The sequence below is a fragment of the Pararhizobium capsulatum DSM 1112 genome, assembly GCF_030814475.1.
Classification (GTDB): Bacteria; Pseudomonadota; Alphaproteobacteria; order Rhizobiales; family Rhizobiaceae; genus Pararhizobium; species Pararhizobium capsulatum.
Window position 1 is genome coordinate 4099985 of record NZ_JAUSVF010000001.1, and the last position, 57671, is coordinate 4157655.

The following is a 57671-nucleotide window of genomic DNA, read 5'->3' on the forward strand; positions in this document are numbered from 1 at the left end:
TTGGTGATCACCCCGCCCGCCTGCTCGATCAGCGGAATAAGACCGCCGACGTCGTAGGGCTTCAAGCCGGCTTCGATCACCAGATCGATATGCCCGCCTGCCAGAAGCGCAAAGGCATAACAATCGCATCCATATCGCGACAGACGAACGCGGCTCTCGACGTTGTCGAAGCGACGCTTGATATCGCCGGAAAAGAGATGCGGCGAGGTGGTGAACATGATCGCCTCGGAAAGAGCGTCGCAGGCACGTGTGGCCAGCGTCTTCTCGCCTTCGGGGCCGCGGTAGATCGTGCGGTGGCCATCGGCAAAATAGCGCTCTCCGGTAAAGGGCTGGTCCATCAACCCCATGATCGCCTCGCCATTCCGGTAAAGTCCGATCAGGGTGCCCCACACAGGCAGGCCCGAGATGAACGCTCGGGTCCCATCGATCGGATCGATCACCCAGACATGCTCGCGGTCGAGACCAACGCTGCCATATTCCTCGCCCAGAATACCATGCTCAGGAAACGCCTGCCCGATCAACGCGCGAATGGCTGCCTCCGCGGCGCGGTCGCCCTCGGTTACTGGATCAAAACTCGCCGCTTCCTTGTTGGCAACGCTTATTCCGGTGCGAAAGCGCGGCAGGGTTTCCGCACGGGCAGCGTCGGCAAGGCGGTCGAAAAAGTCGCGATCGGGCAGCATGAGACCTCGTAAACAGGGAGGACAGCGCCGCAGCGCGGCGGCGGGGAAGGCCGAAATGGCCGTTAAAGCCTGTTTAGTGCAGTTTTTTTGAAAAAAGAAGAGCGGACGAAAATCAGCAGAATCTTCTCTGCTTGCCGCGAGTCAGGCGCAAGAGTCAGTCGGATTTGTTGAAAGCACATTCAGAAATTCAAAAATCTGTCACATGAGGACAGTTTTCGCGCATTTTCCTGATTCATCGCCCTTGCGCAGCGCAGCATTGTGGCTGAAAAGCGGCTTGACAATTGTGCGCTGCAATATTAACTTTTTCATACAGTCACTTGTGGCTGTAAATACCCTCCTTGGGTGTTTCCTCCCTAGACTTCAACCGCGCCCAGTGCGCGGTTTTTTTTGCTTTCACGGGCAAAGAATAGGTGGGGAAAGGCGCGGATTTCTACTCTGCAGCCAGTGCCGTGCTATCGGCATATTTTTCGACATAGAGCGAAAAGGCCGACAGGAAGCTGCGAAGCGTCGTCGCAAACAGGGAAAACTGCGGTTTCTTTTCCAGCGTTGTCTCGTCGACGTAGAGCGAACGATTGATCTCGATCTGAAGGGCATGCAGCCCGCGCGCCGGTCGACCGTAGTGCTCGGTGATGAAGCCGCCCGCATAGGGCTTGTTGCGAGCAACCGAAAAGCCAAGCTCCTCGAGCAGGCTGACTGCCGCTTGGGACAGGTCCGGCGACAAGCTCGTTCCGTAACGATCGCCGATGATGAAATCCGGCCTCTGACCGCTCCCGGCGACACGAATATTGCCCGGCATCGAATGGCAATCCACCAAGACGGAAAGCCCGAACTCTACGTGAGTACGGGCAATCAGCTTGCGAAGGCAGGCGTGATAAGGCTTGTAGATGGTCTCGACCCGATCCAGCGCCTGCTCGACCGGCAGGCGACCCTTGTAGATATCCATGTTCTCCGCGACCAGGCGGGGCACCGTGCCGAGACCACCCGCAACACGAATCGAACCGATATTGGCATAGGGCGGCAACTGGCCATCGAACATCCGCGGATCGAGTTCATAGGGCTCGCGGTTGACGTCGAGAAACGCCCGCGGAAAATGCGCCATCAGAAGCGGCGCGCCAAGATCCGTCACACAACCGAACAGCTCATCGACATAATGATCTTCGGAACGGCGAATCGACAATGCATCGAGCCGGGACTGTTCCAAAAAGGCACGGCTGTATCTGCGGCCGCTGTGCGGCGAGTTGAAGACAAAGGGAATACGCTGGATTTCCGGCTCGCGAACCTCGAACAGATCGTTGTCGCTGTCGTGCTCGCTCATGGGAGCCCTTTTACCATGTCATCATGTTGCAGTTTCATGTATGTTGCCAGCAGACGGCAACTGTGTCCATAGTTGCCACCTGACGGTTGCGTGGGGCTTGACCCGCGCTCTTCACCGGATATTTACCCATCAGCGGTTTCATGGTGCAACCGCGCATCCTGATATCTCGACGCTCAAAGCAACGGCTTAAATATATGAATCCCAAAATCCTTCTTGCCGAAGACGACAACGACATGCGCCGCTTTCTGGTCAAAGCACTGGAAAAGGCTGGTTACAAGGTTATGTCCTTCGACAATGGCGCAAGCGCCTATGACCGTCTGCGCGAAGAGCCCTTCTCGCTGCTGCTGACCGATATCGTCATGCCTGAAATGGATGGCATCGAACTGGCCCGCCGCGCCACTGAACTCGACCCAGATCTCAAGGTCATGTTCATCACCGGCTTCGCCGCCGTGGCGTTGAACCCCGATTCGAAAGCCCCGAAGGATGCGAAAGTCCTCTCCAAGCCCTTCCACCTTCGCGACCTCGTCGACGAAGTGAACAAGATGCTGGCCGCCTGATCCCGGTAAAACCGGGCTTTGGCATGACCGTGAAATTTCCTGTCAGAAAGCGCAAAAAAGTCTATTGACGCGCCAAAGGGTTTTGTGGTCTATGCGCCGACATCGGATGGGCGTGTAGCTCAGCGGGAGAGCACTACGTTGACATCGTAGGGGTCACAGGTTCAATCCCTGTCACGCCCACCATCCAGTTTCAAAGGCCTTTCGAGAGATCGAGAGGCCTTTTGCTTTTCCGGGCAAGCCGGAATGATACCGGGACCGCTCAGTCATTCAGCTCTGTTGTCAGCATGCCAGCCAACGTAAAAGCCCCTCTCCCGTGGCTTGAAGAGGGGGCTTTAGATAAAGGGCTTGGTGATAAAATAGCCAGTCCTAGCAAAGTGCCTGGCAGATCGAACTGACCAGAACTACCCCGCCGGCGCATCCCCCAAATGGGGGTAGCCGACATGATTTTGCCTCAAATCGGGCTCTGCGTGACACAAATCGACAAAAAACTCGTGCTGGAAGCCCCCCCCTCATGCAAATAAATAAGCCGCATGCGAGACTACCGAACGAAATATTGTTTCGGAAACAGTGACGCATACGCAGTTTTGCGCTATGGACCAGCGCTCGCGATTTAGGGATCGCAGATCAATCTCCGTCGAAGTTCAAGGAAGACGACCATGCCAGCCTATCGCTCCCGAACCACCACCCACGGCCGCAACATGGCCGGTGCGCGCGGCCTCTGGCGCGCGACGGGCATGAAGGACGAGGATTTTGGCAAGCCGATTATCGCTGTCGTGAACTCATTCACACAGTTCGTGCCCGGCCATGTGCATCTCAAGGACCTCGGCCAGCTCGTTGCGCGCGAAATTGAAGCCAATGGCGGCGTCGCCAAGGAATTCAACACGATCGCCGTTGATGACGGTATCGCCATGGGGCATGACGGCATGCTCTATTCGCTGCCATCGCGCGAAATCATCGCCGACAGCGTCGAATACATGGTCAATGCCCACTGCGCCGACGCCATGGTCTGCATCTCCAACTGCGACAAGATTACTCCCGGTATGCTGATGGCCTCGCTGCGCCTCAATATCCCTGTCATCTTCGTCTCGGGCGGCCCGATGGAAGCCGGCAAGGTCGTGCTCTCCGACGGCAAGATTCACGCATTGGATCTGGTCGATGCGATGGTCGCCGCCGCTGACGACAAGATGAGCGACGAGGACGTCAGGGTCATCGAGCGCTCCGCTTGCCCGACCTGCGGTTCGTGCTCGGGCATGTTCACTGCAAACTCGATGAATTGTCTGACGGAAGCGCTTGGCCTCTCCCTGCCCGGCAACGGATCGACGCTCGCAACCCATTCGGACCGCGAAAAGCTGTTCCTTGAAGCTGGCCGCCGTATCGTTGGCCTCGCCAAGCGCTATTATGAAGCCGAAGACGTAACAGCCCTGCCGCGCACGATCGCTTCCAAGGGTGCTTTCGAAAACGCCATGGCGCTCGATATCGCCATGGGCGGCTCGACGAACACCGTTCTGCACATTCTCGCCGCCGCCCATGAAGGCGAAGTCGATTTCACCATGGACGATATCGACCGTCTGTCGCGCAAGGTACCGTGCCTGTCCAAGGTCGCGCCGGCCAAGGCCGACGTGCATATGGAAGACGTGCACCGTGCCGGTGGCATCATGGCGATCCTAGGCGAATTGAACCGTGCCGGCCTGCTCAACGCTGACCTGCCGACGGTTCATTCCGATACGCTTGGCGATGCGCTGTCCAAATGGGACATCGCGGTCACCGACAACCCGGCCGCACTTGAGCTTTTCAGCGCGGCCCCCGGCGGCATTCCGACCCAGGTCGCCTTCAGCCAGAGTGCACGCTGGAAGGAACTCGACTTCGACCGCGAGAAAGGCGTCATCCGCGATGCCCAGCATCCCTTTTCCAAGGATGGCGGGCTTGCCGTTCTGAAGGGCAACATCGCGCTCAATGGCTGCATCGTGAAGACGGCGGGCGTGGATGAGTCGATCCTGAAATTCTCGGGCCCTGCCCGCGTCTTCGAAAGCCAGGATTCGTCAGTCAAGGCGATCCTTGCAAACGAAGTGAAGGCCGGCGACGTCGTCGTCATCCGCTATGAAGGCCCGAAGGGCGGCCCGGGCATGCAGGAAATGCTCTATCCGACGAGCTACCTGAAGTCGAAGGGTCTTGGCAAGGCCTGCGCACTGATCACCGACGGCCGCTTCTCCGGTGGCACGTCCGGCCTTTCCATCGGCCACGTTTCGCCTGAAGCCGCCAATGGCGGCCTCATCGGCATCGTGCGCGAAGGCGATATGATCGACATCGACATCCCGAATCGCACCATCAGCCTGCGCGTCTCTGAAGAAGAAATCGCAGTCCGCCGCACGGAACAGGATACCAAGGGCTGGAAACCGGTCGAACAGCGCAAGCGCAAGGTGACGACGGCACTCAAGGCCTACGCCGCCTTTGCGACCTCCGCCGACCGTGGTGCCGTGCGCGATCTCGGCGACTTCGGCTGATAGCCAACTATTTTCCTGAAACGAAAAGACCGCATCTGGCGCCAGATGCGGTCTTTTTATTTGCGAGGCTTAGGACCAACCGACAATCAGTTCAGGCCGTGGCGAAAATGGTGATTTTCTGCGACCCGGAGCGCAACCTACCTAAAGTACGTGAGCACCGGAAGCGCAGGAAAGCGCCATTTGCAGCCCGGCATGGCTGATTGCCGATTGGTCCTAGCGTCAATTGCCGCCAGCAGGCAGTGTCGCCTTCTGCGGCGGCTTGTTGATCCAGTTGTCCCGCTCGCGCCACAGGGCCGGAAGGGCAAGCGTTGCCACGGCAAAGAGCGCGATCAGTGTCTTTTCAAGTTGGCTGAACATCGGTGTCTGCTGATCGACGTAATAGACGCCGTAAACGATCGCGACATGCCAGACATAGACATGCAGCGAATGGCGTCCAAGAAGCCGCAGGAAGCTGAGGGTAAAGACCCAGCGCAGGGCAGCTGCAATCTTCTGGACGGCAACATGACCATGCTTAGGACCGGCAACGATAAGCCAGGTCACAAGAAAGGCCGCGGCCGGGAAGCTCACGAGATAGACAAGGCCGAAATCGGCACGCACTTCCATGGTTGCAAACTTGGAGAGTACGGTTTCCGGCATCAGATCGTGGGCAGTCAGGATACGCAGCGGCAGGAAGAACAGGAGAAGGCCCGCCGCAATCTTTGGGAAGAACGTCTTTTGCGGATCGAAAACCCTTGCCCAGTCGATCGCCTTGGATGATGTCAGCACGCCGAGCACGAGGCCGGAGAAGAATACGATCTGCCAGCCGAGCAGGTTGAAACTGACACGGATGCCTTGCTTGTCCGGTCCCATGATCCAGTTGTTGACAGGATCGGTGACAAGGCGCTGCAGGCCAAGCTGGCCGGCGAGCCACAGCAGCAAGGATACGGCCATGACCTCTGCCCAGCGGCCTTTCAGGCAGAGCCAGATCACCGGCGGCGCAAACAGCATGTAGACGACATATTGCGGCAGGATATCCATGAAGGTGGGCTGGAACAGGAACGTCGCAACCGCGGCGAGGCGCAGCGGATCATCGAAATTCGTCGAGCCAAGCCAGTTGGACCAAGCCTGCGGCGCATGCGGCAAAACCAGCGCGACGGCAAGAACCGCAATCACGATGCCCATTGCATATTTGTAAAGCTCGAACGCACGGGCGGTCACGCGCTCGCTGCCCGCGAAATAACCGTCCTTGATCATCTTGCGGCTATAGACCATGCCGACAAGCAGGCCGGACAGGAACACGAAGCCCTGCGCATCCTCGACAAAGGCGAGCTGGTTGTGATTGACGAACAGCAACCAGTACCCGCCGGCAAAGACGAGATGGTTGATCAGCATGAAGACGAGGAAGTAACCTCGCATGCCATCCATGATTTCATAGCGTTTCATCGCGCCATCCCATCGGCAATTTTTAACCGTTTAAAGGGTAGGGCGCGTGGATGAACCGACAATGAACGGGTTGCTTATGGCTTTTCCAATTGAAAAACCAATTATATTAGTGTCATAAAACTGTTATACAGCAAATTGGCGTCACTGTTTCGCCACAATCTCGCCCGTTGCCCATTGTTTGTCGATAAATTTCAGTACATCGACAATCTGCGTGCGCCACAACTTCCAGACATGATCGCCATCGGTGATGCGCAGCTCAGCCGTGCGGCCGTTGGCCTGCAGCATGTCGTAAAGCGCAATGGCGCCGCGCCAAAGACGGAAACCATCGTCGTCGCCACAGGTGAGATAGGTCGGCGGCAGTGATCCACCCTTCTCCACCCGACGGGCAACGATGGTGAAGATGTTCTCGTCATTGAAGATATGCGCGTTGAACGGCGTCCCGAACGACCCCGAGAAATGATCCCCTGTCGATGGCAGGACGATGCCTGCGAGAATGGTCTCCGGGTTGACCTTGTGGAAGAACATGGTGTCGTGGATGAGCTTCAGGTCCGCCGGCGTCGTGGCGAATTGTGACTCTGGGATATTGTGCCAGATTGCCCCGGAAAGACTGGCAACGGAATCGTAAAGATCCGGATGACTATAAGCGAGACGAAGCGCCCCGTAACCGCCCATGGAAAGGCCTGCGATCGCGCGGCCATCTCGGTCCTTGCGCACGGGCAGGCTCGCCTCGATCTGCTTGCGTAGATCGGTGGTTATGGCCGTCTCGTAGTCGCCGGGTCCGCCGGCAAGACCGGAATCGACGTACCAGCTGTTTTTGGCTGCCGGCATGACGACGACGAGCGGCTTGATGGTGTGGGCGGAGATCATACGATCGAGCGTCGGCCGGATATCACCGAGGTCGCGCCAGCTGTTCTGGTTTCCGCCGTGGCCGTGCAACAGATAAAGCACCGGCCAACCCTCCAACGGTGGACGGCCATCGGGAATATAGACATTGACCTTGAGGTCGGCATCCAGCGCGGCACTTTTGAACGTGGCGTCTCGCAACTCGCCTGCCAAGGACAGGGATGGGGCAACAAGCAGGACGAGAAATACAAGCAAGGGCTTCAGCCGGTGCATGAGGCAAGCGTCTCCAGGGGTTGCAGCCGGGTTCGACACGAACCTATCAGCCTAAGGCCCGATGGATCAAGATTCATCGGGCCTCCCATGCATCCTCAATTCTCGCCATTTCTCAAGGGTTGTCGATAGAAACCACCATTACCGCAGCGCGCGAATTCAATCAGGCGGACGGCGCCTGAGGCTCCATATAGGAGAGCTCCCAGACATGGCCGTCGGGATCCTGGAAGCTGCACCCGTACATGAAGCCATAATCCATCACCGGCAGCCATGACTTGCCGCCGAGTTCGAGCGCCCTGGCGAGCGTGTCATCCACCTCCTTGCGGCTTGAAACCGAGAGGCAGGTCAGCACTTCCGTCCCCTTAGCGGTGTCGCTCACCTCCCCCGCCAGGAAACCCTTGAAGCGGTCTTCATGCATCAGCATGACGAAGATGTTCTGCTCGACGACCATACAGAGCGTCGATTCATCGGAATATTCGGGGTTGAAGCTGAAACCCAGCCCGCTGAAGAACGCTTTCGATCGCGCCACATCCTTGATCGGAAGGTTCACAAAAATCATCCGCATGCGCAGTCTCCTCCTGCCGGTGTCCGAAATCATGAAAAGGAAATGTTCAGGCCAGGGCCATGAGATCGGTGCGGAGCCTGCCTGGAATGCCGTCGCCCAGGGCCGCATCGACCTCGGCATGAGTCTTCGTCCAGATCGGCATTGCCTGCGACAACAGCGCATGACCTGCCGGCGTCAGCTTCATGCGGCGCTGGCGGCGATCTTCGCGATCCACAATGATCGTTACCAGGCCGCGCTTCTCCAGCGGCTTCAATGCCGCCGTCAACGTCGTGCGGTCCATGGCCAGCAAATGGGCCACGGGCGCCATCGGCGGCGGCTCGGGTCTGTTGAGCGACATCAACAGGGAAAATTGTCCGTTGGTGAGATCAAGGAACCGCAACGCTTCATCGAACTTGCGTCCGAGGGCCCGTGCGGCGCGCTGCACATGGAGACACAGGCATGTGTCGCGAACATGAAGGGTCGCCTCGAAAGGAATCACGATATGCTTTGACATGGGAAGATAATGTTGATATCAACCTATTTAGTCAACGGGAACGAAACGTGATTTCTGAGGAGGAATGACCGATGTTGAGCAATCCAGTTGTATCGCGGGAGGAGTGGCTTGAAGCGCGCCGCAGTCTACTCGCCAAGGAGAAGGAAGAAACCCGGCTGCGCGACAAGATCCGCGCCGAACGCCAGGCCATGCCATGGGTGAAGGTGGACAAGACCTACACATTCGATACGCCGACGGGCAAGAAGACACTGACGGATCTCTTCGACGGGCGTAGCCAATTGATGATCTATCACTTTATGTTCGGGCCTGACTGGGAGGCCGGATGCCCCGGCTGTTCGTTCCTTGCCGACCATCTCGGCGGTACGCTGCCCCATCTCAACAACCACGACGTAACGATGGCCGTTGTATCGCGTGCGTCCCTCGAAAAGATCGAAGCCTACAAGAACCGCATGGGTTGGCATTTCCCCTGGGTTTCGTCCTATGGCAACGACTTCAACTTCGACTACCACGTCTCCTTCACCAAAGAGGAACTCGATTGCGGCAAGGTGTTCTACAATTTCAACGAAGTCCCAAGTGAAGAGGCCCATGACGAACTGCCCGGCATGAGCGCTTTCTACAAGGACGAGAACGGCACGATCTATCATACCTATTCCGACTACAGCCGAGGCGGCGAGGAAATCCTCGCGACGTTGATGATTCTCGATCGCGCACCCAAGGGCCGCAATGAAACATCTACCCTGAGCTTCGTGAAGCGGCATGATGAATATGAAGTGCCGGCCCAGGCGCAGTCCTGCTGCGCCTGATCGCCGAACAAACGTCACGAAACGACAATAGCCTGTTTTACCGAAAGAGACCGGCGGAGCCGCCTTCCGCCGTGCAACGCTATTCATTCCTGTAATCGCAACATGGAGGAGCATCATAATGCAGGACGCCCATGGAACGTTCGTCTGGTACGAACTGATGACGACTGACACTGGAGCTGCGAAGGCTTTCTACACTGAAGTAACCGGCTGGAGCGCAAAAGATTCCGGAATGCCGGGGGTCGATTACACGCTGTTTTGCGCACCGAGCGGCGAACAGGTTGCAGGCCTCATGACGATGCCCGAAAGTGCATCGAAAACCAACATTCCGCCAGCCTGGCTTGGTTATATCGCCGTCCATGACGTCGATGGCTCCGCCGCCGAAGTCACCTCCAATGGCGGTACGGTACACCGTGCGCCGGATGATATTCCGGGTGTTGGTCGCTTTGCAGTGGTCAGTGATCCGCACGGCGCAGTGTTTGCGCTTTTCCGCGGCCTTGAGGGCGACACGCCGCCCACCGCCCCCATGGGTACACCAGGCTTCATCGGTTGGAACGAGCTGATGGCAGGCGACCTCGAAACTGACTTCACCTTCTATTCAGCCCTGTTCGGGTGGAACAAGGGTGAAGGGATGGATATGGGGTCGATGGGGGTCTATCAGATTTTCGGCAAGGGCGAGGCGATGTTTGGCGGTATGATGACCAAGCCCGCGACCGTACCTGCACCGCCTTTCTGGACATTCTACATCGGCGTCGATGCGATAGACGCGGCAATCGAGCGACTGACGAAGGCTGGCGGCAAAGTTATCAACGGTCCGATGGAAGTTCCAGGCGGCGCCTGGATCGTCCAGGCCATGGATCCGCAAGGAGCAGGCTTCGCTCTGCTGGCGCCAAAACGCTAGGTCCCCGCCTCAGGCATTACCAGCCAGCCGGGCGGCAGACCTCCGCCGCCCGGCAACTTTCCTGTCCTGCCCGCGACAGCTTTCCCGCCGCATTTACGGCAGAGGGAATTCCCGCCTTGCAATCTCTCTTCGCATTGCACAAACTTGCGGAAATGACGGCAAAGACCGTCGCGAGGGGTAAAGAACTGCATGGCGATCAAGGCTGCGATCTATCATCTCACCCACTATCAGTATGACAAGCCGGTCCGTCTCGGGCCACAAATCATCCGGCTCAAACCGGCCGCCCATTCCAAGACGAAGGTTATCAGCCATTCGCTGCGTGTTTCCCCCGCCAATCATTTTGTGACGCTGCAGCAGGACCCGTACGGTAACTACCTCGCCCGCTATGTCTTTCCCGATCCGGTGACGGAACTGAAGGTCGAGGTCGATCTCGTCGCCGACATGACGGTGTATAACCCCTTCGATTTCTTCATCGAGGAAGAAGCCGAAACCTGGCCCTTTGAATATGCGGAAGAAATTCGCGACGACCTGAAGATCTACATGAAGGCTGAGCCGGCCGGGCCGGCGCTGCAGGCCTATCTCGACCAGATCGACCGCACGCCCGAGCGCACGGTGGATTTCATTGTTGGCCTGAACGCGCGGCTGCAGCAGGCGGTCAACTACGTGATCCGCATGGAGCCGGGCGTCCAGACACCGGAACAGACGTTGACACTGGCGCTCGGTTCCTGCCGCGATTCCAGCTGGCTTCTCGTCCAGATTCTGCGTCATCTGGGTCTCGCCGCCCGTTTCGTCTCCGGCTACCTCATGCAGCTTGCACCCGATCTCAAGGCGCTCGACGGCCCCTCCGGCACCGAAGTCGATTTCACCGATCTGCATGCCTGGTGCGAGGTCTATATTCCGGGCGCCGGCTGGATCGGGCTTGATCCGACCTCTGGCCTGCTCACCGGCGAAAGCCACATCCCGCTTGCCGCCACGCCGCATTTCCGCAACGCCGCCCCGATCTCTGGCGGCCTCTATGGCGATGCAAACACGACTTTCGCCTTCGACATGAAGGTTTCGCGCGTCGCCGAGCACCCGCGCATCACCAAGCCGTTCTCGGACGAAAGCTGGGAGGCGTTGAATGCGGTTGGCGATTATGTCGATCGGGTTCTGCACGGCGCCGATGTGCGCCTCACCATGGGTGGGGAGCCGACATTTGTCTCCATCGATGATTTCGAATCGGGGGAATGGAACACCGACGCTGTCGGGCCAACAAAACGCGAAAAGGCCGATGAACTGATCCGGCGCCTGCGCGAGCGTTTCGCGCCCGGCGGCTTTCTCCACTATGGTCAGGGCAAATGGTATCCCGGCGAAAGCCTGCCGCGCTGGACCTTTTCGCTTTACTGGCGCAAGGACGGCAAGCCGATCTGGCACAATCCCGACCTGATCGCCGCCGAAGGCAAGGACACCCAGGTGACCGCCAAGGAGGCGGAGGCCCTGATTGCCGGTATCGCCGCGGAACTCGATATCGAACAGGATATGGTCATCCCCGCCTTCGAGGATCCGGCCGAGTGGATCATCAAGGAAGGCAGCCTTCCCGAAAATGTCGATCCGTCCAATTCCAAACTGGAAAGCCCGGAAGAACGCGCCCGTATCGCCAAGGTGTTCGAGCGCGGGCTGACGACCCCGACCGGCTATATTCTGCCGGTACAGGCATGGAATGCGAAGGCCGATGGCCAGAAATGGATTTCCGAGAAATGGCGCACCCGGCGCGGAAAGATATTCCTGATCCCCGGCGATAGCCCGATCGGCTTCCGCATGCCGCTCGGCACCCTGCCCTACGTGCCGCCATCGCAATATCCGTATATTCATGAGGCCGATCCATCGATCGAGCGCGACGACCTACCCGACTATGGCGCACCGGCGCGTGCGCTGGCGGAAGCATCAAGAAAGGCCGCTGCGGAAGCGCGCCAGAAACGCGTCGAGCAGGTGCTTGAGGCAGCGAATGCCGACATTCGTGGCGCAGTGCGCACCGCCATGAGCGTGGAACCGCGCGATGGCCGGCTCTGTGTGTTCATGCCGCCGGTCGAGCGGATCGAGGATTATCTCGACCTGATCGCCGCCGCCGAAAAGGCTGCGGCCGATCTCGGCCTGCCGATCCATATTGAAGGTTATTCGCCGCCACAGGACGAACGCATCAACGTCATGCGCGTCGCCCCCGATCCCGGCGTCATCGAGGTCAACATCCACCCCGCCTCCAACTGGAAGGACTGCGTCGAGATCACCACGGCCATCTACGAGGAAGCGAGGCTCACGCGCCTGGGCGCCGACAAGTTCATGATCGATGGCCGCCACACCGGCACCGGCGGCGGCAACCATGTCGTCGTTGGCGGCAACAATCCCAACAACAGTCCGTTCTTGCGCCGCCCGGACCTGCTGAAAAGCCTGATTTTGCACTGGCAGCGCCACCCGTCCCTGTCGTACCTTTTCTCCGGCATGTTCATCGGCCCGACCAGCCAGGCGCCCCGCATCGACGAAGCGCGCCACGACACGCTCTACGAGATGGAAATCGCGATGGCGCAGGTTCCACTGCCCGGCATGGCGCAGGCGCCCCTGCCGTGGATGGTGGACCGCCTGTTCCGAAATCTGTTGACCGACGTTACCGGCAACACCCACCGCTCGGAAATCTGCATCGACAAGCTGTTTTCGCCGGACGGCCCGACCGGCCGCCTCGGGCTCGTGGAATTCCGTGGCTTCGAGATGCCGCCGAATGCCCGCATGAGCCTTGCCCAGCAATTGCTGGTGCGTGCCCTCATTGCCCGCTTCTGGCAGAACCCGGCCGATGGCGGCCTCGTTCGTTGGGGCACGACCCTGCACGACCGCTTCATGCTGCCGCATTATGTCTGGCAGGATTTCCTCGACGTGCTTGCTGACCTGAGGAGCAATGGCTTCGACATCAGGTCCGAGTGGTTCGAGGCGCAGCTTGAGTTCCGTTTCCCCTTCTGCGGCGAGGTCGAATACGAAGGCGCCAAGCTGGAACTACGACAGGCGCTCGAGCCCTGGCACGTCATGGGTGAACAGGGCGCTGTCGGCGGCACGGTACGCTATGTCGACAGTTCGGTCGAACGCCTGCAGGTCAAACTCGAAACCGCCAATCCCGAACGCTATACGGTCGCTTGCAACGGCCGGCCAATGCCGCTCAGAGCAACCGGCGCATCGGCCACGGCGGTTGCTGGCGTACGCTACAAGGCCTGGCAGCCGGCGTCCGGTTTGCATCCCGTTCTACCTGTTAACACACCGCTTACATTCGATATTTATGATACATGGTCGAGGCGTTCGATCGGCGGCTGCATCTATCATGTTGCCCATCCGGGCGGACGCAGTTACGACACGTTCCCGGTCAACGGCAACGAGGCGGAGGCCCGCAGACTGGCGCGTTTCGAGCCCTGGGGGCACACCCCCGGTGGTTATCCCCTCACCCCGGAGACCATATCGAAGGAGTTTCCCCTGACGCTCGATCTCAGGCGTCCGGCAGGGTTATAGGCATAATGGCAAACAAGCAGACCATCGAAGCGGCGACACAGAAAAACCGGATCACAGATGATCCGGTTTTCGGCTATAGGGCCCTGCCCGGCATCGCCGATGAAATGGTCGATATCAACGGCAATGTGCGGCCGGTCTGGCAACAGTTGCTCGCCAATATCGGGCGCATGGACGAGACGGAGCTTTCCAACCGTTTCGCCCGCGCCGATCGCTATCTGCGCGATGCAGGGGTTTTTTACCGCGCCTATGGCAGCAAGGAAAACTCCGAGCGTAGCTGGCCCCTGTCGCATGTGCCCGTCATGATCGATGAACGGGAGTGGTCGGCTCTCAGCAAAGGACTGGTGCAGCGCGCCGACCTTCTGGAGCGATTGGCCTCCGATCTCTACGGCCCCAATCGGCTGGTGGCCGAGGGTATTGTTCCTCCCGCACTTGTCGCGGGAAATCCTGAGTTCCTGCGCCCGATGGTGGGGGTAAAACCCGCCGACGGTCATTTCCTGCACTTCTGCTCCTTCGAGATCGGCCGCGGCCCTGACGGCAACTGGTGGGTTCTCTCTGATCGCACCGAAGCCCCTTCCGGCGCCGGCTTCGCGCTTGAAAACCGGGTGGCAACCACACGCGCCTTTTCCGATCTTTATGCCGAAACCCATGTGCATCGTCTCGCCGGCTTTTTCGGCGCTTTCCGCGACATGCTGCAATCGCGCAAGCGCCATCCGGACGACCGGATCGCCGTGCTTTCGCCGGGCCTTGCCAACGAAACCTATTTCGAACACGCCTATATCGCCCGTTATCTCGGCTTCATGCTGCTTGAGGGTGAGGATCTCACGGTGCTCGACGATCGCGTCATGGTTCGCACCGTTGCGGGGTTGAAGCCCGTCGGCGTTCTCTGGCGCCGGCTGGATGCCGCCTTCGCCGACCCGCTGGAACTCAACCAGGGATCCCACATCGGTACGCCCGGTCTTGTAGAAGCGCTGCGGGCCGGCTCCGTCACGATCGTCAACGCATTGGGTTCGGGTATCCTCGAAACGAGGGCTTTTCTGGCATTCATGCCCGTGATCTGCCGGCAGTTGCTGGGTGAGGATCTGCTCCTCCCAAGCATTGCGACATGGTGGTGCGGCCAACAGCCGGAACGTGATCACGTTGCGGGCAACATCGAAAAGATGGTGATTGGCCCTGCCTATTCGACGCGGCCTTTCTTCGACGACAACGCCCAATCCGTTCTCGGCTCGTCGCTGCGCGATACCGCCAAGCTTTCAGTCGCTGACTGGTTGAAGACCGATGGTGCCAAGCTTGTCGGCCAGGAAGCCGTTACACTCTCCACAACACCCGCCTGGATCAACGGACGGCTAACCCCGCGACCGATGAGCTTGCGCGTCTACGTCGCCCGCACGCGCGACGGCTGGCAAGTCATGCCCGGCGGCTTTGCCCGCATCGGCAGCGGCGCAGATGCGGCCGCCATCGCCATGCAGGCTGGCGGTTCGGCTGCCGATGTGTGGATCGTCAGCGACAAGCCGGTAGAACGTACGACGCTGTTGCCGCCGGAGGAAAACTTCATCCGCACCATGCCCGGAAGCTTGCCGAGCCGGGCGGCCGACAACCTTTTCTGGCTCGGCCGCTACATCGAGCGGGCGGAAGGGGCGCTGCGCATCCTGCGTGCCTGGAATGGCCGCTTTGCCGAGACGGCAGACAGCGGCATGCCGCTGCTCAAGGATATCTCGACCTATCTCGCGGCCCTCGACATCGACACCAAGCAAGCGGTTCCCGACAGCCTGGTCGCCAATATCAACAGCGCGCTCTTCAGCGCCAGCAACATTCGCGACCGCTTCTCTGCCGATGGCTGGCTGGCACTCAATGACCTCGCCAAGACAGCGCGCAAGTTCCAGGCAACGGTGGAAGTCGGCGATGACGCGACCCACGCGATGACCGTTCTGCTGCGCAAGCTCGCAGGCTTTGCCGGTCTCGTGCACGAAAACATGTATCGCTTCACCGGCTGGCGGTTCCTGTCGATCGGCCGCTATCTGGAACGCGGATTGCACATGACCCGGCTTCTCGGCCACATGTCAGGCGAAGACGCGCCGGACGGAGCCTATGACATGTTGCTCGAAATCGGCGACAGCGTCATGACCCATCGTCGACGCTACAACGTCAACACTGCGTCCCTCACCGTGACGGACCTTTTGGCGCTCGATCCGCTCAATCCGCGCTCGGTGCTCTACCAGTTGAACGAGATCAAGACGGAAGTCGAGCAACTGCCCAATGCCTACGGTAACGGCCAGATGTCGTCCTTCTACCGCGAGGCTATGCGCCTGCATGCGGGGCTTGCCGTGATGACGGCGGACGGGATGAATGGGACGGTTTACAAGAAGCTGGAACAGGAGCTCGAACGCTTTTCCGATATTCTTGCCCGGACGTATCTCGGCTGAGCCTTACGTTTCCGGCACGATTCCGCTTGTCGAGGGAATCGGATAGGTTCGCCGCACACAGGTCACCCAGGACATTCATGCTCTACGACATCAACCTCACGATCACGTACACCTACGAGGTTCCAGCTTCCGGCGGCCGCCACGTCGTCCGCGTTCTCCCCCTTTCGTTGCCCAATCGTCAGCGGCTCGTGGCGGGAACCGTGAGCTTCAAACCGGCTCCTGAGGAACGCAGCGACAGCGTCGATTTCTTTGCCAATCCGGCAACCTCGATCGTCTTTCGATCCGCCCACGACAAGCTGGTGATCCGCATGCAGGCACGCGTGCAGCTTGACATCCAGCCACTTACCGCCGATTTTTCACCACCGCTTTCGGATTTTCCCGCCGAGATCGCCAATATCTGGTCGACCGCACCGGACTCCCCCCACCACTTTCTCGGTCAAAGCCCCCTGCTTCCCGAGGATCCCTTGATCGCCGCATATACGCTTTCCATCGTCAAACCCGGCATGACCATCCGCCAGATTGCCACCGCAATCTGCGAGCGCATCCATCGCGATTTCACCTATGACCCGAAGGCGACGACGGTCGAGACCCCGCCTCGCGAGGCCTTCAAGCTGAAGCGCGGCGTGTGCCAGGACTTTACCCACGTGATGATCACGGCGCTGCGAAGCCTCGGCATTCCCGCCGGTTACGTCAGCGGTTTCCTGCGCACCATCCCGCCGCCCGGCAAGGAGCGGCTTGAAGGGGCGGATGCGATGCACGCATGGGTCCGTTTCTGGTGCGGGCGCGCGGAAGGGTGGATGGAACTCGACCCGACCAATAATATTTTTGCAGGCGCGGACCATATCGTCGTCGGCCACGGACGTGACTATAGCGACGTCGCACCGGTCATCGGTGTGCTGAAAAGCTACGGATCCCATGAGACGGAGCAGGCCGTCGACGTGCTGCCGCTCGGCTGATCCAGAATGGTAGGATGCGCCGTCTCCTTTTCGCACAGGCGAGTGCGGCGAGGGTCCATACTTTCCGAGTATTGCAGGCTATTGCATAAAATTTGAGCGAAATCGCAAACGAGGTCGAAAGTTTCGGCTGCTAATTTACGCCCATCGGCAATGAATTCCGTGGGTGAACATGATGTTGAAGCAACCAAAAATCAGGATTTCCGGCGCGCGACTGTTGAGCGACCGAAAGGGCAATTTTGGTATTATGGCTGCGATTGCGCTGCCGGTTATCCTTGCAACAGGTGGCGTCGCCATCGACGCGACCAACCTCATCATGGCCAAGAACCACCTGCAGGACGCGACGGACTCTGCGGCTCTGGCCGCCTCGTCCGCGCTCGTCAACCAGAACATCTCGATTGCAGACGCCAAGCTGCTGGCCGCCAACTACCTGAAGGCCCAGATGTATAACTGGAATTCTTCCGGAACAACGGACAAAGAGGCAAAAGAACTAGCCCAGGAGTTTGCGTCAAATACGGCGGTTGACATCAAGGAAGTTGCCGGGCTCGGCAACAACAAGAATTTCTATGTCGACGTCTCGACCAAATTCGATGTCGCGCTCAATCCGCTCACGCAGATCATCGGCCAGAAAACGGCATCCGTCAGTTCGCGCAGCAAATCCGAGGCTTCGACCGAAGCCAAAAACGCGCTTTCGATGTATCTGGTGCTCGATCAGTCCGGGTCGATGGGAGAAAATACCGCGACGGTCAACCCGGACGCCCCGACCAAGCAGGAAAGTTATACCTGCGGCAAGAAGACTTGCGTTCGCACCGTGGATAATTACCTGACAAAGATTGCAGCGCTGAAGCTTGCGACTGCAAATCTGCTGACGCAGCTCAAGAACGCAGACACCACATCATCACTGGTTCGCACCGGTGCCGTGTCCTACAGCTCGAAGATGATGACGCCCACCGCGCTTGCCTGGGGTGTGACCGGCGTCCAGACCTATGTCAATGCGCTGCCGGCCAGCGGCAGCACGGATTCGAGCGCTGCTTTCGCCAAGGCCTATACGGATGTCTCAGCCTCTACTGAGAACACTGCACACAAGAACAAGAACGGCCAGGTCCCGACCAAATACATCGTCTTCATGACAGACGGCGACAACAATTACTACAACAACAAATCCACCAGCACCTCGGGTGACCAGTCGGATACTGCGACCCGGAAATCCTGCGACGATGCCCGCAAGGCCGGCATTCAGGTCTATACGATCGCGTTCATGGCGCCCACCCGCGGCCAGACACTGCTGAAGTATTGCGCAACGTCGACGGACCATTATTTCGCTGCGGAAAATGCCAACGAGCTGTCCGATGCATTTAAATACATCGGTGAAAAGGCGTCCAACATGATGGTCCGCCTGACCCAGTAACGGCCTACTTGCAACGCCTCTCGAAACCGCTCCGGATCACCGGGGCGGTTTTTCATTGTCGGCGTATTCCGGGCGATAGCTATTCACACCGCCTTCGAAAGCGCACGCGCCGGAAATTTCATCCCCTTGAAAACATTTATTGCAAGCGCTTCGCATCGGTGCATAAATTGCTCATATGCTCCGTTGGCGTTCGCCTCCGGTTTCCCGACAGGCAAAAGAAGGAACGATCTTTTCATGGTGAACCGTCAGTCGAATGAGGCGATCCCAAGCGCCGCACCGCGAGCGTCGAGTTCAAGCGTACTGGCACAGGAAATCATCGAGCGTCTGACCTATCGTATCGGCAAGGATCCGAAGGTCGCAAAACCGCACGACTGGCTGACCGCTGCAATTCTCGTGGTACGCGACCGCATCACCGACAACTGGATGGAATCCACCCGGCAGGTTTATGCGACCAACGCCAAGCGCGTTTATTATCTATCGCTTGAATTCCTCATCGGCCGTCTGATGCGCGATGCGGTCACCAATATCGGTCTGATGGACGAATTGCGCGAGGCGCTTGCATCCTTCGGCGTCGATATCAACATCATCGCCGGCCTCGAACCGGACGCCGCCCTCGGCAATGGCGGTCTTGGCCGTCTCGCAGCCTGCTTCATGGAATCCATGGCGACCGTCGATATCCCGGCTTACGGCTACGGTATTCGCTATGTCCATGGCCTCTTCCGTCAGCAGATGGCGGATGGCTGGCAGGTGGAGCTGCCGGAAACCTGGCTCGCCCACGGCAATCCATGGGAGTTCGAACGCCGCGAGAGCTCCTACGAAATCGGCTTCGGTGGCTCGGTCGAAACCGTCAACATCGACGAAGAGATCACCCGTTACGTCTGGAAGCCGGCCGATCGTGTCATCGCCACTGCCTGCGATACGCCGGTCGTCGGCTGGCGCGGCAAGCGGACCAATACGCTGCGGCTCTGGACAGCGCATCCGATCGACCCGATCCTGCTCGACGCCTTCAATGCCGGCGACCATATCGGCGCGCTACGCGAAAGCAACAAGGCGGAAAGCCTCGCCCGCGTGCTTTATCCGGCCGACGCCACGCCTGCCGGCCAGGAACTGCGCCTGCGCCAGGAGTTCTTCTTCTCGTCCGCCTCGCTCCAGGACATTCTGCGGCGCCACCTGCAGCAATATCCCGATTTCACATCGCTGCCCGACAAGGTGGCGATCCAGCTGAATGATACGCACCCCGCGGTCTCGGTGTCCGAGCTCATCCGGCTTCTGATGGATATTCACGGGCTCGATTTCGAAACAGCCTGGGATATCACCCGCCACACATTCGCCTATACCAACCACACGCTTCTGCCGGAAGCTCTGGAAACCTGGCCGGTGCCGCTGTTTGAGCGGCTTCTGCCGCGCCACATGCAGATCGTCTATGCGATCAACGCCAAGATCCTGCGGGAAGCCCGCAAGGAAAAGGGCCTGAGCGACGCGGAAGTCCGCAGCATTTCGCTGATCGACGAAAGCGGCGAACGGCGCGTGCGCATGGGCAACCTCGCCTTCGTCGGCTCCCATTCGGTCAACGGCGTCTCGGCCCTTCACACGGAACTGATGAAGGAGACCGTTTTTGCCGATCTCCACAAGCTTTATCCAGCGCGCATCAACAACAAGACCAACGGCATTACGCCCCGTCGTTGGCTGATGCAGTGCAACCCTGATCTGTTCGGCCTGATCCGCGAATCCATTGGCGACGAGTTCATGGACAATGCGGAGGCTCTGCAGGCTCTCGACGCCTTTGCCGACAAGAAGGACTTCCAGGAAAAATTCGCTGCAATCAAACGCAGCAACAAGGTCAAACTGGCGCAGCTTGTGCAATCACGGATGGGCGTCCGTCTTGATCCGTCGGCAATGTTCGACATCCAGATCAAGCGCATCCACGAATACAAACGCCAGCTTCTGAACATCGTCGAAGCGGTGGCGCTTTACGATCAGATCCGTTCGCACCCCGAGCTGGATTGGGTTCCCCGCGTAAAACTCTTCGCGGGCAAGGCGGCGCCGAGCTATCACAACGCCAAGCTGATCGTCAAGCTCGCCAACGACGTCGCCAAGGTGATCAACAACGACCCATCCGTGCGTGGTTTGCTGAAGGTTGTATTCGTTCCGAACTACAACGTCTCGCTTGCCGAAATCATTGTGCCGGCCGCCGACCTCTCAGAACAAATTTCGACTGCCGGCATGGAAGCTTCGGGAACCGGGAACATGAAGTTCGCGTTAAACGGAGCGCTGACCATCGGCACGCTGGACGGCGCCAATGTCGAGATGCGTGACTGGGTGGGGGAAGAGAACATCAAGATCTTCGGAATGACCGCTGAGGAAGTCGCCAAGGTTCGCGCGGAAGGTCATAATCCCCGCGCCATCATCGAGCAGTCCAGCGAACTTTCGCAGGCGCTGCAGGCGATAGCTTCCGGCGTATTCTCTCCGGACGACCGCAATCGCTTTGCCGGCCTCATCGACGGCCTCTACAATCACGACTGGTTCATGGTCGCAGCCGATTTCGATGCCTATTCCAAGGCACAGCGCGAGATCGACACGATCTGGACGGATACTGGAAGCTGGTATTCCAAGACGATCCGCAACACTGCCCGGATGGGCTGGTTCTCATCCGATCGCACCATCCGGCAATATGCCGGGGAAATCTGGAGAGCTGGATGACTTCCGCACAGAAAGACGCCATGCAGCGCAAACCGGCTGCGGAGGAGATGGCGGCTCTTCTGGCGGGAACCCACGGCGATCCCTTCGCGGTTCTCGGTGTTCATGCCAGCGGCAAGGAATTCATCGTTCGGTGCGTTGTTCCGGGCGCCGAAAGCGTTACGGCCGAGACATTGGCCGGCAAGGAAATCGGCACACTGGAGCGGCTCGACGATGGCGGCTTTTTCCAGGGAACGATTGCCCTGCGCAAGCAGCAGCCCGTGCGTTACCGTGCACGCAATGACGGCGGCGAATGGATCGTCATCGATCCATACAGTTTCGGCCCCGTCCTCGGACCGATGGACGACTACTACATTCGCCAGGGCTCGCATCTCAGGCTGTTTGACAAGATGGGTGCCCATCCGCTAAGCCACGAGGGCGCGGACGGCTTTCATTTCGCGGTATGGGCCCCCAACGCCCAGCGCGTTTCCGTGGTCGGAGATTTCAATGGCTGGGATGGCCGACGCCATGTCATGCGGCTTCGCCGCGATACCGGCATCTGGGAAATCTTCCTGCCCGGCATAGAGCAGGGCGCCATCTATAAATACGAAATCATCGGCAAGAATGGCGAGCTTCTGCCGCTGAAAGCCGATCCCTTCGCCCGCCGTTCGGAGCTTCGACCGAAAAACGCCTCGATGACTGCGGCGGAAATCGACCAGCTATGGGAAGACGAAGCCCATCGCGCGCACTGGGCAAGCACTGACGCCCGCCGGCAACCAATCTCGATCTACGAGGTTCATGCCGCCTCGTGGCAGAAGAGCGATAACGGCGAGATGCTGAGCTGGGACGAGCTCGCCTCGCGGCTCATCCCTTACTGCGTCGACATGGGCTTCACCCATATCGAGTTTCTACCGATATCGGAGTATCCCTTCGATCCGTCCTGGGGCTACCAGACGACCGGGCTCTATGCTCCGACAGCCCGCTTCGGCGAGCCGGAAGGCTTTGCGCGTTTCGTCAATGGCGCCCACAAGGTCGGCATCGGCGTCATCCTCGACTGGGTTCCGGCGCATTTTCCGACCGATGCCCACGGGCTGCGCTGGTTCGATGGCACGGCACTTTATGAGCATGAGGATCCGCGGCAGGGATTTCATCCGGACTGGAACACGGCGATCTATAATTTCGGCCGCGCCGAGGTATTTTCCTATCTCATCAACAACGCGCTCTACTGGGCCGAGAAATTCCATCTCGACGGCCTGCGCGTCGATGCCGTCGCCTCCATGCTCTATCTCGACTATTCGCGAAAGCATGGCGAATGGGTGCCGAACGAGTATGGCGGCAACGAAAACCTTGATGCTGTACGTTTTCTGCAGGCGATGAACCGCGAGGTCTATGGCAGCCATCCCGGCATTCTGACGATCGCCGAGGAATCCACCTCCTGGCCGAAGGTTTCGGCTCCGGTGCACGAAGGCGGCCTCGGCTTCGGCTTCAAGTGGAACATGGGCTTCATGCACGACACCCTCCAGTATTTTTCGCGCGAACCCATTCACCGCAAGCACCATCACAACGACCTGACCTTCGGTCTGCTCTATGCCTTCAGCGAAAATTTCGTGCTGCCGCTATCCCACGATGAAGTGGTGCACGGTAAAGGCTCGCTGATCGCCAAGATGGCCGGTGACGACTGGCAGAAATTCGCCAACCTGCGGGCCTATTACAGCTTCATGTGGGCCTATCCCGGCAAGAAGCTGTTGTTCATGGGGCAGGAATTTGCCCAGTGGCAGGAATGGTCGGAAGATCGCGCGCTCGACTGGAACCTGCTCGAATATCCGATGCATGAGGGTATTCGCCGGCTGATCCGCGACCTGAACGGAACCTATCGCAACAAGGCGGCCTTGCACGCCCGCGATTGCGAAGGCGACGGCTTCGAGTGGCTGATTGCCGACGATCGCGACAACTCGGTTTATGCCTGGCTGCGCAAGGCACCCGGCGAGAAGCTGATCGCGGTTGTCAGCAACTTCACCCCGGTCTATCGCGAAAACTACAACGTTCCGCTTCCCGTCGAGGGACGCTGGAAGGAAATCTTGAACAGCGACGCCGAAATCTATGGCGGGTCAGGTAAAGGCAATGGAGGCGCCGTCAAGGCGATCAAGCGCGGTTCGGGTGCCATATCGGCCTCGATCACCTTGCCGCCGCTAGCAACATTGATACTCGAGCAGGACTGATAGCCCGGTCACGCCAAGGCTGGGTATGAAGACACAATAATAGGGTAACATCCGGCACCAACCGGACTTTGCCCAGGAAGAATTTTCGGGAGGAAACCAATGGAAAAAAGATCGCAGCCCCTTGCCCGTGATGCCATGGCTTATGTTCTTGCCGGCGGTCGGGGAAGCCGCCTGAAGGAACTGACCGACCGACGCGCAAAGCCCGCCGTTTATTTCGGCGGCAAGGCGCGCATCATCGACTTTGCCCTTTCCAATGCACTCAATTCCGGTATCCGCCGCATCGGGGTCGCGACGCAGTACAAGGCGCACTCGCTGATCCGCCACCTGCAGCGGGGCTGGAACTTCCTGCGCCCCGAGCGAAATGAGAGCTTCGACGTCCTGCCGGCCAGCCAGCGCGTTTCCGAAACGCAGTGGTACGAAGGCACGGCCGACGCCGTCTACCAGAACATCGACATCATCGAGGATCATGGCGTCGAATATATGGTCATCCTTGCCGGCGACCATATCTACAAGATGGACTACGAATTGATGCTGCAGCAGCACGTCGATTCCGGTGCCGACGTGACCATCGGCTGCCTTGAAGTGCCGCGCATGGAAGCGACCGGCTTCGGCGTCATGCATGTCGACGAAAAAGACCAGATCATCGCCTTTGTCGAGAAGCCGGCGGACCCGCCGGGGATTCCCGGCAATCCGACGATGGCGCTCGCCTCGATGGGCATCTATGTTTTCCACACCAAGTTCCTGATGGATCTTCTGCGCCGCGATGCCGCCGATCCGGCCTCCAGCCGCGACTTCGGCAAGGATATCATTCCCTACATCGTCCAGAACGGCAAAGCCGTCGCCCATCGGTTCAGCGAGTCCTGCGTGCGCTCGGATTTCGAGCGCGAGGCCTACTGGCGCGATGTCGGCACGATCGACGCCTACTGGCAGGCCAACATTGACCTGACCCACGTCACGCCGGAACTCGACATCTACGACAGCACCTGGCCGATCTGGACTTTCGCGGAAATCAAGCCGCCAGCTAAATTCGTCCATGATGACGAAAACCGCCGCGGGTCTGCAACGTCCTCGCTGGTTTCGGGCGATTGCATCATTTCGGGTGCTTCGCTGAACCGCAGTATGTTGTTTACGGGCGTTCGCGTGAACTCCTTCTCGCGGCTCGAAAACGCGGTCATCCTGCCGAATGTTCGCATCGGCCGCCATGCTCAGCTAAACAACGTGGTGATTGACGCGCGCGTCGTCATTCCGGAAGGCCTGGTGGTCGGTGATGATCCCGAATTCGACGCCAAGCGTTTCCGTCGCTCCGAAAACGGTATCTGCCTGATTACCCAGGCGATGATCGACAAGCTGGGCATGTAGCAATGCAGGTCCTTTCGGTTGCCTCGGAGGTCTTTCCGCTCGTCAAGACGGGTGGCCTTGCCGATGTGGCGGGCGCCCTGCCGGGCGCCCTAATGCCGCTCGGCGTCAGGATGCGCACGCTGATGCCGGGTTATCCAGCAGTCATGCGCACGATCAAGACTCATGAGGTCGTCGGAGGATTTCCCAATCTCTTCGGTGCTCCCGCCTCCGTCCTCGCCGTCGATCACGAGGGGTTGGATCTTCTCGTGCTTGATGCTCCGCATCTCTTCGAGCGTGACGGCGGGCCATATGTCGACCGCGCCGGCCGCGACTATCCCGACAATTTTCGCCGCTTCGCCGGGCTATCGCTGGCTGCAGCGGAAATCGCCGGCGGCATTCTGCCCAGCTGGACACCGGACCTTGTCCACGTGCATGACTGGCAGGCGGCGCTGACCCCGGTCTACATGCAATTCGGCCCCGCCCACCTGATGCCATCGGTGCTGACCATCCATAATATCGCCTTTCAGGGACGGTTCGGCCCGGATGTCTTTCCGGAGCTTGCGTTGCCCGCGCAGGCCTTTTCCGTCGATTACGTGGAATACTACGGCGATGTCGGCTTCCTGAAGGGTGGGCTGCAAACGGCGACCGCCATCACCACGGTCAGTCCTTCCTATGCACAGGAAATCCTGACCCCGGAATTCGGCATGGGCTTCGAAGGCCTGCTTGCTGCGCGACTTTCTTCTGTCTCGGGCATCGTCAACGGCATCGACACGGGCGTCTGGAACCCGCAAACCGACGCCAATCTCAAGACGGCCTATGGTGCGTCGAGCATCAAGAAGCGTGAAGCCAACAAGCAGGCTCTGGCCGCCCGTTTCAGCTTCGACCTCACCCCGGGGCCGATCTTCTGCGTCGTCAGCCGCCTGACATCGCAGAAGGGCATGGATGTGCTCGCCGAGGTGGTCGATGATATCGTCGAGAACGGTGGCAAGCTCGCAATTCTTGGCTCCGGCGATCCGGCGCTCGAAGCCGCCTTCCTCTTGGCAGCTGCCCGTCATCCCGGCAGGGTCGGCATCGTCATCGGCTATGACGAGCCGCTCTCGCACCTGATGCAGGCCGGTGCCGATGCGATCCTTATCCCGTCCCGCTTCGAGCCCTGCGGCCTCACCCAGCTTTACGGCCTGCGCTATGGTTGTGTGCCCGTCGTGGCACGCACAGGCGGACTGGCGGACACCATAATCGACGCCAATGAGGCAGCCCTCGCCGCCGGTGTCGCGACCGGTTTCCAGTTCTCCCCCGTGACTGCGGATGGACTGCGCCAGGCGCTGCGACGCGTTTTCACTCTCTACAATGACCTAAAGGCCTGGAACCGTATGCAGGTTCAGGGCATGAAATCCGATGTTTCCTGGGATCTGAGTGCCGGCCGCTACGCCGCGCTCTATTCAAGGCTTCTTGCGAAAGGCTGACACCATGACCAAAACCGTGACCACGACACCTTACAACGACCAGAAACCCGGCACGTCCGGCCTGCGCAAGAAGGTGCCGGTCTTCCAGCAGAAGAACTATGCTGAGAACTTCATCCAGTCGATCTTCGACAGCCTCGACGGTTTCAACGGCGAAACGCTCGTCATCGGTGGCGACGGCCGCTACTACAACCGCGAAGTCATCCAGATCGCCATCAAGATGGCCGCCGCCAATGGCTTCGGCCGTGTGCTCGTTGGTCGCGGCGGTATCCTGTCGACGCCTGCGGCCTCCAATGTCATCCGCAAATACAAGGCCTTCGGCGGCATCGTGCTCTCTGCCAGCCACAATCCCGGTGGCCCGACGGAAGATTTCGGAATCAAATACAATATCGGCAACGGCGGCCCGGCGCCGGAAAAGGTGACCGACGCGATCTATGCACGGACCAAGACCATCGACAGCTACAAGATAGCTGATGTCGCCGACATCAATCTTGACAGCGAAGGCAGCCAGGACGTCGAGGGCATGGAAGTCGTCGTCATCGATCCCGTCGCCGATTATGCCGAACTGATGGAACAGCTTTTCGACTTCGGTGCGATCCGCCGCCTTCTGTCGAGCGGCTTCCGCATTGTCTTCGATGCCATGAGCGCCGTCACCGGCCCCTATGCCAAGGAAATCCTCGAGAACCGTCTCGGTGCCGCCAAGGGCTCGGTGCTCAATTTCATTCCGCTGCCGGATTTCGGCGGCCACCATCCCGATCCGAACCTCGTTCACGCCCGTGCCCTCTATGAAGAGATGATGGGCGACAACGCGCCCGATTTCGGCGCCGCCTCCGACGGCGACGGCGACCGCAACCTGATCATCGGCAAGGGCATCTTCGTCACGCCTTCCGACAGCCTTGCCATGCTTGCTGCCAATGCCCAGCTTGCACCCGGCTACTCCAAGGGCCTCGCCGGCATCGCCCGTTCGATGCCAACATCGGCGGCTGCCGATCGCGTCGCGGAAAAGCTCGGCATCGGCATCTACGAGACCCCGACCGGCTGGAAATTCTTTGGCAACCTGATGGATGCCGGTCTTGTTACCATCTGCGGTGAGGAAAGTGCGGGCACCGGCTCCAACCACGTGCGGGAAAAGGATGGTCTATGGGCGGTCCTGCTCTGGCTCAACATTCTCGCTGTGCGCCAGGACAGCGTGCAGGAGATTGCCCGCCAGCATTGGATGATCTACGGCCGCAACTACTATTCCCGCCATGACTATGAAGAAGTCGATTCAGCGGCCGCCAACGGGCTTGTGGACGCGCTACGTGCCCAGCTTTCCACCCTGCCCGGCAAAAACTTCGGCGCGCTCAAGGTCGCAACGGCGGACGACTTCTCCTACAACGATCCGGTCGACAAGTCGGTCAGCAACAACCAGGGCATCCGCATCCTGTTCGAGGGCGGCTCGCGCGTCGTCTTCCGCCTCTCCGGCACCGGCACATCGGGTGCAACACTGCGCGTTTATATCGAGCGCTACGAACCCGATTCCAGCCGTCACGATATCGACACGCAGGAAGCCTTGGCCGATCTGATCGCCGTTGCCGACGAGATTGCCGGCATCAAGGAAAGAACCGGCCGCACGGAACCGAGCGTCATTACCTGAACCGAGTGGTTATAGAATTTAGGGGAACGCGAGAAGGGCGGCATATCCCTCTCCCCGCGAGCGGGGAGAGGGGACGACAGAACGCTTCATAGCGATGGAGTGACTTCGGGAAATGCAAATCCGGCCATAGACGCAATATCCTTCGCCAAGACAGCAGGTAGTTTCATGTCGAACATCACCGCCCCGTCCTCACTCGGCGCCGTCATTGGTGATGACGGCACGACCTTTTCCGTCTTCTCGGCGACGGCCAGCGGCATTGAACTCTGCCTGTTCGATGAAACCGGAGAACAGGAGCTGCGCCGCCTGCCGATGCAGCGCGGCGAGGATAATGTTCATCGACTGACAGTCCCGGATGCCGGTGCCGGCACGCGCTACGGCTACCGCGCCTGGGGCCGTTATGAACCCGACCAAGGCCTCTGGTTCGATCCCGCCAAACTGCTGGTTGATCCCTATGCAATCGAACTTGATCGCCCGTTCCGGCACGACGCTCACCTCATGCATTTCGGCGAGGACACGACCGATCTCGTACCGCGCGCCATCGTCATCGAGCCCTCCCGTCATCAGCCGGAACCTGTACACTTCACGCCCGGCGGCCTTATCTACGAGGTCGCGGCCAAGCCCTTCACCATGCGTCACCCGGACGTGCCGGAAGCTATCTGCGGCACCGTTGCAGCACTCGCGCATCCGGCCATCATCGCCCATCTGAAGCGTATCGGCGTCTCTGCCGTGGAACTCATGCCGATCACAGCCTGGATCGACGAACGCCACCTGCCGTCACTCGGGCTTTCCAACGGCTGGGGCTATAACCCGATCGCCTTCATGGCGCTCGATCCACGCCTTGTTCCCGGCGGTGTCCGGGAATTGCGCGAGACCGTCGATGCCCTGCACGAAGAAGGTATCGGCGTGATCCTCGATCTCGTCTTCAACCATTCCGGCGAAAGCGACCGCTGGGGCACGAACCTGTCGATGCGCGGACTCGATAACCTCACCTACTATCGCCACGCCACGGACCAGCCGGGCAATCTGATCAATGATACCGGCTGCGGCAACACCATTGCCTGCGACAACCCCGTCGTGCGTCGGTTGATCCTCGACAGCCTCCGGCATTTCGTTCTTTCCGCCGGTGTCGATGGTTTCCGCTTCGATCTCGGCTCGATCCTCGGCCGCGACATGGGCGGCTTCAGCCGGGATGCCGCACTGCTACAGGAGATGCTGGCCGATCCTGTCCTCAAGGATCGCGTGCTGATCGCCGAGCCCTGGGATATTGGCCCGGGCGGTTATCAGCTCGGCAATTTCCCACCCCCGTTCCTGGAGTGGAACGACCGCGCCCGCGACGATATCCGCCGTCACTGGCGCGGCGACGAGCACACCGTCGGGGCACTCGCCACGGTGCTTGCCGGCTCCTCCGATATCTTTTCCCGCCATGGCCTGACGAACACCCGCAGCGTCAATTTCATCGCCGCACATGACGGCTTCACGCTGATGGATCTCGTTTCCTATGCCGAGAAGCACAACGAAGCGAATGGTGAGGAGAACCGCGACGGGCACAACGAGAACTATTCGTGGAACAATGGCATTGAGGGCAAGACCAACGATGCCGAAGTTCTTGGCTGGCGAAAGCGGGATGTGAAAGGCCTGCTCTCCACCCTCTTTGCGACCCGCGGTACCGTGATGATGTCAGCCGGCGATGAAGGTGGGCGTAGCCAGGGTGGCAACAACAACGCCTATTGCCAGGACAATGACATTACCTATGTCGACTGGGCGGCGCTGGATGACCGTCTGGTGGAGCACACGGCGGCACTGTCGGCCATCCGCGCCCGGTTCGACGGCTTGCGCGAGCAAGCCTTTTTCATCGGCAATGGCGATGTCGAGTGGCTGCGCTTTGATGGCGAACCAATGTCGGTCGGTGACTGGGAAAGCTCGCAGACCGATACGCTCGTGATGATGATTGCGACCAATGATGCGCTGCAGGAGAGAACTACCCGCCTCGCCATCGCCATCAACCGGTCCCATGCGCCCCACGCCACAAGGTTCGCCGCAAAAGACGACGCAAGCTGGCAGGCGCTGCTTGGAGAAGAAGCGGCAAAGCCGGGGATCACGCCTGCCAGAAGTGTCAGTTTTCACGCCGAAATTTATTGATCTCCCCACAATTACGGCAATTGCGGGAACTCCATCCCGCGGAATATAACAGCCGCAGGGGAGCCTTCATTTCAGGGAAGTTCATGCCGCAGGAAATTTCGCTTTCGGATGTCAAAGGGTTGGTTGGTAAGGAGATTGGAATCTCCGACTGGATTACCGTATCTCAGACAATCATCGACGGTTTTGCCGATGCGACCAACGATCATCAGTTCATCCATACAGACCCGGTGCGCGCGGCGGCGGAAACCCCCTTCGGCGGCACGATCGCCCATGGCTTCCTCTCGCTTTCCCTGCTGTCTGCCATGAATTTCAATTGCCTGCCCAGGGTGCGTGAGCAGACCATGGGCATCAACTATGGCTTCGACAAAGTGCGCTTCATGACACCGGTGAAGAGCGGCGCGCGGGTGCGCGGTCGCTTCACGATGGCCGAAGCCCGCTTCCGCGGCGCCGGCATGATCATGGTCACTTACGATGTGACGGTGGATATCGAAGGTGAACGTAAGCCGGCCCTGACGGCGAATTGGCTGACGATCATACAGTTCGATCCGAAAGATCGGCCTGCGGACGCCTGAGCACCGTCGTCCCCTCGCCCCGCTTGCGGGGAGAAGGAAGATGCGGCGCCTAGCGCGCCGAATCCGGCTTCTCAATGTCCGGAATCTTCCGCGCCTTCGGCCAAAAGCCCCGAAACATAAGGCGCAAACGAGCGCCAGCACTCCACCCGGAATGCATCTTCCGCCGTGCGCATCAGCACGATCTCTGCTTTGCCGAAGACCGTGCGCGAGCAGGCGCCGACCGGGAAGACTGCCAATGACAGGTCCTGCGGGCAGCCGCTGTTGAGCGTCACTTCCGCACCCCGTCCCTTGACGAACAAGGCCGTGTTACGATGGGAGATATCGGTAGCGGAGTGCAGCACGCCGCTCGAAGCGGCCGCGGCCGGAAGGTCGGCCTCGGTCTCGTCGATGATCAGCCATTCATCCGGGCCGAGCCAGAGGGCGTGACGGCTACCAGACGAGGCAGATGTCTTCGGCCGGGTCGTCAGCTGGACGCCGAGGGCGGCCGAAAGTGCTGCAACAGCGTCCGGCTTTGCCCGCAGCGACAGTCGACGTGCCGGAGCGGCAGGCGAGACGGATGCAGAGGCAGAGCCGCCGTGAAAGCCGGAAAGCGCCAATGTGCGCGTTGCGAGATCAGCCATTGAGCCGCACTCCTTCCTTGTCGATGAACACCATCTCGCTTACCTCGACCGCGATGGTGCGGTCGGGCATTGGCACATAAAGCGTCTGGCCGAGGCGCGCCTTGCCACCGGCGACCAGCGCCAGCGCAATCGAGCGCCCGGCGTTTTCCGACCAGTAGGACGAGGTGACGTGACCGAGCATGGTCATCGGCTTCGGCTGGTTCGGATCCGCAACGATCTGCGCGCCTTCTTCCAATACAACCTTCGGGTCCTTCGTCAGGAGCCCGACAAGCTGCTTACGGCCCTCGCGAACGAGATCAGGCCGCTTCAGGCCGCGGATACCGACGAAATCGGTCTTCTTTTTGCCGACGGCCCAGCCGAGACTGGCATCATCGGGGGTGACAGTGCCGTCGGTATCCTGCCCGACGATGATGTAACCCTTTTCGGCGCGCAGGATGTGCATGGCCTCGGTGCCGTAGGCGCAACCGCCAGCCTTGTCGACTTCCGCGCGGATCGCTTCCCAGATGGCTGGGCCGAAATCGGCGGGAACGTTGACTTCGAAGCCCATTTCACCGGTGAACGACATGCGGAACAGCCGGGTTGGCACGCCGCAAATCTTGCCTTCGCGCACGCTCATATGCGGGAAAGCCTCGTTGGAAAGATCGATGCCTTCGACCAGCGGCGCAATGACCTCGCGAGCCTTCGGCCCCTGAACCGCGATGACGGCCCACTGTTCGGTGGCAGAGGTCAGCCAGACATTCAGTTCAGGGAATTCCGTCTGCAGATAGTCTTCCATATGGTTCATGACGCGGGCGGCACCGCCGGTCGTCGTCGTCACATGGAAACGGTCTTCCGCCATGCGGCCGACGACGCCGTCGTCATAAACGAAACCGTCTTCGCGCAGCATGATGCCGTAGCGCGAGCGTCCTGGCTTCAGCGTATCCCAGCTGTTGGTGTAGGTCAGGTTGAGGAAGGTTGCCGCATCCGGGCCGACGACCTCGATCTTGCCGAGCGTCGAGGCATCGAACATGCCGACCGTTTCGCGAACGGTCTTGCACTCACGGTTGACAGCCCGGTGCATGTCTTCGCCAGCACGCGGATAGTACCAGGCGCGCTTCCACTGCCCGACATCCTCGAACACGGCGCCTTCGGCTTCTTCCAAAGCATGCATCGGTGTCTTGCGGGTCGGGTCGAAAAGCTCGCCGCGCGAATGGCTGATCAGCGTGCCGAATGTAACCGGGGTGTACGGCGCGCGAAAAGTGGTGAGGCCCACTTCCGGGATACCGCGTCCGAGCGTTTCCGCTGCAATCGCCAGACCGTGCAGGTTGGAAAGCTTGCCCTGATCGGTCGCCATGCCATTGGTGGTGAAGCGCTTGATATGCTCGATCGAGTGCATGCCTTCGCGCACAGCCAGACGGATGTCCTTGGCGCAGACGTCGTTCTGGAAGTCGATGAAGGCCTTGACCGTCGTGTCTTCGCCGGCACCTTCCGCAGCACCGGACATGCCGCCGGTCCACTGGAAAGCATTCGTCGCCTGCAGCTCGACCTTGCCCGTGGCTTCAAAGCCCGAAGCCTTGGCCATCAGCTCGCCGGCTGCCAGCGCTTCCTCGATGGTGGCCTGCAGATCCGTCGTGCCATTGCAGGCACCGATGGAAAGGCAATCCTGCGCATAGACGCCCGGCAGGAACGAACCGCTCTCGGCATCATAAGCGACCTTGCCGCGCGACTGGGAGAACATATGCACCGAAGGCGTCCAGCCGGCCGAGGTCAACAGCGCGTCGATCGCGATATTGCGCTTGGCGCTCGAACCGTTGCGGGCAACCGACATGCCGGCAACCCGCAGCTTGCCGGAAGTCGAGAGAACGCTATGACCCGTCAGCACCTCGATTCCCAGCGCGCGGGCTTCTGCCAGAACGGCCTCACCCGGCTTTTCGCGGCAATCGACGATGGCGGCAACGGTTACGCCCGCACGCTTCAGGTCGAAGGCCGCTTCATAGGCCGAGTCGTTGGCGGTATAGACGCCAACCTTGCGGCCGACGGCAACGCCGAAGTGGTTGAGGTAGGTGCGCGCCGCGGACGCCTGCATGATGCCGGGACGGTCGTTGTTGGCGAAAACCATGTGGCGCTCGATAGCGCCGGTCGCGATGACGACGCGCTTGGCGCGGACCTGCCACAGCCGCTCGCGCGGCAGGCGGCGATCGGGCTTGGCGACATGATCGGTGACACGCTCGACAAGGCCAACGAAATTCTGGGCGTAGTAACCAAACGCCGTCGTACGCGGCAGCACCGTCACATTCGACATCTTGGCGAGATCAACCGCCGTCTTCTGCGCCCACGTGAAGCCATCGACACCATCGACAGTGACGCTCTTGTCGTAGTGCATCGCGCCACCGACTTCCGGCTGCTCGTCGCAGACGATGACGCGGGCGCCGGTCTTCGCCGCCGCAAGCGCCGCCGAAAGCCCGGCAATACCGCCGCCGATCACCAGCACGTCGCAATGGGCGTAGCGGCTGGAATAGTGATCCGTATCGTCTTCCGTCGGCGCAACGCCAAGACCGGCAGCCGCGCGGATCTGCGGCTCATAAATATGCTTCCAGGCCTGCTTCGGCCACATGAAGGTCTTGTAGTAGAAGCCGGCGGCAAAGAAGGGCGACAGCAGGTTGTTGATCGACCCCACGTCGAAGGAGAGCGACGGATAGCGGTTCTGGGAGATCGTCTTCATGCCGTCGAAGACTTCCTGCACTGTGGCGCGCACATTCGGCTGCTTGCGCGCGGCATCGCGCTCGACGCCGATCAGGCCGTTGGGCTCTTCCGGGCCGGCCGAAACGACGCCACGAGGGCGGTGATACTTGAACGAACGGCCGACAAGATGAACGCCGTTTGCCAGTAGCGCCGAGGCGACGGTGTCACCTTCGAGCGCGCCGTAGCTCTTGCCGTCGAAAGAGAACCGGGCAGTTCTTGCGGGGGTCAGGCGACCAGCGCCGGGAATACGATTTGCGCCGCTCATTTCGCGTCGGACTCCGTAGCTTCATAGGTTTCGACGGGGGCAGTGACTGTTGCAGCAGCGTCAAGATCCGGCTTCGACTGGCCGGCCTCGTAGGTCATTTTGAACTTGTCGCTGACGGTATCGCGTGCCGCGTTGAAAAAGCGGCCACAGCCGTTGATGTGGCGCCAGCGCTCAAAGATCAGCCCTTTCGGGTTATCGCGCAGGAAGAAGAACGCTTCGAACTCTGCATCCGAGATATCAGCGATGTTGGTGGGGCGCGCGATATGGGCGTCACCCGCGCCGCGGAACTCAAGCTCGGAACGCTCTTCCTCGCAATAGGGGCAATAGATCAGCAGCATGGGAAGCTCCCGGCACTTTGAAATTTCGAAGACGGATCAGCCGTCATGATGGAAACGCACATATCAAACCTCGTCAGTGCGCCACGGCAGCCGCAGCCGCCTCGTCGATCAGGCGTCCCGAACGGAAGCGATCGAGTGTCAGGCCGGCAGCAAGCTTATGCGGCTCACCCTTGGCGATGAGATGGGCAAAGAGGTTGGCCGAACCCGGCGTCGCCTTGAAGCCGCCGGTGCCCCAGCCGCAATTGACGAACAGGTTCTGAACTGGGGTCACGCCCTGGATCGCGGAACGATCAGGCGTGTTGTCGGTGATGCCGCCCCATTGGCGCATCATCTTGACGCGGCGGAAGATCGGGAACAGTTCGCAGATCGCATCCAGCGTATGGGTAATGATCTGCAGACCGCCGGTCTGGGAATAGGAATTGTACTGGTCCGTACCCGCACCGATGACAAGTTCGCCCTTGTCGGACTGCGAGATATAGGCATGCACCGTGTTCGACATGACGACGCAGGGGAAGATCGGCTTCATCGGCTCCGAAACGAGCGCCTGCAACGGCACCGAATGCAGCGGCACACGCACATCGGCCATCGCCATGACGACGGAGTTGTGACCGGACGCTGAAACACCAACCTTCTTCGCGCCAATAAAGCCTCTGTTGGTATCGACACCCGTCACTTCGCCGTTGGGCCCGCGACGAATACCCTTCACTTCACAATTCTGAATGATGTGCACGCCGCGGTCTGCGGCCGCACGGGCATAGCCCCAGGCGACGGCATCGTGGCGGGCCGTGCCACCGCGACGCTGAAGGGCCGCACCATTGATCGGATACCGGGCGCCGGCGGAAATATCGAGCGGCGGGCAATAATCCCGCGCCTGCTCGGGCGTCAGCCATTCGTTGTCAATGCCGTAGAGACGGTTGGCATGGATATGCCGCTTGAACACCTGCTGATCATGGACGTTGTGCGACAGCATCATCACGCCGCGCGGCGAATACATGACGTTGTAGTTCAATTCCTGGCTGAGGTTTTCCCAGAGTTTCAGCGAGTGCTCGTAGATGTCCATGCTCTCGTCATAGAGATAGTTGGACCGGATGATCGTGGTGTTACGGCCGGTGTTGCCGCCGCCGAGCCAGCCTTTTTCGAGCACTGCTACATTGGTGATGCCGTGCTCCTTGGCAAGATAATAGGCAGCCCCCAGGCCGTGACCGCCGCCGCCAACGATGATGACGTCATATTCCTTGCGCGGCTCGGGCGATGTCCATTGCGCTTCCCAACCCTTGTGGCCACGCATCGCTTCGCGAGCCACGGCAAAAACCGAATATTTGCGCATCCGCCTCTAAACTCCGTCCGTCCTGGGAATTCTCTGTCGCCGTTAGAAATCGCAAATCGCGGCCGTCTGCAACGGCTGTTTTGCGACGCAATCCGCCGCGTCCTGCGCGTCTTGCGACATCGCCAAGTTCCCGATCGTTTTGCCTGACTGAGGCAGCATCATGCCCCTTCCGCCGCGAAATTGCGAGCAAGTCAGCAATTTTCGGCTCCCGCCCACGTCTGGCGGCTGGACTTTGGCCGGATGATCTGGTATCGGCACCCACCAATTGTACAGCCTCAGGGCTCTGCAAACAGAATTTTGTTGCCTCGTCGACCTGACTTCATGAGGCTCACAACCGAACAAAGGAACGGGATTAACGTGCAGGTACTAGTCCGCGACAATAATGTCGATCAAGCGCTTCGCGCACTCAAGAAGAAGATGCAGCGCGAAGGTATCTTTCGTGAAATGAAGATGCGCGACTATTACGAGAAGCCTTCCCAGAAGCGCGCTCGTGAAAAGGCTGAGGGCGTTCGTCGCATTCGCAAGCTGGCCCGCAAGCGCATGCAGCGCGAAGGCCTCATCGCCGGTCCCCGTCCAGCAGCAGCTGGCGCACGCTAATCTGCACCCTCGACCACTCGAGGCAATACCCGGCGGGGGCGACGTGTCGCCACCGCCTTTTCTGTATCTGACGGGCTCTCCCGTCAAAAGCCCCATTAACCGATCATTCGGCCATGGCGGCGGCGCGCAAGAAGCGCCATAATGTCTTCGGACATGGAGCGCAGCATCGAGGACGATGCTCCCGATTCGCTCTTCACTGGAAGTGCACATGGCTCTCGCGGACTACCGCCCGACACATGTGTAACGAGCATCGCTTAAATGAGGAATCGATCTTGACATCGACTGCCAGGACTGCGGATTTTTCCGGCACTATTTCCTTCACCCCGCGCCGCCTCATGGGCCTTGCCGGTCTTCTGGCCGTGGCTGCGATCGGCCTTTCGGGCTGCCAGTCGGCCGACACTTCCAGCACCATGATGCGCGTTGAGCGCGAGCAGGGCTCCGAGCAGAACATAGCCTCCCTCTCGAACGTCATCGCTGCCAACCCGAGCGACCCGGAAGGCTATAACGTCCGCGGCTCGGCCTATGGCCGCGCCGGCGAATTCCGCCGCGCGCTCGCCGACTTCAACAAGGCGCTGGAGCTCAATCCTCAGTTCTATCAGGCCTACGCCAATCGCGCGTTGGTCGAGCGCAACATGGGCGACCAGGCACAGGCGCAGGCGGACTATAACCGCGCCCTGCAGCTCAATCCGCGCTACGACGTCGCCTATATCGGCCGCGGCAATCTTTATCGCCAGGCAGGCCAGCTCGATGCCGCCTTCGCCGATTTCAACAAGGCGATCGAACTGGATACGACCGATCCCCGCGCCTATCACAACCGCGGCCTGATCTACCAGGCACGCAACCAGCACGGTCAGGCAATCGAGGACTTCTCGACCGCGATCTCGCTCGCACCGAACTCACCCGAGCCGTATAACGGCCGCGGCATTTCCTATGTCGCCCAGAACGACAACGACAATGCCTTTGCGGATTTCAACACCGCCATCAATCTCAACGGCAAGATCGCCGAATCCTGGGCCAATCAGGCGCTGGTCTATGAGCGTCAGGGCCAAAAGGAAAAGGCGAAGCGCTCCTATTCGCACGCGCTGCAGCTCGATCCGAAATACGAGCCGGCACGCGCCGGTCTGAACCGCATCAACGCAGGCGCCTGATCGACGCGCAAATGCCAAGCGTTGACTTGCCCGAGAGCGGCATCCTATCGTCCCGGAGAGTTTTCATTCTCCGGGATTTTTTGTGGCATGGGTTTCAGACAAGTAACGGTCGTCGGCTCCGGCATCATCGGCGCGTCGATCGCATGGCATCTGACCGAAGCAGGCGCCAAGGTCACAGTCATTTCAAATGCGCGCGGCGGCGTGGCGACACCAAGGTCCTTCGCATGGATCAACGCCAGCTGGGGCAACAGCGAAAGCTATTTCCGTTTTCGCATCCGCGCGATGGAGGAATGGAACCGCCTCGCAGCGGCCGTTCCCGCAATCCCGTATTTAGCCTGCGGCGGCCTCTGCTGGGATCTGCCGCCTGAAAAATTGAAGGCCTATGCCGAAGAGCACCGCAGCTGGGGCTACGGCATCCGCGCGGTCAGTCGCGATGAAATCGCCGGACTGGAGCCGCATCTGGCCGGCCTGCCGGATTTTGCGCTGCACGCTGCGAATGAAGGCGCCGCCGATCCCTTGGCCACAGCGGAGGCGTTGATCGCGGATGTCCGTTCCAAGGGCGCCGAAATCCTGACGGGTATCGACGTGCGCTCTCTGATCATGGATGGAAACCGTATTCGCGGACTGGTGACATCTGACGGAGATCACATAGCTGACACCATCGTTGTCGCTGCCGGCGCTGGCACGGCAGCATTGGCTGCAACCGCAGGAATCGACGTCGCGATCGAATCGCCGCCGGGGCTGCTTGTGCATTCCCGGCCAACCGGGAAGGTTCTGAACGGCCTTGTCATCGGTGAGAAGGCGCATATCCGCCAGACAGCGGAAGGCCGGATCGTTGCAGGCAGTGACTTTGGTGGCACCGACCCCGGATCGGATCCGGATAAGGCAGCGGAAGAACTGTTTGCGACCGTGCAGACGATGTTGCCAGACGCGGGCCTCGAACTCGATTTCTATACCGTGGGGCATCGCCCCACGCCGAAGGATGGTTTGCCAATCATCGGGCCGGTGGGGCGTGACGGGCTATATGCCGCCGTCATGCACTCGGGCGTGACGCTGGCACCGCTTGTCGGCCGGCTCGTTGCCGCCGAAGTACTTGGTGAGCCGCAGCCCGAGATGCTGGCGCCTTACAGGCTTTCACGTTTCGGCTGAGAGGGCATCCCGGATCTATCGCACATATGAAAATGCCCGCGACTTCGCGGGCATTTTGCATTGTAGCGGATCGCAATCTCAGTGCGCCATGGCCTTGACGATGTCCTCGGTCATCTTCTTGGCGTCGCCGAGCAGCATCATCGTGCCGTCCTTATAGAACAGCGTGTTGTCGATGCCGGCATAGCCGGAGCCGAGCGAACGCTTGACGAAAAGGCAGGTCTTGGCCTTGTCGACGTCGAGGATCGGCATGCCGTAGATCGGCGAGGTCTTGTCGTCGCGCGCCGCCGGGTTGGTAACGTCGTTGGCCCCAATGACATAGGCGACATCAGCCTGCGCGAATGCCGAGTTGATATCCTCAAGTTCGAAGACCTCGTCATAGGGCACGTTGGCCTCGGCGAGCAGTACGTTCATATGACCCGGCATGCGGCCGGCGACCGGGTGGATCGCATATTTCACCTCGACCCCGTTTGCCTTCAGCCTGTCGGCAAGCTCGCGCACCGCATGCTGCGCCTGGGCGACGGCCATGCCGTAGCCGGGCACGATGATCACCTTCGAGGCGTTCATCATCAGGAAGGCCGCGTCATCGGCCGAGCCCTGTTTTACCGTACGCTGGACGCCATCATCGGCAATGGCGCCATTCTCGGTGCCAAAACCACCAAGGATAACCGAGACGAACGAGCGGTTCATGCCCTTGCACATGATATAGGACAGGATCGCGCCGGAAGAGCCGACCAGAGCGCCGGTGATGATCAACGCGAGATTGCCAAGCGTAAAGCCGATGCCGGCAGCAGCCCAGCCGGAATAGGAGTTCAGCATCGACACCACGACCGGCATGTCGGCGCCACCGATCGGAATGATCAGGAGCACACCGAGCGCCAGCGCCAGGATGACGATCAGCCAGAAATCCATATGGCTTTCAGAGGCAGCCAAGCCGACAATGAAGAACACGATCAACGCCAGAAGCACGGCATTGATGACGTGGCGGAATGGCAGCATGATCGGCTTGCCGGACATGCGCCCGTCGAGCTTCAGGAAGGCGATGATCGAGCCGGTGAAGGTAAGTGCGCCGATCGCGACACCGAGCGCCATTTCCACCAGCGCCTGGGGATGAATCTCGCCGACATCGCCAATGCCGAAGGAGGCTGGCGAATAGAGAGCCGCCGCCGCCACCAGCACGGCGGCAAGGCCGACCAGCGAGTGAAAGCCGGCAACCAGCTGCGGCATGGAGGTCATCGGGATCGAGCGAGCGATATAGGCACCCGCGCCGCCGCCGATGGCAAGGCCAAGTACAATCAGAACAAGACCCCCGAAGGACGGCGTTGCAAGGAGCAGCGTCGTGACGATGGCAATGCCCATGCCGGTCATGCCGAGCATATTGCCGCGACGCGAGGTTGTGGGATGGGACAGCCCGCGCAGCGCCATGATGAACAGCACGCCGGAGACGAGATAAAGGAAGGCAGCGATATTGTGTGACATTAGCGCGGCCTCACTTGTCTTTTTTCTTGTACATGGCGAGCATGCGCTGGGTCACGAGAAAGCCGCCGAAGATGTTCACCGAGGCGAGGATCAGTGCGATGAAGCCGAAGCCTGTGGCAAGACCAGACAGCGAGATGCCGACGGCCAGCAGTGCGCCGACGACAATGACCGACGAAATCGCATTGGTGACGGCCATCAGCGGCGTGTGCAGCGCCGGCGTCACCGACCAGACGACGTAATAGCCGACGAAGATCGACAGAACGAAGATTGCCAGCTGGAAGACAAAAGGATCGATTGCGCCGCCCGAGACGCCGTGGGCCAGAGCTCCCGCTGTGTCCGGCACATATTCGGCGGCGGTGCGCACCGCTTCGACCGCGCGGTCGAGATCGGCGACTGCCTTGTCGAGAAGTTCATTGGCCATCACGCATCTCCTGCCGTCTTCGGCGCAAAGCCGGGATGAACCACGGCGCCGCCATGGGTCAAAAGTGTCGCCTTGACGAGTTCGTCTTCGAGATTGAGCGCCAGGCTTTTTGTCTCCTTCGAAACCAGCGTCTCGAGGAAGGTGTAGAGGTTCTTGGCATAGAGAAGCGATGTGGAAGCCGCGATCCGGCCGGCAAGGTTCGGCAAACCGACGACCTTCACGCCTTCGACGTCAACGGTTTCACCGGAAACCACGCCCTCGACATTGCCGCCGCGCTCGACGGCGAGATCGACGACGACCGAGCCGGGCTTCATGCTGCTCAGCATCTCGCGGGTAACGAGCCGCGGCGCCGGACGGCCGGGGATCAGCGCCGTGGTGATGACGATGTCCTGCTTGGCGATATGCTCGGCAACCAGAGCGGCTTGCTTGGCCTGATAGTCCCTCGACATCTCCTTGGCGTAGCCGCCATTCGTTTCAGCAGCCCTGAACTCGTCATCTTCGACGGCGATGAACTTGGCACCGAGTGAAGCGACCTGCTCCTTGGAAGCGGGGCGAACATCGGTTGCAGAGACCACGGCGCCGAGGCGGCGTGCTGTCGCAATCGCCTGCAAACCGGCAACCCCCGCGCCCATGACGAACACCTTGGCTGCCGGCACCGTACCAGCAGCTGTCATCATCATCGGCATGGCGCGATCGAAGGCATGGGAAGCTTCGATGACCGCCTGATAGCCGGCAAGATTTGCCTGCGACGACAAAACGTCCATCGATTGCGCGCGGGTGATGCGCGGCATCAGTTCCATCGCGAAAGCCGAAACGTTGGCCTTGGCCATTTCGGCAAGGGCATCATCGTTGCCGTAAGGGTCCATGACCGCAAGAACAATGGCGCCGGATTTGTAGGTGGAGATTTCGCAAGAGGTCGGCCGGCGAACTTTCAGAACGACATCGGCAGAGCCCACATCTGCGGCAGAGCCGATCCGGCCACCCACCTTTTCGAATTCGCTGTCCGGGATACGCGAGGAAAAACCCGCACCTGCTTCGATGACGACGTCGAAGCCAAGCCCCGTCAACCTTTTCACCGTTTCCGGCGATGCCGATACGCGGCCTTCGCCGGGATCGATTTCCCGCGCGATAAATACAGTTTCAGTCAATGCCCCCTCCTCACGACATACGCTCAGAAGGCACAAAGGTGCCTGCGACCGTACTCAACCTCCGCCCGCGCCTTCAGATCGACGCGCGCCCCATGGCCCGGAACCGGACCGCAAAAGGACAGGCGCGCTCTCTCCCGCGCCAGCCCCCCGCCAGATTTTGGAATTGCTTAACGCAGCAGCACGAAGCCGGCGATATTCAAGAGAATGAACAGAACCAAGGCCGAAAAGAAACCGGCGCTGGTGAAGAAGCCGGCAGCCATTGCGATCAGCAGGGAAACGCAGAAGACCGTGCCGAATTTCGTTGCGGTCAGGAAGAAGTTGTAGGTCTTCTCATGCTCGGAGTAGTCCATCGGTGCGCCGGTTTCGAGCGGTCCGGTATGATGCTCAGCCATTGTCCATTATCTCCCTGACATCAGACAACGCACGCGCAAGGCGGCGGCGTGGTCTCTCATATTCAACCTCGGGACACCGAGCAGCTCTGCACCGGCAACCTCTTGAATTGCCATTACACAAAGCCACGTGAGAGCGCAACGAAAACCCGCGCCAAAGACTGCGGCATAAGGGTACTCGCCACTGCCTGGTCTGGCGGCAACGGCCAGCTATACATTCGAAATGATTGCTGCGTTTCCAAGGTCAGATTATCCAATCTCGGCCTCCTCGCTGAAACGCGATCTGACGGTGAAATCGAGACTTTGGTGAAGGCTCGCTTGCCGCCTGACTGGCAATAGGCTAGGCGAATGATCATATCGAATGGACGAAGCATTCCGGAGGCCATGTCATGGCAAAGCCTTTTGTTGTAATTCCCGCCGATTTCAGGGCGTTCGACGGTAATGTCTGGCATGCGGTCCCGCATCAATATGTGCGTGCCGCCGTCGAAGGCGCAGAGGTGCTGCCTCTTCTGATTCCGGCCCTGGAAACCGGAAATGACCCCGACGCGATCCTCGACCGGGTCGATGGTGTGCTGCTGAGCGGCTCGCGTACCAATGTTCACCCGTCATACTACAGCGACGGAGAAGCGCGCGACCTCGACGGGCCATTCGATATCGGACGCGATGCGACCGTCATGCCGCTCGTCCGACGTGCTCTGGAAAGGGGAATTCCCCTGCTCGCAATCTGCCGCGGTATTCAGGAACTGAACGTCGCGCTGGGCGGGACACTCGCCTCCGACATCCAGGAGCAGCCCGGCATATGGGATCATCGCAAGCCTGATGTACCCGAGCTGGATACGGCCTATGGCATCCGCCAGACAGTTCTCGTGAAGGAAGGCAGTTGCCTTGCTTCCGTGCTGGGCGCCGGCGAAGTGCGCGTCAACTCGCTGCACAGACTGGCGATTTCCAAGGCTGCACCGCAACTCGCCATCGAAGCCTTGGCCGAGGACGGGACGGTGGAGGCCGTATCCGTGATCGGAGCCAAGGCTTTTGCCGTTGGCGTGCAATGGCATCCGGAATATTGGGTCGGCAAAGACACGCCGTCCAATAAGCTGTTTGCCGCCTTCGGTGAGGCCGTTCGCGCCTATGCCGACAGCAAGGCGAAAGTCACGGCTTAAGCTTGGGACTTGCTGCGCCGGAACGGTGTTTCCGGCACGGGTGTCAGGGCTTCACCCTTGTCGAACCACGCAATCAGGTTATCGACCACCAGATCACCCATGGCATTGCGTGTCGCTTCCGAAGCAGAACCGACATGCGGCAGGAGCGACACATTCTCAAGTGTCATCAGGGCTTCCGGCACATGCGGTTCGTTTTCGAAAACGTCGAGGCCGGCGGCCGCAATGACGCCCTGCTCCAATGCTTCGACCAAGGCCTTCTCATCGACAGTGCTGCCTCGCCCGACATTGATCAGGACGCCGTTCTTCCCAAGCGCAGAAAGCACATCGGCATTGACCGTGGCGCGCGTGCTTTCCGATCCCGGCACAATCACGATCATCGTATCGACGGCATCGGCCATCGTCTTCAAGGTCGGATAATAGGCGTAGCTGATATCCTCCCGCTTGCTGCGGGTATGGTAGCCGATCGACACACCAAAGCTTTCCAGCCGGTGAGCAATCGCAAGACCGATACGGCCAAGGCCATAAAAGCCGACCGTGCGCCCTCTGAGCGTCAGGGGCGACAGCGGAAACGCTCCGTCCCTCGCCCAGCGGCCCTGCCGCAGATAGTTTTCAGCGACCGGAAACCGCCGCAGTGTATTCAGCAGAAGCCCGATCGCCGTGTCGGCAACCTCGTCTGTCAGCACATCCGGCGTGTTGGTGACGGCGACACCACGGGATGCTGCATGAGCGGCATCGACACCGTCATAGCCTACGCCGAAGCTGGCAATGATTTCGAGCTTTGGAAAAGCGTCAATAAACGCACTGGCGAGCTTGCCCTGAATTGCGATGCCGGAAACACGGGCGGCATCTTCAGCTGTCACCAACGCCGGATCGGCGGACGCAAGCCGCACAAGTTCGAACGTCTCAGGCAAGCGATCGAGAACACGCTGGCTCATCTTGCCGGGAACGAGGACAATAGGGCGCTGTTGAGCCATGGTGGATCTCCGGAAATGAAATGGGGATTTTCAGTCCTGCTGGGTCGTTCTCAGCGGACCGGTCGATTGCCGGATACGCATTTCCGGCTTGATCAGGTGGATGCCATCCGGCTCGTGGCTGCCGTTCAGCTTGTCGAGCAGGGCACGCGCCGCGCTACGGCCAACCTCGGCCTGTCCGTTCCAGACGGTCGTCAGTGCCGGCGTGGCAATCGAAGCGTCTTCAAGATCATCGTAGCCCGTGACCGACACATCGCGACCGGGCACGAGACCCGCGCGGGCAATACCGTTCATCATGCCGATCGCCACAAGGTCGTTCCAGCAGACGACGGCCGTCGGTTTTTGTGGAAGCGACAAAAGATGGACGGCCGCCTCGAAACCGCCCTGCATCGTGCGCGGGCCAGGAATACGCAGGTTCGGATCGACCTCGATATTGGCCTTGCGCAGGGCCATCACATAGCCCTGATAACGGTCGCGGCCTGTCGATGTCTGGTCGGTTCCGCCGACCATGGCGATAACGCGATGGCCAAGGCTGATCAGGTGGTTGGTTGCAAGCGAAATGCCATAGGCATCGTCGCCACGGAAGATCGGAACATCCAGACCTTCAATGGAGCGGGCGACGAGGATCGCCGGCATGCCATTGTCTTCCGCCAACTGGATATCTTCCGGCGGCGTGCCGATCGCCGGCGACATGATGACGCCGTCGCCGCCGAGTTGCAGCAGCGTTTCGATAAAGGCACGCTGCTTCTCGACGGAATCGTAGTGATTGGAAAGAATGAAAGTCTGCCGGTCACGGTCGAGCTCGGCTTCGATGGCTTTGAGAATTTCGCCGTAGAACGGGTTCATGATGTCGTGAACCACGACCCCGATGATTCCCGAACGCGACGTTCTCAAGCTTGCTGCACGCCGGTTGTAGATATAGCCCAGCGCTCGCGCCTGTTCCTTGATCTTGTCGCGCGTAACAGCTGCAACGAGCGGACTGTCGCGAAGAGCAAGCGAAACAGTTGCCGTCGATACGCCGAGGGTCTCGGCGATCGTCGAAAGCTTGATCTTCTGGGCCAAATTCCCTCCCCCGCCCCGCGGTGCGGATATCCGTCTTTTTAAATTCTCTTTAAACTGTTTAAATGACTGCGGCAATCATCAATTTTCGTCTTCCAGCTCCTCCGACACGACACCCTGCAGGTTGCCATCGACCGCCCTGAGCAACTTCATCAGCGTCCGCACCTGCTTGTCGCTCAAACCTCGTATGGCGATTTCCTCGGAAGCCTTGCCGGCTGCTTCAATGCCATCGAGACGATCACGCCCGACCGACGTCAGATAGACCTTTGTCAAACGCGCATCATCCGCATCGGCGCGCCGCTCCAGGAAACCCTGCGCTTCCATGCGACCGATCGTGCGCGTCATGGTCGGTGCTTTCACGCCGAGACGCGCGGCGAGCGCACCCGCCGTCAGACCGTCTGTCTCGGCCAGCGACAGCATCACGCCATCCTGGCCGGCATAGAGTCCGCTTTCAAGCAGGTTGCGCGACAGGACCGTCCGCATGGAACGCGCGGCCTGTACCAGCGCCGACGCGAGGTCCGGGGTGCCGGCCGTCAACTCATGCTTCTTCTTGCCCTTGGCTTTCTTTTCGGCCTTGCTTTTCTTTCCCATTGATCCTCCAGCAAAATGCTTGCGCGGCCTTCCTTGACTTGTATGACTCGAATGACACGCAAACCGCAAGCCGAAGCAGAGGCGAAGCTTACATATGGCAATGCCGGCACCTATCTGGAAAGACAACGTTTACGCCTTGCTCCCCTCGGAACGGGCGCAGTGGATCGCCGTCCTGCCCCTTGGAGCACATGAGCAGCACGGGCCGCATTTACCCCCTGAGACCGATACGATCATCGTCGAAGGCCTTGTCGAGAAGACTATCGCCCGCCTGCCTTCCGGCCTGCCCGTCACCTTTCTGCCGGCAGAGCCCGTTGGCTATTCCATCGAACATCTGGATTTTCCGGCCACCCGCAGCTTTTCCTACAGCGAAGCTGTGGAGCGGTGGCTGGGCATTGCCGAGGAGCTGTCGGCACTCGGGATCCGCAAGATGGTGATGTTCAATGCCCATGGCGGTAACGCGCCGCTGATGACTGTCGTCGCGACCGAAGCCCGTGTTCGGTTCAATATGCTGGCTGTCGCTACAAGCTGGACCCGTTTCGGTCAGCCCGAGGGCTTTATCGACCCTGCCGACAAAGCAATCGACATCCACGGCGGCGACATAGAGACGTCAGTGATGCTGGCGCTTGCTCCTGATCGCGTAGGCATTGAGAAGGCCGCAAACTTCTCTTCCCGCCAGAACCAGTTTGCGAACGACTTCCGGCACTTGCGCGCCTACGGACCCCACGCATTCGGATGGAAGATGCAAGATCTGAATGACGAAGGCGTGGCCGGCAATGCAACGGCAGCGACGGCCGAGCGCGGTGAAACGCTGATCGAGCATGCCGTCAGCGGCTTCATCGAACTGCTTGAGGATGTCGATCGGTTCGATCTCGCGCTGCTGCGCTAAGGAGCCAGCGCGCTTTGAAAAAAGCGCGGTACCCCGGCAAATCTAGAGAATGAAGTCTGCCTTCTTCAAGGCGATTGCATCGTCAAAATGAATGGCGAAATCGGCAACCGTGTCGCCGTTCGTATCGCCATAGACATAGGTATCGGAACTGCCCTTCGTATACCGCAATTCCCCGGCCTTGCCGGAGAAGGCGTCGGTACCGATAAAGGAAAATCCCTGATTGCCCGACACGGTGCTTTTGGCGTCGATCGCACCAAGATCGACGCGGTCTCCGGAGGATTGCGAAAAATCAAAAATCGTATCGCGGCCGCTGGCGGCAATCTTTGAATCCGCTGCACTGGTAAATCGGAACGCATCCTTCCCTGAACCCCCGTAAAGATCGTCGGCGCCAGCGCCGCCAAACAGCCGATCGCTGCCTGCTCCACCCTTCAAGATGTCGTTGCCACTATCGCCCTGAAGAAAATCGTCCCCGTTGCCGCCCGAGATATAGTCATTGCCCGTGCCGCCATAACCGCGGTCGCTGCCGCCGCCGAGGATGAGCGTGTCGTTCCCGCCCTCCCCATAGAACCGATTGTCATTATAGCCAAAGGCGATGGTATCGGAGACGGTATCACTGATATGATCGCCAAAAGCGGAGCCAGATACATCGCTGAACCCGGTGATTTTATCACCCTGGGCATGTCCACCGGATCCGGTGGTGGCCTGGCCATAAGTCAGCTTTACATTCACGCCAGCATTGGAACTTGTGTAAGAGAGCTTGTCGCGAGCATCGCCGCCGCCGGAAAGCGTATCCGCCCCGCTGCCACCTTCGATGACATCGACACCGGCCCCGCCGGAAATATTGTCGGCATCGGCACCGCCATAGACCTTATCGTTGCCGTTGCCGCCCTTCAGCTCATCCTTTCCGGCTCCGCCGTAGATGGTGTCATGACCATCGCCACCCCAGATGACATCGGCACCGCCCGCACCGTCGGCAACTTTATCGCCGTAGAGGATATTGTTGCGTTCATTCCCCTGGATGAAATCCGACCCGTCGCTGCCGCGCACGTTTTCGATCTGGCCCTTGATGATCAGACGCGACGCGACATTGCCGCTGCTGAAATACATCCCCGATGCGGAGGTTGCCACGCCTGCATCTGTCTCCCAGGCAAGGCGAATATCTGTCTGCTTGGAATAGACGCCATTGAAGACGAGCCAATCGGTGCCGGACGTATCGGTCAGCGTCACTGTCTTGGTGTTCCTGGCTAGCGTATCGATGGTATAGATGTTGTTTGCCATTGCCGCATTCTCCGTGTTGAACGATCGGTGCTGCATTCCGTTTTCGCCGGGCCGCTGCTAACAGGGCGTTTCCCGAACGATCTCATCCTCGACCTTTGTGGTCACCGGCTCTGTTCCCGCGGAAACCGGCTTTCCGCACCTGCAATGACCCCGCGACTTTTCTCATCCGGCATTTGCGCTTGCCGCTTTCCTCTCCTATATCAACAGCAACCGTGCCAGCAGGCACAAGCGAATTTCCCTTGAGGTTCCCATGACCGAAGCTTCCGCAAACAAGCCCATCCCCGTCACCGTTCTGACAGGCTATCTCGGTGCCGGAAAGACGACGCTTCTCAACCGCATCCTCTCCGAAAACCATGGTCGGAAATATGCTGTTATCGTCAATGAGTTCGGCGAGATCGGTATCGACAACGACCTCATCGTCGAGTCCGACGAAGAAATTTATGAAATGAACAACGGTTGCGTCTGCTGCACCGTGCGCGGCGACCTGATCCGGGTCGTAGAAGGCCTTATGCGCCGTCCCGGCCGCTTCGATGCCATCATCGTCGAGACCACCGGCCTTGCCGATCCGGTTCCGGTCGCCCAGACTTTCTTCATGGATGACGACGTCCGCGCCAAGACCGAACTCGACGCTGTTGTCGCGCTGGTCGATGCCAAGCACCTGCCGCTGCGCCTCAAGGACAGCCGCGAGGCCGAAGACCAGATCGCCTTTGCCGACGTCGTGCTTCTCAACAAGACCGATCTCGTTACGCCGGAAGAACTGGCAAAGATCGAGGCAACCGTGCGCGTCATCAATCCGTCTGCCCGCATCTATCGTACCCAACGTTCTGAAATCGACCTGACGAAGGTTCTCAATCAGGGTGCCTTCAATCTCGAGCGCGCGCTGGAGAACGACCCGCACTTCCTCGATCACGATCATCACGATCATGCGTGCGGCCCGGATTGCGACCACGACCATCATCATGATCACGATCACGATCACGATCACGATCACGATCACGATCATCACCACCATGATCACGACCACGGCCACCATCATGATGCGCCCTCGGCGATCCATGACGTGACGGTGCAGTCTGTCTCATTGCGCGGTGGTGAGATGAATCCCGACCGCTTCTTCCCCTGGATCCAGAAGATCACCCAGACGGAAGGCCCGAACATCCTGCGCCTCAAGGGCATTATTGCGTTTCAGGGCGACGAGGAGCGCTACGTCGTGCAGGGCGTGCACATGATCATCGAAGGCGACCACCAGCGTCCGTGGAAGGACGGCGAGAAGCGTGAAAGCCGCCTCGTCTTCATCGGCCGCGATCTGGATCGTGAAAAGCTGGAACGCACGTTCAAGGCCTGCGAGGCCACCGTTGCCCGCGAGGCGCAGCCGAACTGATGCCAACTGTCGCCCCTCTCGATCTCGAAGGTCACGTCGTCGGCGTGACCTATCTCAACAATATCCCGTTCTTTGCGGAAGCTTCCGGCCTCATCCATCGGCTTGATCACGGACACAAGACATCGCAAGCCCATGAGGGCCTGCTGTGCGCGGTCCATGATGCCGCCAGCGATACGCTCCTGACCGGCGGCGAGGACGGACGGGTCGTGCGCTCCGCCGCTGATGGTACGCTCACAGAGATTGCCAGCGTCCCTCGCAAATGGATCGCGCAGGTCGCCGCCGGCCCTCAAGGCTCGGTCGGCTATGCCTATGGCAAGACCGCGCATGTGCGGCTGGCTGACGGCACGACCAAGGATTTCACCGAGGAACGCACGGTCGAGGGCATTGCCTTTGCACCCAAGGGCATGCGCGTCGCGCTGGCCCGGTACAACGGGGTGACGCTCCATTGGGTGGCAACGGCAGGCAAGCCCGTAGATCTCGAATGGAAAGGCGCCCATACGGGCGTGACCTTCTCGCCCGATGGCCGTTTTCTCGTGACCACCATGCAGGAAAACGCCCTTCATGGTTGGAAGCTCGACACAAAACCGGGTGCCGAAACCCGGCATATGCGCATGACCGGCTATCCTGCCAAGGTAAAGTCCATTTCCTGGTCCGCCAAGGGCAAATGGCTCGCCTCTTCCGGCGCACCCGCCGCCATCATCTGGCCCTTCCAGGCGAAGGAAGGCCCGATGGGCAAGGCACCGCTGGAGCTTGGCACGCGCGCCAACATCATGGTCACACAGGTGTGCTGCCATCCGGTGGAAGAGATTGCCGCAATCGGCTTTGCCGACGGCATGATCCTCGTCGTCCGCTTTGCCGACAGCAAGGAAGTGCTGCTTCGCCGTCCCGGCAAGGGCGCAATATCATCCATGGCTTGGAGCCGCGATGGTCGCCATCTTGCCTTCGGCAGCGAAGCCGGAGACTGCGGCGTCGTCGATATCGCCGGCTGACATCTCCACACGATAAAAAGCTGGCCCGCGATGCAGCGGGCCGGCTTGCTCACCAGAAAAGCTCTACCTGCGGCCGGCCGTTCGAGGTCTTTTCGACCGTCCTGCCCGTCTCGTCGATCGTACAATTTACGCGCTGTCGAAACGCCGAAAAACTCTCGAAGGTGACGACATCGACAGGCTCGGCGAAATGCAGGGTCAAACGATAGCGAGCCGGTTGCGAACCCATGGCCTGAACGCCCAGGATTTCCGCCTCGAACGGTTGTCCGAGATAAAGCCCCTTCACTTTCGAACCGAGCATCCAGGGATTGAGCGGCGGTCGGTTGCCAGCGGCGGCATGCAGCGTATTCCAGTCGCGAAAACCATATTGGCTGGCAATCAGCTCTAGCGCCTTGGCGTGATTGATCTCTTGCCCCTGGCTCGTGAGCGCGGCGCGCAGGCGTTTGGCTTGCTCTTTCAAGCCCTCAAGGGAAGGTAGCGGTACGCTTGATGCAGTACCCATGACAGGTCTCCTCATCGACATGCTCTCATATGGAGGGGTCCGCATTGCCACCGGGTCGCACGCCATGAAAATGGATGACCGCGTCGAAATCTGAGAGCTTCACCTTGGCTTTCGCCAGCGGACGGCCGGGGCTCCTACCCGTTGGCCTTGCCTCTATGGCAATCCAAGCCGCCTGTCAATTCGGCGTCGTCAGCAGGGTTGAACACCAAAAAAGACGGCGCCTGGAAATTCCGACACCGCCCCGACGAATACCGCAGGGAGCAGACGACGCCTCTTGCCGCTCTCACCACCGGACAGGATGTTGTGACAACGCCGACATCACCCGAACATCAATGGATGTTCGGGTGATGTAAAAGACCGCTGATATTCAGGGGTGAAAGGTAGCGAAATCACGCAGCCTTGCGCAGCGACGGGCGGGCAAGTTTTCGGCCGCTCGGGGTCAGTAGACCAACCGCTCCATCGAGCCAGCCCGCCTTCAGGTCGAGACCGAGAAACCGGGTGCGCTCGAACGGGCCAGGCATGACAAGGTGCTTTGTCTTTTCGGCAAAGAAGCCGAAGCGCTCATAATAGGGCGCATCGCCGACGAGCAGGATGGCGCCATGGCCGCGCCTCTTGGCTTCCGCGATCGCCGCACGCATGAGCGCGCCACCAATGCCCTGGCCTTCATGCGCGCCATTAACGGCGAGCGGGCCGAGCAAAAGCGCCGGCACGGAGCTACCGTCGCGATCGACGCCGGCTTCAACACTCCAAAGCCGAACGGTACCGATGACATGGCCATCGGCATCGCGAGCAACCAGTGCCAGGCCTTCTGCTGGAACACGACCGCGACGCAGCGCTTCCGACGACTTGCGACGGCGGTTCGGACCCATGGCGCGGTCCAGCAGGTTTTCACGCGCGACGACGTCGCCCGGGTTTTCCTGGTCGATGGTGAAGGTATTCTGCGCAAAGAAGGCGCGGACAGAATCAAGAACAGCGGCCATCTTGGCCTCCGAAACTCAAAACCGTTTCAGACGGTATCGAATGGGAATTGTGAAGGTGCGGCTCCCGCCTGTAGCACGGGAGCCACGAAAGATCAGATCACGTAAGACCTCAGGGGCTCAAAGCCGTTAAAGGCGACGGCCGAGTAGGTGGTCGTGTAGGCACCTGTGCCCTCGATCAGAACTTCGTCGCCGATCGAAAGCGAGAGCGGCAGCGGATACATGTTCTTTTCGTACATGACATCGGCCGAATCGCAGGTCGGGCCGGCGAGCACGCAAGGCTCCATTTCGCCACCGTCATGGGCGGTGCGGATCGGGTAGCGGATCGCTTCGTCCATGGTCTCGGCGAGACCGCCGAACTTGCCGATGTCGAGGAACACCCAGCGATGCGCGTCATTGTCCGACTTGCGCGAGATCAGCACGACTTCCGTCTTGATCACGCCGGCATTGCCGACCATGCCGCGACCCGGCTCGATGATGGTTTCCGGCAGGTTGTTGCCGAAGTGCTTGCGCAGCGACCCGTAGATCGCCTGTCCATAGGCTTCGGCAGACGGAACGTCACGCAGGTACTTGGTCGGAAAACCACCGCCCATGTTGACCATCTTGAGCTCGATGCCCTGCTTGGCAAGCGAGACGAAGACGCGCTTTGCATCAGCAAGGGCAGCATCCCAGGCATCGACCTTGGTCATCTGCGAGCCGACATGGAACGAGACGCCATAGGAAACGAGACCAAGCTGATGGGCGTAGACGAGAACGTCGACGGCCATCTGCGGAACGCAGCCGAACTTGCGCGACAGCGGCCATTCGGCACCTTCGCCATCGGTCAGGACGCGGCAGAACACGCGAGCACCGGGCGCCGCGCGGGAGATCTTTTCGACTTCCTCGTGGCTATCAACCGCGAAAAGCGACACGCCCAGCGCATGAGCACGGGCAATATCGCGTTCCTTCTTGATGGTGTTACCAAAAGAGATGCGGCGGGCGGTCGCGCCGGCATCGAGCGCCATTTCGATTTCAGCGACGGACGCGCAATCGAAGTTGGAACCCATGCTGGCGAGAAGGCGCAGGATATCCGGCGCCGGGTTTGCCTTGACGGCATAATAGATCGCGCTGTCCGGCATCGCATGACGGAACGCCTTGAAATTATCGCTGACGACATCAAGGTCGACCACGAGGCACGGGCCTTCGGGACGTCGGGTGTTCAGGAAGTCGGAGATGCGTGCAGTCATCATAGTGGTATTCCCCATATTCCATAGGCTCCGGAAACCCGGAGGACAAAGGGCATACGAGTGCACGTACAGGTACCAGCCGGTGGAGACCCCGGAACCATGACATGCGCTCGTACAGCGCGGATAATGGACCAACGCTCTGCCAGGAGCTTTGATCCGCTTTGTCTGCCATTGATTGGAAGGAGAACCCTACCGCACTTCCGGCAATGAAGGTGTGCCTCTAAGTAACCCCGGCTGATGGAAAGCCGGCAGAGAACAAAAAGGCCCGCACCGTCGTTGCTTCAAGATGTCCTCGCTCGTCCGGTTGGCCGGAGAAACGACTGGAGGGGTTAATTCCAGGTACCTTACCGATGATCTCACCTTAGGGAAATTTCCCAGTTCGAGGGTCGGCGGACACCCACAGGCACGTGCGACTTTGGGCAAAGGGGAAATAAGAAAAAAAAGTGTCGTAATCAAGAGATTTTTGTAGGGGTAGTATATTTTTTCAGATGAAACGGGTCGCCGTCTTTCGTTCATTTTTACTGAACGATCGCCTTGACGACAGAGCCCCAACCAACCTACTGTTTTCTAATGCATTTCCTTGCGGGCACCTGGAGCCGGCCGGGACGCCTCATCAATCACGGTGAGCCAGATTTTTTTATCGGCTTTTTGAAAAATTGCGCTTGAAACGGCCGGCAGTCGAACCAGATCGTGCCAATACGTCATGAGCACGGGAGACAGGAGAGCTGAATGGATACCTTGACCCGAATTCGTGCCTTTATCGACGTCGTCGACGCCGAAGGTTTCTCCGCCGCCGCACGTAAGGTGGGACGCTCCAAGGCGCTTCTCTCCAAATATGTGCGAGAGTTGGAAGACGAGCTCGGCGCGCTGCTGCTCAACCGCACCACGAGGCAGTTTTCCCTTACGGAAGCCGGCCATACCTATTATCGCACGGCCTCGGAAATCCTGAAGGAGATCGACAATCTCGCCGATCTTGTCAGGGCCGGCAATTCCGACCTCAAGGGCAAGCTGAGGATTACCGCGCCTCGAACCTTCGTCGATGCCGAGATCGGCCAGTCGCTGATCGACTTCGGCAAGGCCCACCCTGAACTCTCGCTTGAAATCGTGTCGGACGACCGCTTCGTCGATCTTGTCGAAGAGGGTTTCGACGTCGCCATCCGGATCACCAAGCTCGAGGACTCTGCCCTCATTGCCCGCAAACTCGCCGATTTCCACCTGAAGATCTGCGCTTCGCCGCGCTTTCTCGCGATCACCGGACCGATCGTGCACCCGTCCGAACTGTCGAAAATCGCCTGCGTCATCGACACCAACGGCCGCTCCTACAGCAACTGGCGTTTCATCGACAAGGACGGCACGAGCTTCAGCGTGCCGGTCAGCGGACCGATCGAGGTCAACAGCCCGCTCGCAGCCGTTCGCGCCGCCGAATCCGGCATGGGCATCGCTTCCGTGCCGGAGTTCATCGCGCGACCAAAGATTGCCGCCGGCACTCTGGTGTCACTGTTCGAGGATTACCTGCCGACCGACCGCGGCATCTACGCGATCTATCCTCACCGCCGCTATCTGCCGACCAAGGTACGCACGCTTGTCGACTTCCTGACGGCGTGGTTCAAGAAGAACAGCTAGCCTTATAAGGGCGTGACGAGGCGCCGCACCGCCCAGTCCCAATTCTGTCCCAATTGAAACGCATTGCAGCGAGAACGACATCCGTGTCGCCCTGCACCAGCCCAGGCAAGGGAAGCTTCATGAAACGCATATCCGCTGTTCTCGCCCTCGCCGCCATCATGGCGCCGTCGATGGCTCTTGCGCATCCCCATATCTTTGCGGAAGCGCGTCTGGAGATCGTTTCGGACGACAAACAAGAAATTTCGGAACTGCGCAACGTCTGGCGGTTCGATGAACTGTTTTCGGCAAGCGTGGTCATGGATTTCGACAAGAACTCCAATGCTGAGCTCGACCCGGACGAGTTGCAGGAGATCGGCCAGACAGTTTTGGATTCCCTGCAGGAATACAATTATTACACGACGATCTTCGACAACGGCAAAACCGTGAAGGTCAACAAGCCGGAAAGCATGGTCGCGGACTACAAGGATGGCCAGTTGCTGCTGATGTTTGCCGTCAAGCCATCGGAAACCATGCCGCTCAAGGGCAAGCTCTCCTTCGGCGTCTATGATCCCACCATGTACACCGCGATCGACTTCCCGACGGACGGGGACCTTGCGCCGATCGGCGATCAGATCAACGCTTGCGAACACAAGGTCATCCGCCCTGATCCCGACGAAGTGCTGGCGGAAAACAAATCCAGCCTCACGGATGCGTTCTTCAACGATCCAACGGGGACCGATATGTCGAAGATGTTCGCGACCAGGATCGAGTTCACATGCTGATTGCGAAAAAACCGATCACCATTGCTCTTGCAGGCTTTGGCTTGGCTATCATCTGCGTGAACCTCGCCCACGCCCAGTCGCCGCTCGGCATCGGTACGGCGGAACCATCCTTCAATACGTCAGGCCTGTTCGGCGGCTTCTTTGCCTGGATCAACCGCGAGCAGCAGGGTTTCTACCAAACACTGACATCCGCGCTGAAAGGCATGCGCGACAATCCGTGGCAGCTCTGGTCGCTGATCGGGCTGTCCTTTGCTTATGGCGTCTTCCATGCCGCTGGCCCCGGCCACGGCAAGGCTGTGATCTCGTCCTACATGATCGCCAATGAAACCGAACTGAAACGCGGCGTTGTCCTGTCCTTCCTGTCCTCGGTCCTGCAAGGACTTGTCGCCATCCTCCTCGTCGGTGCGGCCTATCTGGTGTTGCGCGGCTCGTCGATCTCGATGACGCAGGCAACACAATTCCTCGAAACCACGAGCTACGCGCTGATTGCAGCTTTCGGCGGCTGGCTGCTCTATCGCAAGCTGCGTACAATGATGGTTCGCGAGCCGGTTCTTGTCCCCGCAATGGCGGGAGATCACGCGCATCACCACGACCATCACCACCATGCAGCAGGCGAGGTTTGTTCGACCTGCGGTCACGCCCATGCCCCCGATCCATCCATGCTGAAGGGGGATACATTCGACTGGCGCGAGGCGTGGTCGGCAATCGTCGCCGTTGGCTTGCGGCCCTGTTCCGGCGCTCTGATCGTGCTGAGTTTCGCGCTGCTGAACGGGCTCTATATGGGCGGCGTGCTTTCGGTCTTTGCGATGTCGATCGGAACCGCGATCACCGTCTCCATCCTCGCCACCCTGGCCGTCACCGCCAAGGGTTTTGCCGTGCGCTACGCCAGCAATGCAGTAACCGCGACGCGGATCGGCAATGCTATCGAAATTTTCGGGGCGCTTCTGGTTCTCGTGCTGGGACTGGTGCTGCTTGGAGCAGCCCTGCAGGCCTGATCAAAGCCCGCGACGACGCTGATATCGCGCTCTCAGCCAGAAGATCAGGAAAAACGCGAGAACACAGAGCGTTCCGAACGCTGCGGCAAGCCAGGGTGAAAAACCGCCGAGCCAGATCATCGCCTTCGGCAACAGGAAGAACCCTACGCCGACGACGAGCAGGATAACGGCAGCGGCAATCGCCGGTGAACGTTCCTTGCCATTGTTTTCCATGACGTCGTCTCCTATCGCCCGGCGGAACAACCGCGCACGGACTTGCGGGCCTTCGCTAAAGAAAATTGCGCGCGAAAGCCAGTCGCAAACGACAAGCGGCCCGATTTAAAGGGCCGCTCACCATCAATTGAAAGAACTATGCCCACGGGCCGGAAGGCGCCGGTTGAACGGGCTGAGCCGGAACCTTCGCCGCCGAAACCGTCGCCTCGATATGATCCACCAGTGCATCGGCAAGGCCGAGGCGACCGGCAAGCTGATCGAGATAACCTCGCTCGGCGCGGCTATCGGGCTCGATTGCGAGACGCGAAGCGGTATAAAGCTCGACCTTCTCTTCCTCAGTCCTGGCAGAGGCAACGATCGCATCGAGATCGGTCGGTTTGCTGAGTTCCTCGCTCAGGAACTGCTCGGCCTCGGATTCAAGCCCGGCGAGCTTGACCTTGTCCATAAGGCGCGAACGTTCGGCATCATCGATATGGCCATCGGCCCGGGCGGCTGCGATCATGGCGCGGACGAGGAAAAGAACGAAATCATTGCGAACCACGTGCGGTTCCGTGCTGAAGCCGCTATCGGCTGGCGGCGGCAGGAGTTCGGGTTGCGGCCGAGGCTGCGCGGGCTGGGCTGCCGGCTCGTTGCCCGCCTGGTAATTCTTGTAGGCCTGATAACCAAGACCTGCTATCGCGGCAAGACCGCCAAGCTTCACCGCCGCTCCAGCGACCTCGCGGCCCGTATCCGTACCGAGCAGCACAGCGGCAAGAGCGCCCGCCTTCCAGGGATTG

Annotated in this window: 48 protein-coding genes and 1 tRNA gene (2 of these 49 running past the window's edge); 26 read left to right on the forward strand and 23 right to left on the reverse strand. The window is 59.9% G+C overall.

Annotated features, from left to right (window positions below; genetic code table 11):
• Both hisN and QO002_RS19760 read right to left on the reverse strand, forming a co-directional pair.
• A protein-coding gene (hisN, locus tag QO002_RS19755; RefSeq protein ID WP_307232768.1) for a histidinol-phosphatase crosses the window boundary here: on the reverse strand, positions 1-680 show its 5' portion. Its footprint begins 94 nt before the window's first position; the window shows 680 of its 774 coding nt (coding positions 1-680); the start codon lies at positions 678-680; the stop codon falls past the left edge of the window.
• A 430-nt stretch (positions 681-1110) separates the two neighbouring features.
• Positions 1111-1995 carry an N-formylglutamate amidohydrolase gene (locus QO002_RS19760; RefSeq protein WP_307232770.1) on the reverse strand — a complete coding sequence of 295 codons (885 nt, stop codon included), beginning with the start codon at positions 1993-1995 and terminating at the stop codon, positions 1111-1113.
• 194 nt (positions 1996-2189) lie between these two features.
• Between QO002_RS19760 and cpdR1 the strand changes: the two genes are divergently transcribed.
• From cpdR1 to ilvD, 3 genes are all read left to right on the forward strand, one after another.
• A complete protein-coding gene (gene cpdR1 / locus QO002_RS19765) occupies positions 2190-2552 on the forward strand; it encodes a response regulator CpdR1 (RefSeq protein ID WP_307232772.1) in 363 nt (120 codons plus the stop codon).
• A 108-nt stretch (positions 2553-2660) separates the two neighbouring features.
• Positions 2661-2735, forward strand: a tRNA-Val gene (locus tag QO002_RS19770).
• Between the two features lie 473 nt (positions 2736-3208).
• Positions 3209-5053 (forward strand): dihydroxy-acid dehydratase, encoded by a 1845-nt coding sequence (gene ilvD, locus QO002_RS19775; protein WP_307232774.1) that lies wholly within the window; start codon positions 3209-3211, stop codon positions 5051-5053.
• Between the two features lie 219 nt (positions 5054-5272).
• Here the strand turns inward: ilvD and QO002_RS19780 are convergent, their stop codons facing one another.
• The 4 genes from QO002_RS19780 to QO002_RS19795 form a co-directional block, all read right to left on the reverse strand.
• Positions 5273-6475, reverse strand: a complete 1203-nt coding sequence (locus QO002_RS19780) for an OpgC family protein (protein ID WP_307232776.1) — start codon at positions 6473-6475, stop codon at positions 5273-5275.
• Between the two features lie 141 nt (positions 6476-6616).
• Positions 6617-7591, reverse strand: coding sequence for an alpha/beta hydrolase (locus QO002_RS19785; protein ID WP_307232778.1), 975 nt, complete (start codon positions 7589-7591; stop codon positions 6617-6619).
• Positions 7592-7751: 160 nt separating this feature from the next.
• On the reverse strand, positions 7752-8153 hold the full coding sequence (locus QO002_RS19790; protein ID WP_307232780.1) for a VOC family protein: 402 nt from the start codon (positions 8151-8153) through the stop codon (positions 7752-7754).
• 46 nt (positions 8154-8199) lie between these two features.
• Positions 8200-8646, reverse strand: coding sequence for a MarR family winged helix-turn-helix transcriptional regulator (locus tag QO002_RS19795; protein WP_307232782.1), 447 nt, complete (start codon positions 8644-8646; stop codon positions 8200-8202).
• 71 nt (positions 8647-8717) lie between these two features.
• On the opposite strand from QO002_RS19795, the gene QO002_RS19800 reads away from it, so the two are divergent.
• The 13 genes from QO002_RS19800 (at position 8718) to QO002_RS19860 (ending at position 30690) form a co-directional block, all read left to right on the forward strand.
• A complete protein-coding gene (locus tag QO002_RS19800; protein ID WP_307232784.1) occupies positions 8718-9449 on the forward strand; it encodes a DUF899 domain-containing protein in 732 nt (243 codons plus the stop codon).
• Positions 9450-9567: 118 nt separating this feature from the next.
• Positions 9568-10347 carry a VOC family protein gene (locus QO002_RS19805; protein WP_307232787.1) on the forward strand — a complete coding sequence of 260 codons (780 nt, stop codon included), beginning with the start codon at positions 9568-9570 and terminating at the stop codon, positions 10345-10347.
• A gap of 189 nt (positions 10348-10536) precedes the next feature.
• Entirely contained in the window at positions 10537-13869 is a 3333-nt protein-coding gene (locus QO002_RS19810; RefSeq protein ID WP_307232789.1) for a transglutaminase family protein, read from the forward strand.
• Between the two features lie 5 nt (positions 13870-13874).
• Positions 13875-16289 carry a circularly permuted type 2 ATP-grasp protein gene (locus QO002_RS19815; RefSeq protein WP_307232792.1) on the forward strand — a complete coding sequence of 805 codons (2415 nt, stop codon included), beginning with the start codon at positions 13875-13877 and terminating at the stop codon, positions 16287-16289.
• Between the two features lie 77 nt (positions 16290-16366).
• Complete coding sequence (locus QO002_RS19820) at positions 16367-17245, forward strand: transglutaminase family protein (protein ID WP_307232794.1); 879 nt, start codon at positions 16367-16369, stop codon at positions 17243-17245.
• A 172-nt stretch (positions 17246-17417) separates the two neighbouring features.
• Positions 17418-18650 (forward strand): vWA domain-containing protein, encoded by a 1233-nt coding sequence (locus QO002_RS19825; RefSeq protein WP_307232796.1) that lies wholly within the window; start codon positions 17418-17420, stop codon positions 18648-18650.
• A gap of 234 nt (positions 18651-18884) precedes the next feature.
• The gene (locus tag QO002_RS19830; protein ID WP_307232798.1) at positions 18885-21350 is read left to right on the forward strand and encodes a glycogen/starch/alpha-glucan phosphorylase; all 2466 of its coding nucleotides are present in this window, start codon (positions 18885-18887) and stop codon (positions 21348-21350) included.
• On the forward strand, positions 21347-23545 hold the full coding sequence (glgB, locus tag QO002_RS19835; RefSeq protein WP_307232800.1) for a 1,4-alpha-glucan branching protein GlgB: 2199 nt from the start codon (positions 21347-21349) through the stop codon (positions 23543-23545). The genes QO002_RS19830 and glgB overlap by 4 nt, the downstream gene beginning before the upstream one ends.
• Before the next feature lie 99 nt (positions 23546-23644).
• Positions 23645-24904 carry a glucose-1-phosphate adenylyltransferase gene (gene glgC, locus QO002_RS19840; RefSeq protein ID WP_307232802.1) on the forward strand — a complete coding sequence of 420 codons (1260 nt, stop codon included), beginning with the start codon at positions 23645-23647 and terminating at the stop codon, positions 24902-24904.
• A gap of 2 nt (positions 24905-24906) precedes the next feature.
• Complete coding sequence (gene glgA / locus QO002_RS19845; protein ID WP_307232804.1) at positions 24907-26346, forward strand: glycogen synthase GlgA; 1440 nt, start codon at positions 24907-24909, stop codon at positions 26344-26346.
• 4 nt (positions 26347-26350) lie between these two features.
• Positions 26351-27979 carry an alpha-D-glucose phosphate-specific phosphoglucomutase gene (locus QO002_RS19850; protein WP_307232806.1) on the forward strand — a complete coding sequence of 543 codons (1629 nt, stop codon included), beginning with the start codon at positions 26351-26353 and terminating at the stop codon, positions 27977-27979.
• Positions 27980-28144: 165 nt separating this feature from the next.
• A complete protein-coding gene (gene glgX, locus QO002_RS19855; protein WP_307232808.1) occupies positions 28145-30118 on the forward strand; it encodes a glycogen debranching protein GlgX in 1974 nt (657 codons plus the stop codon).
• Positions 30119-30201: 83 nt separating this feature from the next.
• Complete coding sequence (locus QO002_RS19860) at positions 30202-30690, forward strand: MaoC family dehydratase (RefSeq protein ID WP_307232810.1); 489 nt, start codon at positions 30202-30204, stop codon at positions 30688-30690.
• A 71-nt stretch (positions 30691-30761) separates the two neighbouring features.
• On the opposite strand, the gene soxG is transcribed toward QO002_RS19860, so the two are convergent.
• The 4 genes from soxG to QO002_RS19880 all read right to left on the reverse strand — a co-directional run bounded on the left by soxG (position 30762) and on the right by QO002_RS19880 (position 35961).
• The gene (gene soxG, locus QO002_RS19865) at positions 30762-31310 is read right to left on the reverse strand and encodes a sarcosine oxidase subunit gamma family protein (protein ID WP_307232812.1); all 549 of its coding nucleotides are present in this window, start codon (positions 31308-31310) and stop codon (positions 30762-30764) included.
• Positions 31303-34296 (reverse strand): sarcosine oxidase subunit alpha, encoded by a 2994-nt coding sequence (locus tag QO002_RS19870; RefSeq protein ID WP_307232814.1) that lies wholly within the window; start codon positions 34294-34296, stop codon positions 31303-31305. Before QO002_RS19870 ends, soxG begins: the two co-directional genes overlap by 8 nt.
• Positions 34293-34634, reverse strand: a complete 342-nt coding sequence (locus QO002_RS19875; RefSeq protein ID WP_307232816.1) for a sarcosine oxidase subunit delta — start codon at positions 34632-34634, stop codon at positions 34293-34295. The genes QO002_RS19870 and QO002_RS19875 overlap by 4 nt, the downstream gene beginning before the upstream one ends.
• Positions 34635-34707: 73 nt before the next feature.
• On the reverse strand, positions 34708-35961 hold the full coding sequence (locus QO002_RS19880) for a sarcosine oxidase subunit beta family protein (RefSeq protein ID WP_307232818.1): 1254 nt from the start codon (positions 35959-35961) through the stop codon (positions 34708-34710).
• Between the two features lie 357 nt (positions 35962-36318).
• On the opposite strand from QO002_RS19880, the gene rpsU reads away from it, so the two are divergent.
• The 3 genes from rpsU to QO002_RS19895 all read left to right on the forward strand — a co-directional run bounded on the left by rpsU (position 36319) and on the right by QO002_RS19895 (position 38855).
• A complete protein-coding gene (rpsU, locus tag QO002_RS19885) occupies positions 36319-36558 on the forward strand; it encodes a 30S ribosomal protein S21 (protein ID WP_307232820.1) in 240 nt (79 codons plus the stop codon).
• Positions 36559-36893: 335 nt separating this feature from the next.
• On the forward strand, positions 36894-37706 hold the full coding sequence (locus QO002_RS19890; RefSeq protein WP_307233555.1) for a tetratricopeptide repeat protein: 813 nt from the start codon (positions 36894-36896) through the stop codon (positions 37704-37706).
• 87 nt (positions 37707-37793) lie between these two features.
• On the forward strand, positions 37794-38855 hold the full coding sequence (locus QO002_RS19895; RefSeq protein WP_307232822.1) for an NAD(P)/FAD-dependent oxidoreductase: 1062 nt from the start codon (positions 37794-37796) through the stop codon (positions 38853-38855).
• Between the two features lie 78 nt (positions 38856-38933).
• Here the strand turns inward: QO002_RS19895 and QO002_RS19900 are convergent, their stop codons facing one another.
• The 4 genes from QO002_RS19900 to QO002_RS19915 form a co-directional block, all read right to left on the reverse strand.
• The gene (locus tag QO002_RS19900; protein WP_307232824.1) at positions 38934-40331 is read right to left on the reverse strand and encodes an NAD(P)(+) transhydrogenase (Re/Si-specific) subunit beta; all 1398 of its coding nucleotides are present in this window, start codon (positions 40329-40331) and stop codon (positions 38934-38936) included.
• Between the two features lie 10 nt (positions 40332-40341).
• Positions 40342-40752, reverse strand: a complete 411-nt coding sequence (locus QO002_RS19905; RefSeq protein ID WP_307232826.1) for an NAD(P) transhydrogenase subunit alpha part 2 — start codon at positions 40750-40752, stop codon at positions 40342-40344.
• Positions 40752-41900 carry a Re/Si-specific NAD(P)(+) transhydrogenase subunit alpha gene (locus tag QO002_RS19910; RefSeq protein WP_307232828.1) on the reverse strand — a complete coding sequence of 383 codons (1149 nt, stop codon included), beginning with the start codon at positions 41898-41900 and terminating at the stop codon, positions 40752-40754. The genes QO002_RS19905 and QO002_RS19910 overlap by 1 nt, the downstream gene beginning before the upstream one ends.
• A 167-nt stretch (positions 41901-42067) precedes the next feature.
• Positions 42068-42292, reverse strand: a complete 225-nt coding sequence (locus QO002_RS19915) for an aa3-type cytochrome c oxidase subunit IV (RefSeq protein WP_307232830.1) — start codon at positions 42290-42292, stop codon at positions 42068-42070.
• 386 nt (positions 42293-42678) lie between these two features.
• Here QO002_RS19915 and QO002_RS19920 point away from each other — a divergent pair, with 386 nt between their 5' ends.
• A complete protein-coding gene (locus QO002_RS19920; RefSeq protein WP_307232833.1) occupies positions 42679-43446 on the forward strand; it encodes a gamma-glutamyl-gamma-aminobutyrate hydrolase family protein in 768 nt (255 codons plus the stop codon).
• On the opposite strand, the gene QO002_RS19925 is transcribed toward QO002_RS19920, so the two are convergent.
• The 3 genes from QO002_RS19925 to QO002_RS19935 form a co-directional block, all read right to left on the reverse strand.
• Positions 43443-44420 carry a 2-hydroxyacid dehydrogenase gene (locus QO002_RS19925; protein WP_307232835.1) on the reverse strand — a complete coding sequence of 326 codons (978 nt, stop codon included), beginning with the start codon at positions 44418-44420 and terminating at the stop codon, positions 43443-43445. The genes QO002_RS19920 and QO002_RS19925 overlap by 4 nt on opposite strands.
• A gap of 30 nt (positions 44421-44450) precedes the next feature.
• Positions 44451-45479: a LacI family DNA-binding transcriptional regulator gene (locus tag QO002_RS19930; protein WP_307232837.1), complete on the reverse strand. Its 1029-nt coding sequence runs from the start codon at positions 45477-45479 to the stop codon at positions 44451-44453.
• A gap of 78 nt (positions 45480-45557) precedes the next feature.
• Positions 45558-46067: a MarR family winged helix-turn-helix transcriptional regulator gene (locus QO002_RS19935; protein ID WP_307232839.1), complete on the reverse strand. Its 510-nt coding sequence runs from the start codon at positions 46065-46067 to the stop codon at positions 45558-45560.
• A 94-nt stretch (positions 46068-46161) separates the two neighbouring features.
• Here QO002_RS19935 and QO002_RS19940 point away from each other — a divergent pair, with 94 nt between their 5' ends.
• Complete coding sequence (locus QO002_RS19940) at positions 46162-46953, forward strand: creatininase family protein (RefSeq protein WP_307232841.1); 792 nt, start codon at positions 46162-46164, stop codon at positions 46951-46953.
• A 42-nt stretch (positions 46954-46995) separates the two neighbouring features.
• Here the strand turns inward: QO002_RS19940 and QO002_RS19945 are convergent, their stop codons facing one another.
• Entirely contained in the window at positions 46996-48231 is a 1236-nt protein-coding gene (locus QO002_RS19945; RefSeq protein ID WP_307232843.1) for a calcium-binding protein, read from the reverse strand.
• Positions 48232-48481: 250 nt separating this feature from the next.
• On the opposite strand from QO002_RS19945, the gene QO002_RS19950 reads away from it, so the two are divergent.
• Positions 48482-49612 carry a CobW family GTP-binding protein gene (locus QO002_RS19950; protein ID WP_307232845.1) on the forward strand — a complete coding sequence of 377 codons (1131 nt, stop codon included), beginning with the start codon at positions 48482-48484 and terminating at the stop codon, positions 49610-49612.
• Positions 49612-50601, forward strand: a complete 990-nt coding sequence (locus QO002_RS19955) for a WD40 repeat domain-containing protein (protein WP_307232847.1) — start codon at positions 49612-49614, stop codon at positions 50599-50601. The genes QO002_RS19950 and QO002_RS19955 overlap by 1 nt, the downstream gene beginning before the upstream one ends.
• A gap of 49 nt (positions 50602-50650) precedes the next feature.
• Here the strand turns inward: QO002_RS19955 and QO002_RS19960 are convergent, their stop codons facing one another.
• The 3 genes from QO002_RS19960 to odc2 form a co-directional block, all read right to left on the reverse strand.
• A complete protein-coding gene (locus QO002_RS19960; RefSeq protein ID WP_307232849.1) occupies positions 50651-51100 on the reverse strand; it encodes a glyoxalase superfamily protein in 450 nt (149 codons plus the stop codon).
• A gap of 389 nt (positions 51101-51489) precedes the next feature.
• Complete coding sequence (locus QO002_RS19965) at positions 51490-52080, reverse strand: GNAT family N-acetyltransferase (protein WP_307232851.1); 591 nt, start codon at positions 52078-52080, stop codon at positions 51490-51492.
• Positions 52081-52172: 92 nt separating this feature from the next.
• Positions 52173-53306, reverse strand: coding sequence for an ornithine/lysine decarboxylase (gene odc2, locus QO002_RS19970; protein WP_307232853.1), 1134 nt, complete (start codon positions 53304-53306; stop codon positions 52173-52175).
• A 726-nt stretch (positions 53307-54032) separates the two neighbouring features.
• On the opposite strand from odc2, the gene QO002_RS19975 reads away from it, so the two are divergent.
• The 3 genes from QO002_RS19975 (at position 54033) to QO002_RS19985 (ending at position 56682) form a co-directional block, all read left to right on the forward strand.
• A complete protein-coding gene (locus QO002_RS19975) occupies positions 54033-54926 on the forward strand; it encodes a LysR family transcriptional regulator (protein WP_307232855.1) in 894 nt (297 codons plus the stop codon).
• Positions 54927-55045: 119 nt separating this feature from the next.
• A complete protein-coding gene (locus tag QO002_RS19980) occupies positions 55046-55687 on the forward strand; it encodes a DUF1007 family protein (protein ID WP_307232857.1) in 642 nt (213 codons plus the stop codon).
• Complete coding sequence (locus QO002_RS19985) at positions 55681-56682, forward strand: nickel/cobalt transporter (RefSeq protein WP_307232859.1); 1002 nt, start codon at positions 55681-55683, stop codon at positions 56680-56682. Before QO002_RS19980 ends, QO002_RS19985 begins: the two co-directional genes overlap by 7 nt.
• Here the strand turns inward: QO002_RS19985 and QO002_RS19990 are convergent, their stop codons facing one another.
• Together QO002_RS19990 and QO002_RS19995 are read right to left on the reverse strand one after the other, a co-directional pair.
• Positions 56683-56895, reverse strand: coding sequence for a hypothetical protein (locus QO002_RS19990; protein ID WP_307232861.1), 213 nt, complete (start codon positions 56893-56895; stop codon positions 56683-56685). It lies immediately after the preceding gene.
• A 136-nt stretch (positions 56896-57031) separates the two neighbouring features.
• Positions 57032-57671 carry the 3' portion of a tellurite resistance TerB family protein gene (locus QO002_RS19995; protein ID WP_307232863.1) on the reverse strand. Its footprint extends 107 nt past the window's final position, so only the last 640 of its 747 coding nucleotides appear in the window; its start codon lies beyond the right edge, outside the window; the stop codon is at positions 57032-57034.

Bases quoted from the DNA above. Each gene is read 5' to 3' on its own strand.
- QO002_RS19760 (WP_307232770.1), bottom strand. From the start codon at position 1,995: ATGAGCGAGCACGACAGCGACAACGATCTGTTCGAGGTTCGCGAGCCG.
- cpdR1 (WP_307232772.1), top strand. From the start codon at position 2,190: ATGAATCCCAAAATCCTTCTTGCCGAAGACGACAACGACATGCGCCGC.
- ilvD (WP_307232774.1), top strand. From the start codon at position 3,209: ATGCCAGCCTATCGCTCCCGAACCACCACCCACGGCCGCAACATGGCC.
- QO002_RS19780 (WP_307232776.1), bottom strand. From the start codon at position 6,475: ATGAAACGCTATGAAATCATGGATGGCATGCGAGGTTACTTCCTCGTC.
- QO002_RS19785 (WP_307232778.1), bottom strand. From the start codon at position 7,591: ATGCACCGGCTGAAGCCCTTGCTTGTATTTCTCGTCCTGCTTGTTGCC.
- QO002_RS19790 (WP_307232780.1), bottom strand. From the start codon at position 8,153: ATGCGGATGATTTTTGTGAACCTTCCGATCAAGGATGTGGCGCGATCG.
- QO002_RS19795 (WP_307232782.1), bottom strand. From the start codon at position 8,646: ATGTCAAAGCATATCGTGATTCCTTTCGAGGCGACCCTTCATGTTCGC.
- QO002_RS19800 (WP_307232784.1), top strand. From the start codon at position 8,718: ATGTTGAGCAATCCAGTTGTATCGCGGGAGGAGTGGCTTGAAGCGCGC.
- QO002_RS19805 (WP_307232787.1), top strand. From the start codon at position 9,568: ATGCAGGACGCCCATGGAACGTTCGTCTGGTACGAACTGATGACGACT.
- QO002_RS19810 (WP_307232789.1), top strand. From the start codon at position 10,537: ATGGCGATCAAGGCTGCGATCTATCATCTCACCCACTATCAGTATGAC.
- QO002_RS19815 (WP_307232792.1), top strand. From the start codon at position 13,875: ATGGCAAACAAGCAGACCATCGAAGCGGCGACACAGAAAAACCGGATC.
- QO002_RS19820 (WP_307232794.1), top strand. From the start codon at position 16,367: ATGCTCTACGACATCAACCTCACGATCACGTACACCTACGAGGTTCCA.
- QO002_RS19825 (WP_307232796.1), top strand. From the start codon at position 17,418: ATGTTGAAGCAACCAAAAATCAGGATTTCCGGCGCGCGACTGTTGAGC.
- QO002_RS19830 (WP_307232798.1), top strand. From the start codon at position 18,885: ATGGTGAACCGTCAGTCGAATGAGGCGATCCCAAGCGCCGCACCGCGA.
- glgB (WP_307232800.1), top strand. From the start codon at position 21,347: ATGACTTCCGCACAGAAAGACGCCATGCAGCGCAAACCGGCTGCGGAG.
- glgC (WP_307232802.1), top strand. From the start codon at position 23,645: ATGGAAAAAAGATCGCAGCCCCTTGCCCGTGATGCCATGGCTTATGTT.
- glgA (WP_307232804.1), top strand. From the start codon at position 24,907: ATGCAGGTCCTTTCGGTTGCCTCGGAGGTCTTTCCGCTCGTCAAGACG.
- QO002_RS19850 (WP_307232806.1), top strand. From the start codon at position 26,351: ATGACCAAAACCGTGACCACGACACCTTACAACGACCAGAAACCCGGC.
- glgX (WP_307232808.1), top strand. From the start codon at position 28,145: ATGTCGAACATCACCGCCCCGTCCTCACTCGGCGCCGTCATTGGTGAT.
- QO002_RS19860 (WP_307232810.1), top strand. From the start codon at position 30,202: ATGCCGCAGGAAATTTCGCTTTCGGATGTCAAAGGGTTGGTTGGTAAG.
- soxG (WP_307232812.1), bottom strand. From the start codon at position 31,310: ATGGCTGATCTCGCAACGCGCACATTGGCGCTTTCCGGCTTTCACGGC.
- QO002_RS19870 (WP_307232814.1), bottom strand. From the start codon at position 34,296: ATGAGCGGCGCAAATCGTATTCCCGGCGCTGGTCGCCTGACCCCCGCA.
- QO002_RS19875 (WP_307232816.1), bottom strand. From the start codon at position 34,634: ATGCTGCTGATCTATTGCCCCTATTGCGAGGAAGAGCGTTCCGAGCTT.
- QO002_RS19880 (WP_307232818.1), bottom strand. From the start codon at position 35,961: ATGCGCAAATATTCGGTTTTTGCCGTGGCTCGCGAAGCGATGCGTGGC.
- QO002_RS19890 (WP_307233555.1), top strand. From the start codon at position 36,894: ATGGGCCTTGCCGGTCTTCTGGCCGTGGCTGCGATCGGCCTTTCGGGC.
- QO002_RS19895 (WP_307232822.1), top strand. From the start codon at position 37,794: ATGGGTTTCAGACAAGTAACGGTCGTCGGCTCCGGCATCATCGGCGCG.
- QO002_RS19900 (WP_307232824.1), bottom strand. From the start codon at position 40,331: ATGTCACACAATATCGCTGCCTTCCTTTATCTCGTCTCCGGCGTGCTG.
- QO002_RS19905 (WP_307232826.1), bottom strand. From the start codon at position 40,752: ATGGCCAATGAACTTCTCGACAAGGCAGTCGCCGATCTCGACCGCGCG.
- QO002_RS19915 (WP_307232830.1), bottom strand. From the start codon at position 42,292: ATGGCTGAGCATCATACCGGACCGCTCGAAACCGGCGCACCGATGGAC.
- QO002_RS19920 (WP_307232833.1), top strand. From the start codon at position 42,679: ATGGCAAAGCCTTTTGTTGTAATTCCCGCCGATTTCAGGGCGTTCGAC.
- QO002_RS19925 (WP_307232835.1), bottom strand. From the start codon at position 44,420: ATGGCTCAACAGCGCCCTATTGTCCTCGTTCCCGGCAAGATGAGCCAG.
- QO002_RS19935 (WP_307232839.1), bottom strand. From the start codon at position 46,067: ATGGGAAAGAAAAGCAAGGCCGAAAAGAAAGCCAAGGGCAAGAAGAAG.
- QO002_RS19940 (WP_307232841.1), top strand. From the start codon at position 46,162: ATGGCAATGCCGGCACCTATCTGGAAAGACAACGTTTACGCCTTGCTC.
- QO002_RS19945 (WP_307232843.1), bottom strand. From the start codon at position 48,231: ATGGCAAACAACATCTATACCATCGATACGCTAGCCAGGAACACCAAG.
- QO002_RS19950 (WP_307232845.1), top strand. From the start codon at position 48,482: ATGACCGAAGCTTCCGCAAACAAGCCCATCCCCGTCACCGTTCTGACA.
- QO002_RS19955 (WP_307232847.1), top strand. From the start codon at position 49,612: ATGCCAACTGTCGCCCCTCTCGATCTCGAAGGTCACGTCGTCGGCGTG.
- QO002_RS19960 (WP_307232849.1), bottom strand. From the start codon at position 51,100: ATGGGTACTGCATCAAGCGTACCGCTACCTTCCCTTGAGGGCTTGAAA.
- QO002_RS19965 (WP_307232851.1), bottom strand. From the start codon at position 52,080: ATGGCCGCTGTTCTTGATTCTGTCCGCGCCTTCTTTGCGCAGAATACC.
- odc2 (WP_307232853.1), bottom strand. From the start codon at position 53,306: ATGATGACTGCACGCATCTCCGACTTCCTGAACACCCGACGTCCCGAA.
- QO002_RS19975 (WP_307232855.1), top strand. From the start codon at position 54,033: ATGGATACCTTGACCCGAATTCGTGCCTTTATCGACGTCGTCGACGCC.
- QO002_RS19980 (WP_307232857.1), top strand. From the start codon at position 55,046: ATGAAACGCATATCCGCTGTTCTCGCCCTCGCCGCCATCATGGCGCCG.
- QO002_RS19985 (WP_307232859.1), top strand. From the start codon at position 55,681: ATGCTGATTGCGAAAAAACCGATCACCATTGCTCTTGCAGGCTTTGGC.
- QO002_RS19990 (WP_307232861.1), bottom strand. From the start codon at position 56,895: ATGGAAAACAATGGCAAGGAACGTTCACCGGCGATTGCCGCTGCCGTT.